Raw genomic sequence first — 46,217 nt, 5'->3', positions numbered from 1 at the left:
AATTAAAATAACGATGGTTCATAGGGTTATCCAATTAAAACCGGAAGGTTAAAACCCTAACTCTAATATACAAGGAGAATGATTATGACATTCGATAACACAAATATGCAATACCGTGTCACACTGGATACTGATTTGAATCTTTTTGTTGTTTTTGATAAGAACAATCAAAAACATGTAGCAACTGGCGTAACGATTGAAAAAGCGGTACAAGAATTGCAAAAAACGAATTAGGAGTGACTTCCCAATGAAAGACGCGAATTTGCGTTAAAAGCACCTGCTGTGAATCCACGGTAGGTGCCTTTTTTATTTCTAATCAACTAAGAGTCTCTGGAACCAGCTGGTTCTAACTATAAAAATACACGTGTAGTTAAAAAAGCTGCGACAAATTGTCACAGCTTTTTATTCTATCTCACCACCATGACGTTGCAAGGTGCGTGATTTACGATATAACCACTAGTAGAACCAACTAATAAGCGTTGGAATCGTCCTTTCCCAGTTGCTCCGACATAAATCAAATCAATCTCATATTTTTGCGGTAATTCTTCTGTCAGTGCCCGTTTAGGATTTCCAATATAGGGAATAATCTCCATATTTTGATAGCGCCCGCGTTCTGCTAATTTTTCTAAATATTGTTTCGCCCGCTCGGATTCTTCTGCTAAAATCTCATTCATCGGTTGTGCACTATTTATAAGCAGACTAGAATCATCGATTATTTGAACGACATACAATTTTGCTTCGTTCCGTCTTGCTGCACCGATTGCTTCAAAAAAAGCTCCTTCTGATTGATCTGATCCATCGACACCTACCATAATATTTTTATATTTGCTGTCCATAGTAGTCCCTCCTATTTAGTAAATCTATTAAAAGATTGTCCTCAACGAATGACGGTCACACTGCACGGCGCGTGATTTACGACATAAGCCGCAGTAGAACCGATTCGCGCTAATCGGATCTCGCCTTTTCCTGTGGCTCCAAGAAAAATCATATCGATCTCGTTGTCCTTAGCAAATTCAATAATTTTTTCTTTTGGACTGCCCAACTCAACGAAAGGCTCTACATTATCTAGTTCTTTACTAGAGGCATCATGAATTTTTTTCAATAGTTCCTTTTCAACCTGTTCTTTTTCTGCCGCATAAATTTTACTAAAAGAAAAAGCACTTGTTGAAAGCTCGCTGTCGTTGATGATTGAAATAACATTCAGTTTAGCCTCATTACGTTTAGCTGCTTCAACGGCTTCATCAAAAGCACGTTCAGAGTGTTCCGATCCATCGACTGCTACTAAAATATTTCTGTACTCACTAACCATTGTAACCGACTCCTTTATTAAATTATAAAGGAAAATCGGAAATCTGTGAAACGAAACCAATTTCTCGTCTCAGTTTCAAGAATTCTCAGCTAGAAGAATCTTGAATTTTTCAATAACAACTTCTTTGAATCATATGTTTGACAAATAATGGAATTTTTTTAATAGAGCTTGAGTAATTCTGATTCCATCAAAGAGTCAGACAAGTATGCCATTCAACATCCAGAAATATTTTGCTGTTCTCTGAGCATTTTTCTTGTATCTATTTTTGCTTTCCGTTATGGTAACAGTAGTTCATTTGTTTATTCGAGTTCCTTCCCAGGACTCCAGCCGTCGTTGCCCTACGACGGCTTTTTTTATTTATCTAAAAAAGAGAACTTTCCCTTCCAAATAAGAAAAAGACAATGAATCGGTTGTTCTTTTTTGGCTCCATTGATTGACTCCTGCCCTTTTTTGCTTCTTTTTTTCTCCATACTATTTGCTCTTTCTGTGTTACACTATGAATTGTGGTACACATTGTAAATGGAGGAAAGGATATGTATAAAGCTAGTTTAAAAAATATTCTCACTCGGAAAGAAGAACGAGTGATTGAACTTCCGTTGATCCCTCGTGTGGGTGAGACGTTACAACTCAGACAACCAGATAAGTTTTTTCTGATACATGGGATTACTCATATAATTGAAGAAGAAACCATCGCATTTGAAATTTTTGTTGAGCCGATTGATCGTACTTATTGGATGAATGAAATTTGATACAAAAAGAGGCATTGCTGAATTAGAGCGATTATCAAAGACGGTCTGCCTAAAAAATAACATTCGTTTTCTGTCAGGCATTTTCTTCCCATAAAACTCATAGTGACGACCTGTTCACTAAATAAACGACCTTAGCAAAAGCTAAGGTCGTTTATTTTTAGGGCTGTTTTTAGAAATTGGTTTTAGGATCGACTAGATCACCATAACTAATGACCGTTGTAAAATCTATTAGGTCAGCTGTTTCGCTTTTTATGATTTTAACGACGGCGGAATTATTCAGTTTATTCTTTACAATTCCTAGTTGCGTTTCCTTTTTATATTCGAAAAACACTTCCTGTCCTATCGAGAAGCGTTCCCCTAAAAAAGAGGGTTGTGGGGATTTGAATCCATAGGTGTTTGCCATTTGAATATCCTCCTTCAACTATTAAAAAAAAGAAGATCGTTTCCGATCTTCTTTTTATCATCTGTCGATAAAATAATTCTTAGTCTTTTACAATGTTTGAAGCTTGTAAGCCACGTTGGCCTTCTTCAACATCGAAAGTCACTGCTTGACCTTCTTCTAAAGATTTGAATCCTTCGCCTTGGATTGCTGAGAAATGAGCAAAAACATCATTGCCATCTTCACCAGTGATAAAACCAAAACCTTTATCCGCATTAAACCATTTTACTGTACCTTTATTCATATAAAGTACCTCCAATTACACATCAAGTGTGTTTATTTGTAATAAAAAATGACGTGTAATAAAAAAGTATCTTAAAGTATATAGATAACCACCTAGTCACATATCAAAGTATTACTTAGTAACCTTAACATGAATACACACAAAAAGCAAAGAAACATGAACATTATTTGTTTTAATTCTTTATAATATTAAGTTTTCCGCTTTTTTCTTAATAAATAGAGACAAATCTGTTTTTATTCTTCTTCATTTATCAATCCATCACCATAAAAGAAAGAGACATTTCTTGAATTTAGACCTTAAAATCCGAACTTTTCAAAGATTATTGGTGTTTTACTCAATGGCTTGAATAATAACTTTTACCTTATCACCAATTGTTTTATTGATTTGTTTTCGAATGTCTTTTCGAATCCCTAAAATATAACAGATACTACCGTCTTCATTTTTTACTCCCATATTGACGATGCTTCCTTGATACATCACGTCATCAAAAGTAGCCTGCACTTTGACACGACCTTTATTAAATTCTTTTCGGATATCATAAGGAAAAATAATGTACGCACCACCTTTGCCTACCTCTGAAGCATGGATTGTGGCTTCGAATTTATATTCTTTCATTATAAAAATCCTCCTTTAGGGTGTGTTGCAAAGTTTTTCTAATGTCTATTTTACGCTATAATTTACTTCCATACTATACAAAGAAAGTCGAAGAAAAATCACCCTCTTCGACTTTTCCCCGTGGGGAGAAATTGAAAATCTATTTAAAGCAGTATAGACAATCAATCAAAAATTGGATGCGTTTATCTATTTTCAAAACTTTGCAACACAACCAATTAATTTATGGTCTAGAGATTTTAGTAAATAAGATTAGTTACTAGAAGAAGGTAAATACTTGGGATTCATCTTCTCAATGTCCATTTGTCCAAAAAAGCTTAGTGCTACATGGTATCCTATCCAGAATAGGATCAAAATGATAGCCACGGCCAATATAATTTTCCATATTTTTTCAAATTAGTTCCTCCTAATATGAGAAGAGTTGTGTTACAAAGTTTTCTAGTGTTTATTTTACGCTATAATTTACTTCCATACTAGCTAATGGAGGTACGATCATGAAGAAGCAAAGCAGGAATTTCCCGAATAGTTGTCGTTAATTGTGTTACACTCAACACAAGAGGTGAAATTTATGCTAAGAACACAAATTGATGTTATTGCTCTAATGAAATCTGTTTCATTGCACGTGGCCGATTCTTTCGACAGCGCGTCTGTTGTTGCAGAATTCGAAACGCCGAAAGAATTACTCGATTATTCTGAACAAAATTTTGATTCAATTTCTGATGAATTTCTGAAGTCTTTCCGCCAAGATTTTCAAAATGCCTATGTTACAGAACTGATCAAACAATTAGAAGAACAAAGTGTGACTTTTGATTAGATTCTACATTTCCATTTTTTATAGAGACTTTTTTAATGGCAGATTCAACAAGCATTTGCATCATTGGAATGAACTAAAATGCTAGCTAAAAAAGCCCGTGCTGGGAACACGGACTGCGACCTTAATTTCTAGGCAAGAAAATTATAACACAGAAATGAGGAGTTAAAAATGGCTAGTTTTTTATTAATAGTTGGTGTGTTAGGGTTCGTTGGTTTCTTTATCCAATTGATTTTTCGCTTGTTTAAAAGACAAGCAGTAAAGTCGACATTGTATGGAATGATCGGTGCTTTTATCGTGCTTATCGCAGGTGGGTTTCTATTATCTCCTGACGAGGATTCTACCGCGAAAAGTAATACCGCAAGTAGTGAAACCATAGTGAGCGCACAGTCCTCCGAAAAGAAAAAAGCCAGCGACGAAAAAGCCAAACAAGAAAAGTTGGCACAAGAACAAGCGATAAAAGACAAAGAGGAAAAAGAACAAGCTGAAAAAAAGGCGGCACAAGAAAAAAGAGAAACTGCCTTGGCAGAAAAAGAAAATACCAAAAAACAGATCAATGCAACGTTACTTTCAACTGAATACTCAGGTACTCAAACAATTGATGTCAACAATGGCGAACCTGTATTTACTGAAACCGACCTTTCTACAACGAACGGTTCTTGGGAAACCTACGGCAATCTAGATGCACTGAATCGCCCTACTGACGCCGAAGCGTTATTGAATCTTGCCATGCAGCTAAAAGAAAAACGTGAACCCCTTACCTTCGATCCCACTGGCTGGCACAATAAAAAATTAAAAAACGGCTACCTTTACAACCGTTCACATTTAATCGGATTTCAATTAAGCGGCGAGAACAACAACCCGAAAAACTTGATCACAGGTACTAGACAATTGAATAGTCCAGAAATGTTGCGTTTTGAATCAGATATCAATTACTATTTGGAGCAAAACCCAGATGCCTTTGTTCGTTACTCTGTTGTTCCTATCTTTAAAGACAATGAATTGGTTGCACGCGGTGTTCACTTACAAGCCCAATCTATCGGCAGTGATGCAATCAAATTTAATGTCTATATCCATAACATTCAAGACGGTGTGACAATCAATTATTCTGACGGTACCAGTCAAGTCAGTCAAGCAGCACAGCCTGTCCAAGAACAAGCTCAAACCAACACCGTTAATAACAACTCACAAGAAGTAGTGACCCAACCGGCTGAAGCAGGCACAATGGTCTATGTTACTCCAACTGGAGAACGATACCACAGTCACCCACATGGGAATGGCAGTTTTTCTCAAACAACACTTGATAATGCCACCGCACAAGGTCTTACACCTTGCCAAGTTTGCTATTAATTGTTAAATACACATAAAAAAAGCCCGTGCTGGCACACGGACTAACCCTCATTTCTGAGAGATGACTCCTAGATTATATCATAAATGGAGGAAAATGGGATTATTTGATGGCTAAATGGGAAATGTGACTCAACATAATAGTGAATCTATATAAAAATAATTACAAGGTGTTCTAATTACTAATGAAAAAATCTGGCGAAATACGTACTATTTGACGTTGTTCCATCTAAGATTGTTTCCTTTTTTCTTATGCCTTTTTCTCACATAGATCAATCCGTTGTTGTACTTTTTTCATTTGCTAACTTAAACTTTAAAAAGGCTGTTGCTGACTGACCTGTCAGAACAACTGGTCTTTCTCTCTTTATAACTGCCATGTCAATCACTCCTTCTTTACACCTTCGTTTTACATGAATTTAATTGTATTTCAAGATATTAGTAGCTATTTAAAGATACTTTAGCATACTTATAGATACTTAAGGAGATCTTATAAAAAAGATGCCCAGAAAAAACGTGCTTTCCTAAAATTATTTTATGTAGAAGAAAACCGATAAATTCCTTAGTACTTTTAAGCAATCATATTCATGACTAGATGCAATCAAGAAATATATCTAGCTAACGTTCAAGTTCAATTAGGTTACGCCGGAAGCCAGATTACTATGGATTTGTCTATTCATATAACCGATAAAAGAACACGTGAGACAGTCGACCAACTTGTTAAATATTTAGACATATAGATTTTTACAGAGTCAAAAATAAAAAATCTGGCAAACACTGCTGAGATTGGTGTCAAGTCAGTGTTTGTCAGACATTAAATTCATATTGGCGGGAATGTGTAGGAATCGAACCTACCCAAGAAGCTCTTAACTCCTCATACTGGTTTTGAAGACCAGAGGGAACACCAGAACCCATCCACTCCCGAAACAAAACAATCATACCATTCATTCGGACTAGAATCAATAACAAATCTCAAAGAAAAAGCCCATGTTTTATTTTGGAGTGTCCATTTCAACGTCAGCAAGTAATTGAACAATCAGGCTGATTATCTCTTGTTAATCATCGGAAAATTCACTAATTTCCTTATTTAAAAAATACGAGATCATCGTCCGAATAAGAACGATCAATGCCAATTTGATAATATCTTGAAACGTTGGATTAATGATTGATTCTATGATATCCGCTACAATCAAAAATTCCAAGCTTAATAAAATATAGCTGCCTAAATAAGCCTTGATGTATTTATTCTTATGTAATACGGATGAAAAATCGGTCCCTCTTTCTCGGATCAACTTAATAACAGAGAAAAATGCACCTACCAGAATAATAAAAATGGATAGAACATTTAGCAGCAAAACAATGGAATGAAAAAAATGTTGGATGACCCCTTCAAAAGCAACCATACTTCTCTACCTCTCCCGCTCTTTTTTTAATTGAGATACTTTTTCAATAAATACACGTTTTAAGGTAAATCATAATCTGATTTACCTTTTCTTAGTACCTTTTAAGTCCGTGATAAGTTTTGTGATTTAAAGTAACTGTTAGAAGTTAATCTTACTTAAACTCTCACTACTTGAAAGGATGATTTTTCATGCCAAAAAATATAAGACAACATGCTCAAGTCTTTTTAAAAGATGCTTTCTATGACCTAGCGATCTTACTTCTATCTCATTTAGTTTATCAAATAATCGTTCGATTATTAAATTAATATGCACCGAAGACACAAATTACGGGACCTCTTTTTGTTTTTTATGTTAGTGGATACTAAAAAAGTTGTGACAGAGAGCTCTCCTGCCACAACTTTTTACTAATTTTTTTGTTTCATAACGATTCCGGTATAAATCCAAATCGTCAATATATAATAGATAAAATATAAAACAAAGAAGATTAAGAAAGGTACCCATAGATTGCTGTAAGGTTCACTTAGCAATGCTTTGAACATTTGGAGTCCAAATAAGACATGGGTGACACCTAGCAGCCCTGGGACTAGGAATAAGATACCGATTTCTTTTTGGATTGATTGTGTCAACAGTTTGCGCCGAGTACCAATTTTTTCCAACATACTATACCGTTGGATATCACTTTTAGCACCAGATAAGATTTTGAACATTAAACAACTTGCTAACATGGTCAAAAAGGCAATCCCTAAGAAGAAGCCCATAAATTCAAAACCGGAGAACAAGGCATTGTATAATTCATAAACCAATGACTTTTGCTCCATCCTTCCCATTTCTTTGTCTAACGTAGGATTTTTGCGGAAATTTTCATTTGCTAAATCTTTCAGTGCATCCTTATCTTTAGCAAAATCAGCTACTGTAATCAAACGTAATTGAGTCGTTTCTCCTGGTAAAACTGCAAATTCTTCACTAGAAACAAATTGATGGTTCTTTGTACGTTGATCGGGTAATTCTAGTGAACGCAATTGATCTGAGGCAGTCACATCTTTAGCCAGTCTTTCCCCAGTATACTGCACTTTTTTAATCGTGCGCCCCTCACCAAATTCTTTCACTAATAAAGGGGTCTGATCAAACTGTTCACGATCATAATAAATAGTATTTGCGTCTTCTTTTTGCTGATAGGCGACATCTATCGTTGGTTTTATTGACTGCAGTTCTGAAGTATCAAAGTTTTGTCCATTATTTAATAGTAAATCATAAGAGGTCGTAGCTTCTGTCATTTTCATGATTTCATTATGAAACCCTAATCCGACGGTGATTGCACCTAATGCTAAAGCAAAAAGCATTGCGACCATCGATAAAATCCGTGTATAATCTTGGATCCTAAAACTCAATTGCGCCAAAGTAAAATTATTTAAATTCTTTAATGCAATTCGATCTCGCCGCTTTAATAGATCTAAAACAAAAATCAAAATCGAATGGAACATAAAATACGTACCTAAAATGATTGTGATCAAAGCTACGATTAGTGCTAGAAAGGCTAATTTCATTACTTGAGTCATCATGAAATAACCGATGGCTAAGAAGATGATCCCTGCGATTACTTCGAGCACTAACGTCAGCGGTTTCCGATTAGCTGGCAGCGGAGTTGCACTAGCTTTTAATAAATTTAAAATCGGTTTTTTCACGATGGTCATAGCATTCACTATCGCTGCTAACAAAAAGATTGCTGTGAAAAAAAGCAATGTAAAGACCGTTGCTGAGGAACTGATTGCTGTGAAGTGAGTAATCTTGATAGCTAATTGATTGATCAATAATTGTTGCACGACACTACTTAACCCAATTCCCAAAACAATTCCAACGACTGTTGCGCTAACACCTACGACAAATGTTTCAATAAAAATTAATTGCGCAATCTTACGCCCTTTTGCTCCGAGCATCATAAACATCGCATAGTCTTTTTGCCGCATCGTCATTAAAAAGGAATTGGCATAGACGATATAAAGAAACGTTATGATTGAAAGTAATACCGTTCCTAAATGAAAAATGATTACAGCAGATGATACCAACGAATTATTTTCTAAAAAGTTTTTGTTCGTCGCGATTGCTTCGAACATATAAAAAATCCCAGATGCAACAACTAAACCGGAAAATAATACGATGTAGTCGCGTAAACGTCCTTTAATCCCAGTAAGCGATAATTTTAAAAGCATTGAAAATCCCTCCTACTGTTCCAGATTTCCAAGAATGCTTAGAATCTGACGATAGAAAGCTTCTCGTGTTTGATTTTCACGTTTGACCTCTTGATAGATCACTCCATCTTTGATGAACAATATCCGTTGACAATAACTTGCAGAAAATGGATCATGCGTCACCAAAAGAATTGAGACTTGATCTTCTTGATTTAATTCTTCCATTGTATCCAATAAATCCCGCGCACTATTTGAATCCAACGCACCTGTTGGCTCATCACCCAGCAAGATCGTCGGTTGGGTCACTAAGGCACGTGCTGCTGCTACCCGTTGTTTTTGTCCGCCAGAAATTTGAGCAGGATAACTAGTTAAAATCCCGTCAATCGATAAGCGTTTAGCTACTTTTGCTACCCGCTGATGGATTTCTTTGCTTTTGACCCCTTGAAGCGATAAAGGTACAGCGATATTTTCTGCTGCCGTCAAATTTTCTAATAAATTGAAATCTTGGAAAATAAATCCAATCTCATGGCTGCGGAAATCGGCTAATTGATTGCCTGATAATTTTGTTACATCGGCCTGATTGATTCGAATCTTGCCTGCAGTTGGTTTGTCCAACGTGGCTAACAGATTCAACAATGTTGATTTTCCAGAACCTGATGCTCCCATAATCCCGATGAATTCGCCTTTTTCAACTTCAAAAGAGATGCCTTTTAACGCTTCTGTTTTTTTCTGATTGCCTTTTCCATAAGTCTTTTTTACTTCATTAACTGATACGATTTTTTCCATGTTCACACTCTCATTTCTTGTTAAAAGAATTATTTTTAATCTGTCTACGAATTTAGAAGCCTAATTTTTCTAACGCTTTATCTGGCACATCTTTTTGTGCGACTTCCTCATACGAGGTGACGCCCTTTTTATTATTCCAAGTTACTTTAAGAAATGCTTCTTTCCGCAGAGGACGATCTTTTGTTGCATTGAATGTTAATTTTTTGGCCTTCCCATTATTGTCATACCCTTGTAATGTATATTTATAGTCGACATAAGAATTTCCATTATCATCTTTACTCTCAACTCGTTGTCCATCTGTAGTAATTTGAACATAATAATTATCGCCGCTAGATACAACTTTTTGTGCGACTTGTACGCCAATGATGACGATGACAACTAAGCTGATGAATCCAATCAAAAATTTTTTCATAATTGATGACTCCTTTATCATTTTCTAAAGTAACTATACAAAAATCTTAGATTATCAACCATTGAAAGAACCTAAATTCAACTAACAAATTTGTCATCTTGAAAAAAGACACAAAAAAATAAGCCAGCCTCAACATAAACACTTGTTGACACTAGCTCATTTTGGTAATTCCAGACTAAGTACCTTAGCCTTAGAAACTATTCAAACTCATTTTACTGCAAAGCGTTTCATTTGCGGCAATTTGATGAACCATGCGACTAATAAACACGAAACAATCTTATCAACGACATTCCCCGTTACTGCGCCCCAATACGTCGCACTGATCATTTCTTTTCCTGAAGCTCTCAAGGCCATGATAACAACATCTGTTCCTGATCCAGTGAAACCGCCGAATAAGGCTAAGCGAATCGGTGCACCAATCATTGGACAAATAAACGCCAATAAAACACCTGCAATCAAGGCTTTTTTATAGCCAAATCCGTTTTTAGCGATAAGGGCAACTACAATCGCCACTGCGACATTAACCAACGCAAATGGAATTGATAACGGACCACTGATTAATCCCATTAATAAATTCGTTGTTACACCTGTCAAAATCCCATATCCCATACCAAAATTTGCTGCGATAAAAATTGTCCCCATCGTATCTAAAAACAACAACGGAATTTTCATCATTGATACTGCTTCACCTAAAACTACATTCAATACTACTGCGATGGCGCACATCGCGATTACTCTTGCTTTACTATTGTTCATTTTTTCCCCTTATTTCTATTAAGTTTTTTATACTGCGGTTCCCATTAAAATTCAACCAACTATCCTCGTTCTAAAAATAGTTGCAACTGCTCATGAAACGCTCCTTGATCTTGCTCACTGTACCATGTTGGGACTTCTAAATAATTTGTAGAAAGCTGAGCTTCTTGACACTTTGCGAAAAATTCTTCCATCAATACTCCTCGTTGCCCGCTGATAGAACAATTTGGACTTTCATTGATTCCGATTACACCAAGATAGTGATAATTTTCCGCTTGATACGCTTGAATCTGTTGGATCATTGGCTGTAACATCACTTGGCATTTCTGACGAAAATCTGGTAACTCAGAATATTCTTCATAAGACATCGGCGGGCGATTTCCGCCTAAAACTAAAAATTCTGGACACGGTAATTGAATGATTGCAATCCCGCGACTTAATAACTCGATTGCAAAGGGAAATGCGCCTCGTGCTCGTTCCCACCCATGAATTACGGCATTTTGATTCAAAATACAATGTGACACAGCGACTAATTTCTTCTCTGGTTGAATAGTTTCACCTCCTAATAAACATTTATGATGCTATAAAAAAATCTCCTGTAAACTTTCTTGAATCAGTGAATATTCTTCGGGTGCGATTGTTCGCAAGTCCAAGAAATTACAGTCATTTTTTATCCGGGTAATAATCGGTGTAGCTGATAGGCGTAATTTTTCTTGTAAAGCATCTGCAGAAAAATGTTCACCGCTCAACACAACAGCATATGTCGGTAGTAAATGTTCTGGATAAGAGCCACCGCCGATTTTACTGCTGTCTTTTTCGATTGCCACATTTAAGCCGCTGATCGGACGCAACCGTTCCGCAAGTTCATTGGCTTTATCTAAACACTCTGACTCACTTAGGCCGATCATGTGTAGTGTAGGAACAGCTTCCACTGCTTCTTTTTCATCAAGATATAAAGACAATGTCGCTTCCAATGCACTCAATGTCATCTTGTCAATCCGCAAAGCTCGCAACAATTGATTCTTCTTCATCTTTTCGATGTATTCACTTTTACCGACAATAATCCCCGCTTGCGGACCACCTAGCAATTTATCGCCGCTAAAAGTAACAATATCACAGCCCTGATCCAAAACTTCTTTGACTGTCGGTTCATACGGCAGGCCAAAAGGACGCATGTCGAGTAACAAGCCGCTGCCTAGATCATTAATCAATGGTAGATGATGTTGGTGAGCCAACTCAGCCAAGTCGCTTAATTCGGGACTTTCAGTAAAACCAACAATTCGATAGTTGCTTGTATGCACTTTTAAAACTGCACCGGTCTCTTCTGTCAACGCTCGTTCATAATCGATCAAATGAGTTTTATTCGTTGTCCCAACTTCTACGATTTTCCCACCACTTGAAGTGATGACGTCTGGGATCCGAAATGCGCCCCCAATCTCTACTAATTCACCTCGAGAGACTAAGACTTCTTTTTCTTGAGTCAATGTACTCAAAACCAATAAGACTGCTGCAGCATTATTATTTACGACTAAAACATCTTCTGCTCCTGTGAGTTTCTTCACGATTGAGACCAGATGGCTGTAACGTGATCCCCGCTTCCCGTTTTCTAAATCAAATTCCAAATTTGAGTAATGAAAACTAGTCGCTAGTAATTGTTCTTGGACCTTTGGACTCAATGAAGAACGTCCAAGATTCGTGTGGATCACTGTTCCCGTTCCATTGACCACTTGTCGCAATGAAAATTGTTTTTCTTCTAATTGTTTATGGACCAATGCCAAGACCGCTGCTTGATCAATCATTGTTTGCCGTGTGCCTGCTACAACTTCTTTGCGAAGAGCGGCTAAGACTTGCTGGATGGTCTCCTTTGCTTTTCCATGTGGATAATTAGAATCGATTTGTTTTAACAGCGTATCCACCGAAGGTAAGTTCGCTAAAATTTGTTGAATCTCTTTTGACATAATCCCCCTACTTTCTTAACGTGACGCCAACTCTTGTAATGCTTCTAAGACTTGATCAATCTCAGCCTTAGTAGTAAAACTGGAAAGCGACAAACGGACTGTTCCGCGATCAGCAGTTCCTAACGCTTCATGCATCAATGGCGCACAATGATAGCCAGGTCGAGTAGCTATTTGATAGTCTTCCCATAAAAGTTCACTGACGACAGCTGATTCAGCATCTTTAATGTTGATGGAAAAAACTGCTACCCGCGGACTAGTAAAGTCACCATAGATTGTTACTCCAGCAATTTTTTGTAATTCTTGATAAAAATAAGACCCCAAATCAATCTCTGAATGTTGTTCTTGCACCCATTGGATACCAGCTGCAAGTCCTGCCAATCCTGGAATATTCAACGTGCCGGCTTCTAACAAAGTCGGCAATTCTTTAGGTTGGACTTTAGAAAAAGATTGCATCCCATCGCCGCCAGTAATGACTGGCTCGATCGGTAGGTTCTTTTGCAGGCAAACACCGCCTGTCCCTTGTGGACCATATAAGGATTTGTGACCAGTAAAACAAACTGCTGCGACCTTCCCATCACTAAGATCAATGGGAACAACTCCTGCTGTTTGTGAAGCATCGATAATCAAGTATACTCCTTGTTTGTCACAAAAATCTTTGACCCATTCAAGATCTAAACGATTGCCGGTTACATTACTGGCATGATTACAAATCACCGCTTTTGTTTCTGGACGGATTTTTTGGGTGAATTGTTCATAATCTAAGCGCCCAGTTACAGCCTCACTAGTCACCACATCAAAACTTGCACCTTGGGCTTCCAATTGATACAACGGGCGCAAAACTGAATTATGCTCCCAATCCGTTGTAATCACATGATCTCCCGGCTGAATCAATCCCTTTAAAACTTCATTCAAAGCAACCGTTGCATTGTTAGTAAAAGCGACTTCATAATGGTGATCGGCTTTAAACAAGTCTTTAATTTTTTTACGAGCCGTTTCTGCTACGCGAAAACCAGCTAACGAATAGCCATGAGCTCCACGTGATGGATTGCCATACGCACCTTGTAAAATATGTGCTACTGCTTCGGCTACACTTGCCGGTTTCTGGGCAGTCGTAGCGGCATTATCCAAATAAATCCCCATCTATGATCCTTCTCTCTTCAGTTATATCTTTTTTGTCTAATAAAATAGTTATGAAATCAACTTATTTTACCTAATACGCGATAATTTTCCACGCGTTTTGTGATTTCTTGCTTATCCATGTATTCTAAGATCAGCATTGATGATTTTCGACTAGACTTCGTTAAGTCACGAAAATCACCTAAAGTCATTTGGTTATTTTCCATGATATATTCACGGATTAAATTCACTGCTTGATCAAAAATTTTGCCTAACAAGACATATTCATGCGTCAAAAAGACCACTGAGTCGCCATTTAATGCTTCCAGAACCTCTTCTGCATTTTTATCCAGCTCAAATAATTCTTCCTTTTTAACCGGTGTATACCCATTTTTAGCAAGTGTCTGTTCGATTTTTTCCTTGGCGATTTGTTGGTATTTATTGAAAGACACGTTGAAATCTACTAAAGCCAATTTGTCGTTAGCTTCTTTGACTAGCATTTCTTTCATCAAAGCAATCAATGCAGAAATTTCTTTTTCAGCTAAGATCCCTCGCATACGAGAACGAAACTCTTCTAACGGCATCCCAAAACGCAAGCGATATTGTTTATGGTACGCTGACAAGATTTCCGTGGCACGATCAGCTAATTTTTGATAGCTGGCCTGAGCCAAATAGCCGGCTTTTGTTTTGATTACACGACCTTCGGCTTCCATTTCGACTAAGATCGGTTGCAACTCTTCTTTAGCCACTCCTAAATATTCCAGTAATGCCTTTTCATTGGTAAAAGGTTGTTTTTTGTTGATTAAGAAATCGGTGATTAATTCGTCCAAACTTCCTTCTTCTTTGGCTTTTAGACTTTCAAGAATCTCAACTTTAAAACGGCGATGTTTATGCGGTGCAGCATCTAAGACCTCTCCGCCAGCAATGGTCTGCATAGGAGAATACGAGCGTAAAATAAACCGATCCCGCTCTTTAACTGCAACTTGTTCTTCTAACCGTAATTGTAAAAAGCCTTCTTCCCCTGGTCCAATCCAATCAATACCTAAAGGAACTGTACGAGCCATAACTTCACGCGTACCGATCAATAAGCGAACACGATCCCACAGACCGATTCCTCCAGCAACTTCCGGTAAACAAGTAACTTTCACATCCAACATCCAAGTATCTTCCAACTTCTCTGAGACTGATAACACATCGCCGCGTTTGATATCATCCATAGCGATATTTGCTAAATTCAAAGCTGTGCGCTGACCAGATTGTGCATTTTTCACATCAGTTTCATGGACTTGGATATTTCTTACCCGTGTCTTCTTTTCACTCGGATAAAGATACAGATCATCTCCGATATTGATGGAACCATCTAATAACGTTCCCGTTACTACCGTACCAAATCCTTTTACACTAAAGACACGATCTACATTCAAGCGAGCCAAACCACTTTCAGAACGTTCTTGCACTTCTTCTGAACGGGCTTGAATCTTTGTCAATAATTCTTTGATTCCTGTACCTGTCACCGCATCTGTTTCGATCAATTCAGCATCCGCCAATGGAGTATCTGCTAATTGATCACGGATATCCTCAATCACTAATTCTTTTAACTCTGGATCGACAGTATCGACCTTAGTTAACACAATCAAAAAATCTCGAATTCCTAATAACGTCAAAATATCAATGTGTTCTTTCGTCTGGGGCATGATCCCTTCTGCGGCATCGATCACAAGCAAGACTAAATTAATCCCAGGCAGTCCAGCGACCATATTTTTAATAAATTTTTCGTGTCCTGGTACGTCTACGATCCCAACACGTTTGTTGTTCGGCAAGTCTAAATAGGCAAAACCTAAATTGATCGACATTCCGCGTTTTTTTTCTTCCTTTGTTGTGTCTGTCTCAATTCCAGTCAATGCCTTGATCAAAGTCGTTTTTCCATGATCGATATGCCCTGCTGTCCCAATCACAATATTTGCCATCTATTTTTCCTTTCTTATGCTGTATTCTGTCTTTAGACCATCACGAGTCCCATGATAAAACCCTTCTGAAGCAATCTCTGCACTAGCAAGCAATGAAATTAAGGCATCTTCTTCTGCTAGTGGATATTTCAAAGAAAAGCCACAACTAGCATGAATCTTTTCCGGTGTGGGAATGATTCGAACAGCAAGTTGGGCTTCCTTTGCGATTTCTTCAGCTTTCATGGCTTCTCGGGTTGAATAAAACAAAGCAACCCCGTATGTTTGCATAAAAACTGCTCCTTTATGGTTTCACGATTTTTGGTGCTTGACGCATCATTTCTACGATACGATACATGTTAGTAACTTCTCCTACAGCAGCTGTCAATTCATAAAAATTCAAACAAGCGCCACAAGCGTAGATTTCCACGCCTTGTTCCGCCATATTTTTTAAGTCTTCTAGTGAATCAGATCCTTCGGCAACTGAATGAACACCACCATTATAAAAAATAATTTTTTTAGGTAGGACATCTTGTTCAGCAACAGAATAAATGAACCCTTTTAACAAGTTTTTCCCTAATTCATCTGATCCACGACCCATTACATTAGTATCCACTACTACGATATAATCGTCAACCGTCTCTACTGGTTCTGCTACTTGCGGTGCTTCTGTCGTCAGCTCAGTATTCCCTTTTGAAATCACAACAGTATAATGGCTCGGTGCATCTTGATTCATTTGATAAAGATAACCCAGTTGTTCCGCCATTTTTTTCAAATTTTGTGTTGCAATCTCATTGTCTACTACTGTTTGGACAACTTTGTGTTCCCGTAAAGCTTTCTTTGTTTCGATTACAGGTAACGGACACGCCTTGCCTAATGCATCTATCTTAAACATAATTAGTATCCACCTTTCTAATAAACGATCAATTCTGTGTCTTGTTTTTCAATGACCTGTCCAAAATCTTGAGCTGGAATATCAGCCGCTTGCAATTCTTGCAATAGTGTTGATACTTCCTCAGCAGGGACACTGACTAACAAACCGCCAGAAGTTTGCGGATCAAATAATAATTCTTCGATCCCAAAATCATCAATTTGAAAATCGATCTTAGCTTCCATATAATTTCGATTCCGCTGACCACCAGCCGTTAAAATAAATTCTTTTGCACCTTGGTAAGCTTCTTCAAAATAAGGAAGATTTTTAGATTGAATCTCTGCACTGAAGCGGTCATTTAACATCTCATGAAGATGCCCAGCTAAACCAAACCCAGTGACATCAGTACAACTATTGATTGGATATTTACGAATGATATCCATTGCGTATTTATTCAGTGTCTCCATACTCGTGGTGGCTTTCACAAACGCTTCTTCACTAATTTCTTCTGCGCTATAGCCCACAGTAATGATACTTACTCCTAACGGTTTAGTTAGAATTAAGTGATCTCCAAGCTGACAAGTATTGTTTTGATAAATCTTATTTGGATCAATCGTTCCTGTGACTGACAAGCCATACTTCACTGATTGATCATGGATCGAATGTCCGCCAGCTAAAATCGCTCCCGCTTCTTGTACTTTTTCAGCACCGCCACGTAGAATTTCCTTTAAAATAGATAAATCTTTTTCTTCTGGAAAGGCAACGATATTCAATGCAGATAATACTTCGCCACCCATCGCGTAAATATCGCTCAATGCATTTGCCGCTGCGATTTTACCGAAAAGATAAGGATCTGTCACCATCGTTGGGAAAAAATCCAACGTTTGAATGATTGCTAAATCATCACGTAGTTTAATAACAGCTGCATCATCAGTCGAATCAAATCCTACCAACAGATTCTCATTAGTTTCTTTAGGCAGATCCGCTAATAAATCACCTAAATTCCCTGGTCCGATTTTTGCATTGCAACCACCACAGACAATTAATTGTTGAACGGTCTCCATCTGTTCCACCATCTTTCACGTTTTCTATTATAACAGGTTGTTTTTTGTTTCTCTATGTAAATTTTGATCAGGTTTTATGCTTAAATAAAAAACGATTTCCTTCATTAAATAAAACGATTTTAATACTATGCACATAGTACCATAAATCATCCTGAATGTTTTTATATTCACAAAAAAATTAATGATCTTTTTAGTTTATTTGACCTATATTGAATCCTCCCTCAATGAACTCGTTACTAATCAAACAATTTCTCACAAAAAAACTACTTGCCTTTATTAGACAAGTAGTTGGAGAGAACTTTTTAGTCTACAGCAACTGCTGGTTTCCGACTTTTCAAGATATAAGTAATCCCAGTGTAAACGATGACAACAATAATGATCCACGTCAAGATGTCTAAGTTTAATCCAGTGACGAATTTTGCAGCAATGATTACCCCAATAATTCCGCCGATTGTAATTGCTAAACTAACTTTCCGGGCATAATCGCCCTCTTTGACAAAGTTGATACTTGCAACCGGCATCAAGCCAGCACAAGAACCCATCATAACTGGAAAGGCTACTAGTGGGCTCAACCCTAACATATAAACCATTGCCATACATGGTGCGTATAAGCCTACACCAATTGTCATCAAAGCGCCCAAGATAAAGTTAACGACAACACCGATCACTAATTTAGCTCCTGTCAAAGCAGTCGCTGTATTTCCTTCACCGAGCATGTTCAACATACCTGTTTGACGAAGTCCCATCAGTACTGCCGTGATAATCAATGCCCAACCCATCCAAAATTGAACCTTTTTCTCAGGTAATTTTGTAACGAATTTTGAACCGACAAATGAACCAACAGTTGCAGCAATGATTAAAGAAAACAAAGTGACTGGAGAAACTTTTACCACTGTCGTAAAGATAAAAGCTTCCACTAACACAGGAATCGCATGAGCGACATTTAGTGTCCCTGGTAATAGGCGGTCATGGCCTAACTGTTTCGTAAAATCTAACAACATAGCCGTTGGAGCAAAACTCCCGATCCCCAACGTATCTAAAAAGTCAGTGACAAAGCCGATAATTCCAGAAACAAACCAATTCCCTTTGCCCAGATCACTCTTGTGTTTGACTAAGTCACGCCCCATTACAAAAGTGTGCATCAGCATTAAACCAACGTAAATCACTAATAATAATGTTACCATCTTATCCCTCCTTCATCTTTATCCTAAAAGAAACCCTTCTTTCAAGGAATCTTTCGGATCAACTAAAAATGTGTTGTATCCAGTGACATACGCAGAACCTGTAACGCGAGGAATAATTGCTTTATACCCTCCGACTTCTGCTTCTTCAACGATTTCGCCTTTAAATTTCGTACATAAAATACTTTCATAAACAAAAGTATCGCCGACTTTCATTTCACCCTTGCCATATAATGTTGCAAGTTTAGCACTTGTTCCAGTTCCACATGGAGAGCGGTCCACTTGACCGTCACCAAATACAACGACATTTTGATACGTTGCATCTGGACTAGTTGCTGGACCAAAAAATTCAACTAAATCAACTGTTTTAATGTGTTCCAAAGTTGGATGTTGAATGTCGATCTGCTCATTTACAGCATCACGAATAATCATACCTAGATCGTTGAATTTTGAAGCATTTTCTGGTTTTATTTCCAAACCAACTGAAGCTGCTGGTAAGATTGCAAAGAAACTTCCGCCAAAAGAAATGTCCATTGTTAATTCACCAAGTTCAGGGACGTTTACGGTTACATTTTCTTTGTAAAGGAATGATTCCACATTTTCAAATGAGACAGATTCTGCTGAATAATCTTCATCTAAATGAACTGTTCCGTGAACGATTCCAGCTGGTGTATCTTGAACGACTTTCACTTCACGATCGCCTTCTTTTACTTCGACCCATCCTTGCTCAACTGCTGATGACATCGCTGCAATCGTATTATGACCGCACATATTCAAATAACCGCCTGAATCCATAAAGACGATTCCATAGTCTGCTTCTTCATGAACCGGTTCAGTAATAAAGGCACCAAACATATCCCGGTGTCCACGTGGTTCTAGCATCAACATTTTACGCAAGTCGTCTGCTTCATTTTCTAAGTATGCTCTTTTTTCAGCCATCGTATCACCAGGAAATTTGGGAATACCACCGATAATTAGTCGAGCGGCTTCACCTGCTGTATGAGTATCGATCGCTGAGATCATTTTTGATGTTTTCATGATTGCCCTCCTTATTTCTTATCTTCATACTATAAAAAATAATTCCGTTTGATAATCTTTTATAATCAGCGGAGTTGCTGATTATCTTTTCGCATTTTTAGTTTAATCGACGCAAGTGCTTTTATTGCGTCTTGATGATTGATAGTATTTTCACCAACTACTTCTGTTTCGATCCCTTTGACTGATTTATTAAAATCTAAAACATGCTTGGTAAAGTCATTTTCTACTACAAACTTTGCTTGTGTACCAATGAACTTAAGACCAATCACGCTAATATCTCGACGACCAATTTCTTCTAAGGTATTCGCAAAATCTACGTCTGAATTCCCCCAGCCGTCTGTTGTGACAATCACACCATTTGTGCGCATGCCTTCCAGCCACGCAGCTGAACGCTGGCCGACTAGATATTTCATCACGTTGCTTTGCGGTGTCCCCACTACTACGACTCCTTGAAAGTCGATGTCTGGGTCCTTACTTAGAAGGTCCACGAGCGGATCTTGAAAATGATGTAGTGAAGTTTCTTTTGTTGATGGACCAATCCCCATAACGCCACCACCTATCCATTATTCAGTTAGACCATGGAACGAATCGCTCCATCGCGATATTCATTCGCTGTTAAAAAGACCGGCATATTATTCATATCAATAATTGAACATCCACCTTTGAAGCCACTTGGTTCATTGGGATAAAGCAACATATCATACATTGCCCCTTGACCAGCTACCTGTTTGACTAAAGCAACTTTGGGCTTACCCGGATGAGCATTTTCTTCATAGACATGAGTCTCACAAGCATCTTTTCCTTCTAACATTTTCATCCTATCACGAATTTCTTGAACAAACTCATCCACAATCGCAAACATTTTAAGACAAAGTTCACGATTAAAAGGAGTCCCCTTTTTCGCTAAGAGATCTACTAAAATTACGTAATCCTCGGCGCTAGGCGTCCCTGCTTGATTCAATACTAAATGATCACGCAATACTCCCTCAGAAGAGCCAAATTCATGCATTTGTTCCCCTTCTTCAATCGCTCCAGTCATGATGACCGAAACTCCGGTAAGTGTATGCGTGATCCCTGAACCCAACACACCCAACACCTTCGTGGAAATCGGAATGATATCCATGATGGTGTTGGTTTCAACATCATGTTGATGTGGTGGGAGCAATCGAATCGTCAGCTTCTGAATAACGGCGTCTTGGCAGTCAAAGTCTTGCTTGATTTGTAAGCGAGTTGGCTCAATATGAAAGTCGCTACCTACAGTGACTTCACTCATATGAAAAACTTTGATCTTTAAAGTTTCGCCTCTCATTATTCACACCTACTTTTTAGACGTGGGCAATGTATTCATAAGGTAATGGAACAATTTTCCCTGGCGTTTCGATTGATACTAAATTTTTCAAAGTATCGTGTAAGATACCTAATTGCATTTCAATGTTATGTGGTTCGCCAGCGTTTGCTCCCATTGGTACTCGAGGTGCTACGGCTCTTGGTGAACCATTTTGCCGTACTACTGGTGGTAATGCGGCGATTAAAATAGTAGGAATCCCTGCTTCCTCAATAGCTCTCTGCACGATCACGGCAGTTCTATGACAGGTTCCTCAGCCAGCGGTCAATACGACTGCGTCGACTTCTTCGTCAACTAATTTTTGAGCGATTTCAGGACCAGTAACATCGTGAAATGCGTCTTGGTCTCCACCACCACCCATAAAGCCGTAATGCATAGGTGCTGCTTCTTTAATGAATCCTTCTTTAACTAGATCGTGTAAACGATCGATTGGAAACATTGAGTTTACGTCACGGTTCACATCGGCATTATCATATCCTCCGTGTGATACCATCAAGTCATCGCTAGGTGTCGTATTAGGAATTTCACGATACGTTGTATCCCCAGCTAAATTAAAGCGTTTGTCTGTTTTTAAATGAACACCCGCTGCAGTTGCTAATGCAACACGCATTTCTTTAAGCTCTTTTTTGACAGGAGTAAAGACAGATTTCGGTGTGATTGGCACAAAGATTTCTGACTGTAATCCTTCAAACACTGTTAAGCCCATGTGTTAATTCTCCTCTCTGCTATCTGCTTCTCGTCTTTTTTCATTTTCCAAACGGCGGCGTTGATGCTCTTTAATAGCATCAACATAATGCGCGTTTGGCTCTTCTTCTAGTACTTCTGGATAGGTCATCAAAAAACCAACCTCTTGGCCGATCTCTAAATCATATTCAGAAATAATCATTCGACGAGGTATTTTCAGTTGTCCCAGACGTCCTTTGATATCGATTGTAACACTGGCATCGTGGATTTCCACTAGGATTCCTTCAAACATTTGCTCAGTCGAAGTATATTTGAGTTTATTGATTCTATCCATTGCTTCACCTTTAAGCCTTAATCTTTTTCGTAGATTTCTTGACGTTTCTTACTCTTAGGAAGAACTTGTTCATTGTCCACAAGATTAATTTTCTTTCCTGTGGTTTTTTCAATGATTTCAATGTTATTCGCTTTTACATTAGGATTCCATTTACGTTCAGCAGTTTTAATTTCGCCGCCACCCATTAATGTTTTCAACATTGCTAAATCACGAATAGCATCTTCTTGACACAATGTGTTGTTAGACAAGATTTCGTTTTCGATTCCTTGTTTTGATTTATTGTTGTCAACCATCGCACCCATTTCTGAGTTTCCTACAACCAATGCTCCTTGAACAGCAGAGTAAGAGTCACCAACAACTTTTATACCACGTTTTCCGATTTCTTCAATATGTGATGCGAAATCGATGTGATTATTACCAAAACCTTCCGTCGTTACGATTGCTCCATCGATATCCATCGCTTCGATAGTCATTCCTAGACGTTTTGAAACATAATACTTTTCAGTATTTGCTTGTGGTGAACCAACAAACATAATCCCTACTAGATCGATTTCTTCATCAGCCATTGCTTCTTTGACTAATGGTTCTCTCCAGTAATGACGAGAAGTTTCTTTTGATGCAGGTCCGATACATGTTAACGCATGTAAACCGCCATCTAAAACTTCTGTTGGAGCTAACATAATTGGTAAGTTTCCTAGGTCAACGTTTGGTTTTGCCCCTAGTGTACCAACTGGTTCGATTGGCATAATCAAGTTATCGTGCATTGCACCTTGACCCATGATTTCTTTCACGATCAAGACTTTTTTATTGCCAATACGGCGTTTTTGTACGATCTCTTCTGAATCAACCACTAATGAGTCATCCGCTTTTTTCAATGCTTCGCGAATTTCTTGCGTGATATGATCAGATACATGGTGAGCGGCTAATGGACCAGGACGTTCCATGTTTGCATGTTCTCTGATTGTTACTTGTGTTTTAATGAAAATTTCGCCTTTATCTGGTGCGCCAGGACGTCCCCACATGATGTTACGGTCTAATTCACCTTCAGATGAACCGAATTCACCGATTTGAACACCATTTGCGTCTGTACCTGTAACTACCATAACTACGCCATCTAAAACACGGGTGATCCCATGGCCAATATCGCCTTCAACTTTGGTAGCGATTGGCTGAACATCCATGATCGTTTCACTATATTCACTATATTTATCTGGTGTGATGATTTCTAAAGTCATACTTTCAACAAGCTCTTCTAGTTCAACAGCATCTGCACACATTTCTTCCATGTTGCGTAGTGTCAACGTTGTGCCTTCGATTTTTGTTTCTTCACCAAAGACAATCTTGTCAATTTTTAAGTGATCATGACGTACTGAACGAATCACTTTTTCTTCTACTTTTGCTTCTGGTGCTGCAACTTCTGCAGTAGGTGCCGGTGCAGCTGGAGCAGCTGGTGCTGGTGCAGCCGGAGCTACGCCTACTTGACCTGCTACAGACATCGGTACTTCTAAGTCGATACCGCGACCTTCAGCAATATGGATCTTGATCGTTTGTCCACCCACTGATGCCACTGGGGCAACTGGTTGGACTGGAGCGATCGGTGCTTCAACTGGTGCTTCTGGAGCTGTTTCTTCTGCTGCTTCTGGTACTTCTTCTGCAACTTCAACAACACCATCTAATAATTCTTTCGTTAATGGAACCAACGCATCCGTTGTTTCTTTCAATGTCGTGCCAAGTACTTGTTCGATTGTTAGAGTATTGTCAGGTAATTCTAGTAAGCCTGAATCCTCTAAGTCTGGGAAGATCACTGGATCTTCTAAGTCATCTGGTGCGATTACTTTGCCTGCTTCCGCACGGCAACATAATACTGCAGGGTCTTTGGCATGCTCTTTAGCAGTTTCTGCTGTAATAGACATTCGTTAAATCCTCCTAAATTTTAAATTAATGTTTAGTAGTAGGTAATTTACGATATAGTCTGTGACCATCTGCCCGCAGTACATGATCTGTATGATGATAAACCGGAACTCCTAACCTAGGAGCTACACCCATAACGGTGTTCGTTCAATCGGAACAAGATCCGGTCATGATTACTTCTGCACCTTGTTTTTTCAAGGACATTACAGTTGCAGCTTGACCTGGACAAATACCCGGCAGGGCACATCTATATCTTCCATTTACTTCTACCATTCGCTTGCAGCGTTCTGCAGCGACAACTTCGGCACCCATGTTATTAGCAATCTCAGTCATCCGTTCAGCAGAACCTCCGCATTCACAGATCAAAAGACCAACTTTACGTGTTTCTTGTGGGAAAGGCATTGCAACTAACACACCACCACTTGTTTTAGTGATTGGTGTCATTTCATCGCCGCTTCTTCCGGTCATAGGTCCGCCAATTACGATTTCACCGTGCGGTTCAACATAGCCGCCCACATTATTGATCAATGTTTTGACTGGTGTTCCAATTGGGACATCAACAAAGACTGTTTCTTTTTGTTTTACTCGTCCAGAAACGGTAACATCTTTATCGATGAAAGGTTTCCGATCTTCGATTGCTTCTGCGATACGTTTGATCGTTTCCACGTTATCGATGACAGCACCGACTTCTGTTGGAAGTTGGCCTGGATTCAAAACAATATCCATTACTTCACGAACGATTACTCGTTCATCACCAGCTGGATACATATCAGGTAATTGATAAACATCTAGTGTTGGTTCATTCGCAACCGCTTTTAATAACCGCAGTACTAACTCACGATGTTTGCCTTTTACAGCAATCACGCCTTTTGGTGCTTTAGTCATTTCCATGCAATATTTCATTCCACGGATCAGTTGTTCGATATGTTCGTCCATTTGTTTTACATTATGAGCTAACAAAGCTTCACATTCTGCTCCGTTTGCAATAAAGAGTCCTTCAGGAATCTCACAAGCTAATTTCAAAAATGTTGGAAAACCTGCACCACCTGCACCAACAATCCCTGCAGCTTCCACAGCTTTTGCATAGGATTCCGTTTCAGGAATTGGTACATAAGTAGAAAGATCTTGTTCTTCATCAATTGTTAAAACAATATTTTCGCCATTTACGTCGACAACTTTTCCAGAAAAACTTGCGTGGATGTTGGCACCTAAGCCATTTGGTTCAGCGATCAATTGTCCGCGTTGAACTTGATCTCCGGCTTTTACGATTCCTTTACAAGGAGCACCAACATGTTGTTTTAATGGTATAAGAATTTGTGTCAAAATATTTCACCTCCCTATTTCTAACTTGTTTGAACTTGAGCAAATCAGCCACCCGTAGTTCAAGTAAATAATATCACAATCATACTTTATGTAAAGGTTATTTCGGAATAATTTTGATATTTTTTACCAAAACTGCGGAATTTACCATCTTTCTTTAAGTTTTCTAATCAAACTACCACTATCTTTCATCGTCTATGTAAAAAACGTTTCCAAAACAGGTAATATCAACATTTATCCAAAAAATTACTTCCAATTTACCACTTTGCATTTGTCTTTTATTAGTAAATTTTTATGTTATTTCACAAAAATCAAGTTGTTTTATTTATGTTATTTAAGTGAGAAACATTCTCAATTATCAATCCGCTTTCTTTATTTTACTCTTCAATACATTTGAGTCATTTTAAACTGTACCTTTTTCACATTCCTCTATTAATCACTACAAAAAAACAACAGCCAAACACTTTTGTTTTTAATAGCTAGTTAGAACGACAATTTTGTACAATAAAAAATCCCACCTCAGTTTTGAGGTGGGAGCAACTCAGATTAATCGTCTTGTTCTAGACGGTCCAGCGTTTTACTACCAAACCATAGTGCCGCACCTAACACAATAACGATTGCGGCTAAGATTCCATAACCCATTTGGAAACGAGCAGGATCAGAAGTTTCTAAAACAGCATAGATTTTCGGATAGATCATTGTTGCAAAGAATACAGCGATTGGCCATAAACCAAGTAAAAGACCCATAACCTTAGCTGGCGCCAATTTAGCAATGAATGAGTTTCCTAAAGGAGAGAAGATCATTTCACCAATAGACATCAGCAAGCTTACTAAGATCAACCAAACGATTGAAGTCTTTCCATCGCCGACCATATCAGCTAAGACCATTGCTACATAAGAAATCCCTACTAAGATCATTCCTAGAGCTGTCTTCTTAAACATACTCATATCCCCTTTAGGACGAGCAGCCATTTTTGTCCATAAACGACCTAAAAGTGGACCTAAGATGATACAAGTCAGAGCGTTCATTGAGTCAAAGTATGAAGTTGGAACTTTGAAACTTCCGACTAACCAATTTGCACGTTCTAAGAATCCAGCACCGTCACCATAACCAAAGTAGTAATAAGCTGGCATGTAAGCTAGGTACCATACAGTCCAGAAAACAATTGAGAAGATGGTTACTAAGATGATTGCTAAAATACGTTTTTTATCGCCGGCTGTTAATTTTGTATCTTCGCCAGCTTCTTTTTTACCAGCAGATTCAAACTTACGTTGATCGATCTTGAATGGTTTTTTACCAGCTTCACCTAATGAACGGCTGTTGAAAATAAACCAAAGAGCATCAACCAATAATAAAATCCCACAAATTAAGAAAACGAAATTAAAACCAAAACTAGGGATCAACAATACTAAGAATGTTGTACCGATGAATGAACCGATGTTTACAAATGAGTATTGAACAGAGAAGGCTTCGTTCAATTCTTTTTCATCATTGAAGAGCAAACCATTTACCCCTGAAAGATTCCCTTTGAACAAACCGGTTCCGATTGAAACTAAGATGATCATGATCCAAACCATACCGATTGAACTTGCTTGCCAAGTAAAGAGATAACCGATTCCCATCAAGATCATTCCAGCAGCTACACAAAGTCTTGGACTTAACCAATAATCGGCTAACCAACCACCAACGATTGGTGTGATGTATGTCATCGCTACAAAGGTTGCTGACATTTGGGCCGCTTGAGCAGTTGATAAACCTAATCCGCCTGCCCCAACAGTTGTTGCGATCCAAATCGCAAGCATATATTTTACAGTATAAAAAGCACAACGTTCAAATGAGAAACCTAACGCACAGACATAAAAGCCAAAAGGTTTCTTCGTTTTTACTGGAGATGTTTCCACTATCATTCCTTCTTTCTACAGATAAGTTTAATCGTTAGCTGTTAACCAGCTTTCTAAAAGTTCCATGTATTTTTCGCGTTCTTCCACAAATGGCATGTGGCGGCTGTAAGCAAACAGCTCCCACTTTGCCCCAGGAATTGCGTCATACATAGTTTTTGCCACTAGAGGCGTACATAAATCATTTGTGCCACTAGTAACAAGTGTTGGGATAGTGATCTCACGTAATTTGTCTGTGTAATCATATCCTTGCAATGTACCTTCAGGCGAATATTCATTTGGCCCCCATGCCGCTACGTAACTTTCTGTTCCAGCTACTTTTTTGCGACGTAAAGGTTCTGGTGAATCTTCCGTTGGTACAGCTGCCGCATGGCGAACCATGAAACGATCGTTTGCTGCAAGATAAGCAGGATCTTCATAGTTACCTGTTGCTTCAGCTTGAGCAATTGCCGCTTGATCTTCTTCTGACATGAATTTGATCATACGGTGCTGTTCTTGAGCCCATAATTCGGCTGAAGACAATGTACTTGAAAGGACCATACTCTTGATGCCTTTTGGTGCATAATCACAAACATAAATAATTTCTAACATGCCGCCCCAAGATTGTCCTAATAAGTGAACCTCGTCTAAATTCAGGTGTTTTCTCAAAGCAATCAGTTCATTGACCCAAGTCTCAGCCGTCCAAAGATCTGGTTGTGATGGCACTGCTGATTCCCCACAACCTAATTGATCGTACATGATGATCTGGCGGCCATCGACCGCCATTTCATCAAGTACTTCAAAATAATTATGAGTTGATCCAGGTCCGCCATGCATGACAATCAATGGTTTTTTATTACCGGCTTGTTCACCAACAATTCGATAATAAGTCTGATGCCCTAGATAAGGCATATATCCTTCTTCGATTTTCATACGTCGCGCGGCCTCCTAACCGATTACTTCTAAGTCTTTAGGATAATGATTCAAGTTTTCACAGCCATCTTCTGTTACGATGACTAAATCTTCGATACGAACGCCTACTTCACCTGGAATATAGATCCCTGGTTCAATCGAGAAGACATTGCCTACTTCAGCAACGTTATCATTTGATCCCGAAACATCGCCAGCTTCATGGCAATCGATTCCGATAAAGTGACCTAAACGGTGAGTGAAGTATTCACCATAGCCTTTTTCAGTGATGTAATCACGTGCCGCTGCATCAAGATCAGATAATTTCACACCTGGTTTCACAAGATCAATCGCACGTTGGGCAGCTTCTTTTACAGTTTCATATACTTCGCGACCTTTATCAGATACTTCTTTGTAGAAGAATGTCCGCGTCATATCTGAAGCATAAGAGTTTTTGATTCCGCCGATGTCTAAGATGACAGAGTCTCCTGGTTTAACTTTTGAATCATCTGTTTCATGATGCGGATCTGCCGCATTTGCACCATAACCTACGATTGGGTCAAATGAGAATCCTGTATTGCCTAATTCTTTGTAAATTTCACCAAGTTTTTCTGCCATTTCAGCTTCAGTTAACTCTTCAGGCAATAATTTTTTCAAACGATCAATCGCGATTTCATTGTCAGCTTGTGCTTCACGCATCAATTGTTTTTCTTCTTCGTCTTTGACAGCACGAACGGCGTCAGTTACTTCTGAGCCATTTCCTAATTGAGCATTTGGTACAAGTTCTAGTAAATTCAATAAGAAATGAGCTGGCCAATTCTTATCAACACCAATTTTTTTGTCAGTGTCAACATACTCAAGTACTTTTTTCACAGCATCGTCGGTATCATCAATAAATACTTTTTCCACGCCCAAGTCTTCTTCGATTGGGAATAATTTGTTGACGATCAGTGTGTTTTTATTTTCTGGAGTAATGACTAACACTAACAACCGTTCACCCGGATGAATCCAGCGGCCAGTTAGATAGAAAATAGTTGTTGGATCTGAAACCAATAATTGGCCATATCCTTGCTCTTTCATTTTCTCAATTACTCTTTCAACGCGATGTTCTTTCAAAATCTTTCACTCCTTTTATAGTATGATGTCTCGCCTGACGGCATATATTAAAAACAGCGCTGTGTTCAGACAACTGTTAATAATCTTATAGAGATTACCTGCTATGCAACAGCTTAAAAATAACTGCAAAAAATTGTGCAGTTATTCACCTATCACTAGTTTTAAAATAACCACAAAATCATTTGAATTTCAAGTCTTTCAAAGAATAAAATTAAATATAACCATGCGTATCCGCTTCCATTAGTTTACTATATCTTTCAGCTTTTTTAAACAATTCTTTAAATTTTTTTTATAAAGTGACAATTTTTTCGAACTATTTTTTAAAAAACAATAGATTTTTATTATCTTTTGAATGATAGCATCCTCTTATTATATTCTCATCTTTCTATTTTTTTATTAAAATAATCAGGTATTATTATTTCGAATCTATGGGATTGTTTTTTTTAATAATTTGAACTATAAAAAACCAACCCTGTTATACAACAAAATTGGTCTTCTTATTTGTTCATGATAATGAATTTTTATTTTTTTTTATCTTGTGATAGGAATAGAAAAATTTTGGTGACAATTCATAACCTACTGTGATTCCTACTGCGATGGCGATGGCAATTTTCAAAACTTGGATCCCGATTTGTGCTGCCTTGATTGAATCACCAATGAAAAAATTATAGGTGAAATTGTAAATCCCTACCCCCGGAACAAGGCAAAAAATGCCACAGATCAGAAAAATGGTTACTGGTGCTTTTAAAGCAAACGAAGCTTCACGTGAAAGATAGATCAATGCCAATGATGCAATAAAGGTCGCGGTCACCGGCGCGACCCAAAAATGCATAATCACTAAATAAATAAACCAGCCGCAAGCTCCGATTACCCCACAATGAACATAATAACGACGCGGCACTTCAAATAATATTGCAAAAGAAATGGTTCCTAAAAAACCTGCTAAAGTTTGAAATAAGCCATTGATCATTGGCTCTACGCTCCTTTCCTGATGGAAAAATAACAAATTACAACATACTAAAGGCTCGCAGAACTAATCCCACGCCTACTGATACACAAAGAGCCGTAATCAGTGCGTAAATCATCTGACCCCAGCCAGAACTATAATCCCCATCAAATAAATAACGAATCCCATTAACAACGGCAACTCCTGGTAAGAGCGAGATGATTCCGCCAGTTACTAGACTTGTCAGATGCAAGATCGGTAAAAAATGAACGAATAAACAAGCTAAAATACTAACAAATGCACTACTAGTAATAGTTGAAATAATATCTGACATATTGAATTTTGGTAACAAGTACATAGAAAAACACGCCAATAATACACCTAGTACCAACGCCCCTACTGTATCCCAAAGACTCCCGCCAAAAATAAAACAAAAACTGGCACTGCCAAAAGCATAAGCAAAGATTTTTAAAGGATCCGAAGCAAAAGACTCCTGTTTGATTGCTTGCAACCACTCATTTGCCTCTTCTGGACTCAGTCGTTTTTCCGTTAAGCGGCGCGACAATGTATTGATTTGCTCGATACGTCCCAAATTGATCGGCGAGATTGGAATGTCTCGTACGCGGGCCTGGACCGTCTGATCCTCCAACCGTGCCGTCATAAAAATACCATTGATCAATACAAAACTATCGAATTCTTTTAGTTCTAATGCTTCTGCAATATGGCGAATGGTGGTTTCGATTCGTTTAATTTCAGCACCATTTTTCAATAGTGTTTCACTGATATCATAAACAAAATCAAACGACTCCCGTTCGTTCATCCAGCTCCCTCCCTTTTAGATAGAACTTTTTCCCATTCTTCCACACAACTCCATGAAAGAATTACCTGCTACTAAAAAACGACGACAGTCTTAACTGTCGTCGTCTTAGTATAGCCTATCTCATGTTTATAATTCAATCAAATCGTGGGAAATACTGATCATATTTTCATAGCCATCCTCAGTGATCAAGACTTGGTCTTCAATTCGTATCCCGCCCCAATCAGGAATATAAATTCCTGGTTCAATCGTCATGACCATATTTGTTTCCAACACGTCATCATATTGTTCATCGATGTATGGTAATTCATGCACAAACAAACCGATACTATGACCAATATTTCGATAAGTGTATTGCGGATACTCGGTACCTTCCAAGGGTTTCAACGATGCTTGATAAATATCTTTTACGGCAGCACCGTTTTTCATAACTGCTTCTGCAGCTTCTAAACTTTGTTTTTCTAATTCATAAACTTCTCGTTGTTTGTCTGTCGCTTTACCGACAACTACCGTTCGTGTCATATCAGACATATAGCCTTCATATTGACAGCCAAAATCCATCAACACAAAATCCCCATATTCAATTGATTTTTTCGATGGAATCCCATGTAATAGTGATGTATTAGCACCTGAAATCAAAATGTTTCCATAAGGTTGCGTGTCTGCCCCTTCTTGCACCATGTATAAAGAAAGTTTAGCAGCCAATTCCTTTTCTGTTACACCGACGCGAATATCTTTTAAGATCCGTTCAAAAGCCCGACAAGAAATTTCACATGCATTTCGCATATATTGAATTTCTTGTGGCGATTTAATTGCACGCATACGATCGATTACGCCGCCAGCTTGTACAAATTCTGCATGGGTCTTTGAGGTAAAATCAGAATACATGTCATAAGTTAAATAATCAGCTTCAAAAGCAATTGTCTTTAAGTTTTTCTCACTCGCTAAACGCGCCACTGTATCTCCAACAGTCCGTCCTGGCAAGCGCCAATTGATAATTTCATACTCTGGTACTTCGATATCGGCTTGTTCCGTGTAGCGCGGATCAGTCAAAAAGTATTGTCCCTCTTGTGTGAGCAAAATGAATGAATCGTCTCCTGTCCAACCGCTAGTAAAACGAACATTCACTCTTTTGGCAATAAAAAAAGCATCCAGGTTTTCTTTTTCTAGATACGCACGAATTTTTCCTTCGTTTAACATTGTCACACATCCCTTTCCATTTTGAAGTTCTAGCCTTCTAAACACTAGAGTAGCAGTCAGTCGTATTTTGGTCAACGCTTTCAAAAAATTCTCCAGAAAAAATTGACTCTTTTACAATCAGTAACGGCCCGACTAATTCTTATTTCAAAAAAAGCCAAAAGGCATCGATTTGATGCCTCTTGACCTGCTTATTTTCGACGATGCCGGCTCATTCGAGTCATTGGAGCCTCATCTGTTTTACGAGTCGTTTCAACTTTATTGGTTGTTCCACTAGGTTTTCGCAGTTCTCGTGCCAAAATTTCTTGTTTTGGTTCTGCGATCTGTGGTTGTATTTTTTCTTGTTTCTTGCGATCAGCTGCTTTTCTTAATTCAGCGATTTCACTTGTTGGATTAGCTTGCGTCTTTGTCACAGACTGTTTCGTTCGCTTAGGTAAATCAGGTAATTTGAACGACTTGATCGTTTGTTCTTCGTGGAAAAAAGGAACTCGCTGTAAAAAGAGATTGCCTAAATATCCGGCCAACCAGATCCATAAAAATAATTCTACTGGAAACAGCAACAAGAACAAACATGCGGTGGCTAACGGCTGCTTTAAAACTACTGCACACGCGCTAGCTGTAAAAACAGCCACTAATAAACCTGGTGAATACGGCAATAGATTTGCAAAAGCTAAAGCTGCTGCAATACTAGCAAAAATCAGTGGGAAGATTGTTCCACCGCGCCAATTACAAGCTAAACAAAAGATCGTTACTGCAAGTTTTCCAAATCCAACTAACAATAAGATGAAAAAATTCATCGTCTCTGCTTGACGAGTAAAAGATAGCAGCGTATGTTCCCCAGAAAACAAAAAGTATGGTGAAATTATCCCTAAGATTCCTAAAATAATCCCGGCAAAAATAGCCAACGGCAATGGATTGCGAATCCGTTGATTCAACTTTTCCCCTTTTTCTTGCAAGGCTAAGAATATTTTTCCGAAAAGTGCCCCAAAAATAATCATGGGAATCACTAACAATAGGCCTTGCCAAGTAAAACTGCTCTCCATTTTTCGAATCGCAAAAACTTGTTCTTGATTCGGAAAAAGATTGTAAACCAAAAGATAGCCGACAAATCCAGTAAACGTAGCAAAAATGTATAGAACATATTTTTTCAACTTGCTCTCGGTGACCACTTGCCAATCTTCTCGCTCAACAGATCTTCCTACTCCAAATAGTGGTGCCATAAAAACAACGCCTAAAGATGTGCCGATTCCAAATTCAAGTAAATCCACTCGCTGTTCGGCCGTAATTTTTCTGCGATCGGCAATGTATGTGATCAACCCTCCAATAATAGCAACTAAAGCTGCCTCCGGACCTAAACTTGCCCCAAAGAGCAAAACAATCAGCGATCCTAATAAATTACGTATGATCTTACCGCCATGATAATCGATTTTTTTTGTTTCTTGGTATTCGGTAAAAGACTCTTGCAACGTTCGCGGATAGCGGCCAAAGGTTTTCACAAAAAAACCAATCGCTACTCCCCCAATCGTACAGACAATCAAAGGATACAGTCGTGGATCACCTAGCGCCTTAGGCAATAGCTGCCATAAAAGGTGATGACCTAGTTCTGTTATGCCCATAAAGAAAGCGACAATGACACCAACAACTAGACCTAATAGTCCACTGTAGCCAAAAAATGCTAGTTTAAACTTATTCATAAAATTAACCTTTCTCTAAATAGATTCCGCTACATTATAACAAAGGTTTGTCTTGTTAGGAGATTTTTTTAGCGACTTTCTGTGCTTTTAGCGGCTTTTGCCGTGAATTTTTTTGCTGAAGCGTCAATTGGACGCATGAAAGCGTTCGTTTCAATGCCGGTGTCAATTGATAATGGTCGACTAAATATTGGCGGATTTTTTCGCTAAAGAAGCCTCGCATAAAAGCAAAGAAGAACCCTTCAGGATTTTTCACGGTTTTATACCGATACATCTGTTCAATCGCTTTGGCAATCGCATCACCAATATCTGCTTTGAAGTACTCATTGGCTTCAAAGGTTAAAACTTCTGCTTCTGCGGGCAAGCCTGCTTTGATGTATTGCTGTGTACTAGCATACTTTGCTTTAAAAATTGTATCGACAAACCAGCGAGCTTTTTGATAATCCCCTTCACAAAAAGGTAAGAAACGCTGAAACACTTGTTGCGGGAGTACGTGAGCATAACGAGCCTGTAAACCGGCAATAAGATTTTGTTCCTGTTGGTTGGCAGCGTCTTTGTTATTCGTTACATTTGTTGCACTTGTAGATTGTTTTGCTAAATGTTTTTGTGTACTTGTAAGCAAATCTTGCGTGTTCGTAGTAGCAGAATCTGCGCCTCTATCCACAGTGGATAACTCAGAAGTTGGTTTAGTCTCTTGTTTATCCACAGGTAATACCGTTTTAGCACTTGTATAATTTTTAAATGCTAATTGAACAACAACATTTTTTTCTGGAGCTTTAGGATTAGAAACATAGATTCGATAATTTTTAAGGCCATGGCGAAGAACTTGGATCAAGCCAGCTCCACTCAAAGCATTTTTTAAATTAGTGATTTTTCTTTCAGAAACTCGTAATAGGGCTGCTGCCTCTTCATTTGAAAAATAGATATAAGGAACCCCGTTTTCATCAAGCCAGGTCCCTTCTTTTTGAGAATTGTAAATGCTGCAAGTCATTCTCATCGTGTACAATGCGTGAAGCATCATGGCCTCAATGGAAAGATTTTTGTATTGTGGATTATTGATTAAATTCAAATCAATGGGAAGATAATTTCCGTTGGGTAAGTTTGTTGCGGTCATTATATTATCTAAATTTGTGGACATAACAAAAAAACCTCCTTAGTTCACTCTCTAATTTATTACGAAAGTTTTTAAAGGAATGTTTACTGTCACAAGATATCTGATTGAGAAAATGATCAAAATATAGTATACTTAATAAAGGTTAGGCAAACACCAATTTTTCTAACCCTAATAAGTTTATTTAAATGTGACAGGCTAATTCGCCAAAATTAGCTCAAACCTTTGAGTTTAAAGATCGCCAAATCTTTAAACTCTTTTTTCGTTTTTTTCTACACGTATAGAATAATGGATTAAAAGCCCGTTGTAAAGCGATTTATAGCTAACTTTTTTTGGAGTAAACTTTTAATATCTTTGTAAAACATGTTGAGGTATACCTTAATGACAATTGAAAAACATATTAGGTAAACTTTATTTTAAGATATAAAACTATTTTTGGTAAACTCTAATTAAAGTGTGAGCTAGTCCCTTCTTATGAAAGATTGTGGATAAAAATGAATGTGGATAAGGGCTACATTAGTTATCCACAGATAGGCAAAGAACACGTTCTTTTTTTCAAAAGTAAACTTTAAAAAAAAATTAACAATAAAAAAAGTAAACTGTAATATCAGTTATCAAAAAAAAAAGTAAACCATAATGTCGGATATAATCTACATTACGGTTTACTTTTTTTTCGATGAATTCTAATCGTTTTCTAATTCTTTGAATAATTTTTGATATTTTGGCTTCTCTTTATACTCCTGCATCGCAGCTTCTTCCAGTTGGTCTAAGAAATTTCGATCATCTTTTGATAAACCCTTTTCCATATAGTAGTCATATAAAAAATCAATCATTCTATCCGGTGTATAGCCGTCAAACTTAGCATTTATTAAGTTTTGCATTCGAATCTTTGTACGGGCAGAGATTTTTTGCATTTCTAAGGCTTTTAAGCGAGGATCATAATATTGCCGCTTTCTTCCCCGTTTGCCGGTTTCATTTTCTTGCGCGGGCATTTTTTCTTGTGAAGCACTTTTTTCATTTTGATGTTTTGCTTCTCCGTGAGAGGAATGTCGAAAATCGGTTTCATGATTTAAGTTTCTTTTAGCTAAAAGATCTTGAGTGCTGGGTTTCTTCTCCTCTTTATCTTGATTGGAGTATTCCGACATTTTTTCAATACCTTTATTTTTTTTATTCGCCGTTAAAAGTGAATCTAGCTTCATTTTTTTCGCCATTTAACGTCTCCCCTACTCTTCACCGCTTAAAATGAGGCGATGTTCATCAATTTCGTCTAAAATATTTACAAAAACTTCATGAGCACGTTTGTCCCATTGCTCAACTTTCCCATTCTTATTGATATCATAAGTAATACCAGAGCCATCATAGCGTTTTAAACGGCTTTGATTTAAAACAACGGTATCTAAAAGATGTGCGCCATAGATTTCTTTTGCTGCTGTATAAATTTCTTGATCGACAGAATCTCGTTTTTGCATCATAAAAGGAACGATCCCAACGACTTCCAAGTCTGTTTCGTATTGTTCAATGAAGAAATTCATATAATCAATATAGTTTTGTGCCCCTTTTAAGGACTTCACTTGTGTTTGCAAGATAACGATAACATATTCTGCCACGTACATAGCAGCATTGGAATACGTGCTGATTGTCGGCGGTACATCGATATAAATCACATCATACACATCTTTTAACGGTTCAATCAACGTCTCCATATATTTGAATTGAGATAATTTATCTCCAGGATATTTCTCAATCATATAATCTGGAAAGTCAGAAAATGAAATATTTGCTGGAATCAAATCTAAATTAGGAATAATCTGATAAATAGATGATTGAATATCCCCTGATCGAACGGCTTCCCAAATGGTTGAGTCGAATTCTTCTGGTAATGTCTCATTTCCAAAATTTTCAGCAGTCAATGATAAGACATCACTAGTATTTCCTTGTGGATCCAAATCGATTACTAATGTTTTGCGTTTTTTACGAAAGGCACTTTCAAATGAGAGCATTTGAACGGTCGTAGATTTACCGACACCGCCTTTAAAATTTCCTACTACATAAGTTTCAGCTTTTTTTGGCATAAAAATTCTCCAATCCTTATTTCTCTATTAAAGTTTACTATAAAACAAACTAAAGAGCAATAAAGTTTACTATAATTATTGTTAATAAGGTAAACTATAAAACGACATAAAAGTAAACTCCATTATTCAAGATAAAGTTTACTTTTATAACTATAAGAGGTTTACCTAAAAAAACAGATAAAAAGTAAACTTAATTTCTAAAAAAGTAAACGTCAGAATTAATAAAGGTTTACTCCATCTATATAAAAGTAAACCTTTATATAGATAAAACATTGTAATATCAGTATTTTAATAAATAAAAAGTAAACATTAATTGTTATGAAGTAAACTCTAATATGGATAAAGAGTAAACTGCAAATTTTGAATAATAAATAAAAAGTAAACTTATTTATTTTGTAGTGAACCTAATAAGATAAATTTAATCTATTTAAGTAAACTTTTATTTAATAAAGTAAACTTAATTTAATAATGCAATTAGGATACTAAATCATCTATATTAAGAGTAAACCGTATAACAAGCGCATGATACTCATGGATCTAAGGAATAATAAATAAAGTAAACTATATAGAATCTATATAAAGTAAACTTTTAACTAAGGATATAGAATAAAGTAAACTCCAAATGAGTATTGTTTATTAAAAAGTAAACTTCAAATAAAAGCTTTAAAACAAGGTTATTTGAGGTCTACTGCATATAAAAATAAATCATCAGATATTTAAGTAAACTTTTATTAAATAAAGTAAACTATAAATAAAAAAGCTCATTGAGGTATACCTCAATGAGCTAAAGTAAACTTTATAATGATTCGACTAATTGAATAGCCTGATAAATTTGATCCGGTGTAATGGCAGAATCTACCAAATTAAATGTTTCGTTCGAAGAAGCAGCATGATTAATCACAGGAGCTAAAGCTTCCTTAGAAGTGTCAAGCACATTCAAATCTTTTAATTTCAAAGGCAATCCTGTTGCTAGATAAAAGGATTTTAATTTTTGGATCTCAGCTAAATTTTTTGTATGAGCTAATTGAACGAGAATTCCATAGGCAACTTTTTTTCCATGGAGCTGATGATGGGTGGAATTTAGGAAAGAAAGGCCATCATGAATCGCATGAGCACCTGCTGAACGACCGAAAGAAGCGGCAAAGCCACCAGTTTCTCCGGCTAAGCCAACAATCGTATCTGTGACACGGGTGAAAGCAGCTGAAGATCGACGTTGTTTCAAATCTTCAATAGCTGGGATAGCATCTTGTATCAAAAGTTCTTGGATTGCTTTGGCACTAGCGATTCCAAGTCGGACATAGGCAGATTTTTGCTCATCTTGTAAGTTTCGTGTAATGCCTTCAATTTCGTACCATTTTGCTAAAGTATCACCGATTCCAGCAACAAAGTATTCGGTTGGTGTTGCTAATAAAAATTTGGAATCTACTAAGGTTAGAAAAGGCGCACGTTTCATATAACCGATTGACTTAAATGTCCGATCGGGGTGGTAGACGGCAACGATCGGGGTGAAAGGTGCGCAATTTGAAATTAAGGTCGGGATGACCAGTAACTCAGCATTTAACTCTTCAGCTGCCATTTTTGATGTGTCGATTACACGGCCGCCGCCAATTGCAAGAATTAGATCGGCTTGTTCGATATTATTAGCTAGTTCGACTGCATTTTCATGGCTGGAACTGCCATCATAGCGGTATATAGGATAGGAAAGTTTCTTTTGATAATACTGTTGAAACGCATCAAAAGATTTCTCTCCAGTAATGACTGCAATTTTTTTGAAATCGTCTAAATAACTAGTTAGATCGTGAAGGATACCTTCGCCACTAACATAACGATTTGCGCCGGGGCGTACTTCAGTTGTAATATCCATGGATTTTAACTCCTTTAATGAGATTACAATCAGTTTATCTTCCATAAAAATTAAAGTCAAATGTGTTTTTAATTATAAAAAATATTGACAATTTTCATTTAAGTGTGTAAGATACGATTTATCAATTTAAAAACGTGATGAAGAGAAAAGTATAGGCTATGAAGCATCAAAGAGAATCCGGATAGGTGAGAGCGGATATGTCGAAGAGTTTAGAAAATGGTCTCTGAATGGCATTGTCGATAAGTAGGCAGTGACGGGGTAGCACTCGTTAACGATGCTCAAGTATGATTCGTACTTGTTGAGGCAATAGTTGTAAAGCTATTGCAAATGAAGGTGGTAACGCGAGTGAGCTCGTCCTTTTTCTATACAAACTGTATGGAGAAGGGCGGGCTTTTTTTGTCAAAAGCAGGTGAACTCGCATTGGTTGTTTGTATTAGTGGATAAAACAAAAAATAGGAGGAAACAAAATGAAAAAGTTAGGTAAAGGAATTTTATTGAGTGTAGCAGTTTTAGCCGTAGGTGGATTATTAGCAGGTTGTGGAAGTAAAGACGAAGCAAAACCATTGGATGAAAAAAAGGTGACTATCGGGGTAACATCAGGACCACATCAACAAATTATCGAAGAAGTGGCCAGACAAGCAAAAAAAGATGGTATTGAGATTAATGTGAAAAGTTTTGATGATTACAATACTCCTAATAGCGCGTTGAGTGATGGAGATCTAGACGGCAATAGTTATCAAACTTTTTCTTTTTTAGAACAACAGGTAAAAGATAAGGACTATAAGATTGAATCAGCGTTTAAAACAGTGGCCTTTCCATTAGGGGTTTACTCTAAAAAGATTACGGATTTAAGTAAACTTCAATCAGGAGATAAAATCGGTGTGCCAAATGATCCAACAAATGAGTATCGTGCCTTGAAATTATTAGAAGAAGCTGGCGTGTTGGAACTAAAAGACGGTGTTGAAGTCAAAGCGACTAAAAATGATGTAGACAAGAATCCAAAAAACATCGAGATTGTAGAACTAGAAGCATCACAGATTCCTTCACAACTTGATGAGTTAGCTGCTGCAGCAATCAATACAAATTTTGCTTTTGGTGCAGGACTGACGATTAACGACGATGCGATCTATAATGAACCATTAAAAGACAATCCAAATTACAATGTATTTGCAGTCCGGACAGAAAACAAAGATGACAAGATCGTCAAAGAAATCAAAAAATACTATCAATCAGATGAAACAAAGAAATTTATTGAAAAAGAGTTCAAAGGATCAGTAGTTCCAGCGTTTTAAGAAAAAATAGAGTATTTATCAGTACGATTGTTTTAGCTGCGAATAGCTGGAGAGCCATCTAGGAAAATAAGAATGTGTATTAGGGGGGAAGCGTCACATGATTGAGCTTAAAAATGTCTCAAAAATCTATCAACAAAAAAAGCGTCGCATAGAGGCAGTCAAGGAAGTAAATTTGACGATTGAAAAAGGAGAGATTTTTGGGGTGGTAGGTTATTCTGGCGCAGGAAAGTCTACCTTGATCCGTATGATTAATTTTCTAGAACCGCCAACGACAGGTGACATCTTGATCAATGGTCAAAAATTAAGTGAATTAAACAAAAAAGAATTATTGTTAACTAGACGAAAAATCGGAATGATTTTCCAAGGGTATAATTTATTGTCGACTGCAACAGTCTATGAAAATATTGCAAAACCTTTGAAATTAGAAGGGGTGGCCCAAGAAGTGATCAAAAAACGGGTGGACGAATATTTGGACCTAGTCGGCTTGACTGATCGTAAGGACAATTATCCGGCGCAATTATCCGGTGGACAACGCCAACGGGTGGCGATTGCGCGAGCTTTGGCTCACGAACCGGAAATTTTATTGTCTGATGAAGCAACGAGCGCATTAGATCCTGAGACAACAGAATCAATCTTGACCTTGTTGACAAAGATCAATCAAGAGTTAGGGATTACAATCTTTTTGATTACCCATGAGATTGAAGTCGTACAACGAATCTGTGATCGAGTGGCAGTGATGGAAGATGGCAAGATTATCGAGGCAGGGCCTGTGATCAATTTATTCACCCGTCCTAAAGAGGAGACGACCAAACGATTCATTGGTGCCAACAACGGCTACAACGTCCCTGAAGAAGTATTAGCGGCTTATAAAGGTACTGGACGATTAGTCCAACTACAATTTATTGGAGAAGAGGCGACTGAACCGGTTTTAGCAAAAGTTGCGCGGGATTTTCCATTGAATCCGAATATTCTCAGCGGCAATATTGGCTATTTGAAAGAGCAACGGCATGGTCGGCTGCTAGTTCAATTTGCTGGCGGAACGGCATCTGATTTTCGTGCGGCAAAAGAATACATTCAAAGTCAGGGAATCATCGTTGAGGAGGTAGTGTAATGGGTGAATTTTGGAGTCAATGGGGAGCCGTTGTCATCGAAGGGTTAGGCCAAACGTTAGTGATGGTCTTTGTTGCATTGGGTCTGTCGATAATTATTGGGATACCATTAGGTGTGTTGTTGGTGATTACTCGCCCAGGCGGCTTGAACAGTAATTTTACGGTGTACTCGATTTTAAATAGTGTCATCAATGTTTTACGTTCACTTCCTTTTATTATTTTACTGTTTTTGATTCTACCACTGACAAAACTAATTATGGGAACGACGATTGGTGTGCAAGGCGTATTGTTGCCGCTGATTATCTATACGGCACCGTATCTGGCTCGTTTAGTGGAAACGTCGTTATTGGAAGTTGATGGCGGGGTAATCGAAGCATATCAAGCGATGGGGATCAGTCATTTTCACATTATCTACAGCGTTTTGCTAAGAGAAGCACGAGGCGGGATTATTCGAGGATTGACGATCGCTATGATTGGTTTGATTGGTGCAACGGCAATGGCTGGTTTGGTCGGTGCTGGCGGATTAGGCAGTATCGCTTATCAATATGGTTTTTTACGAAATGAACCGGCAGTGATGTATACGACGATTATTTTACTGATTGTTTTAGTCCAAATCGTCCAGACATTAGGAAATACAATTGCAAAAAGTTTAGACCGAAATTAATTGAGCAACGGTGAGTCAGGAAGCGTTCTTTCCCGGTTCACCGTTTTCTTTTTGCTATAATGAAAGAGACCGTAATGCGAAAACTTGTAAATGAGGTGAGCAGAGTGAAAGGCAAGGATCTGCTGACGGCAATTCAAATAGATGCCGCCGGAGAATTGAAACAACTATCTTCGTATAATTATGTTTTCATCACAGAAGGTGAAAAACAAACGAATCAGTTGGCAGTCAAAGTGGAAGAAGCCAAGATTGTGCTGCATAAACAACAAGGAAATCCCTTAACGTTAAATGAATTAATCCAAGTGTTAAATGAGGTCAAGGAAGCAGAAATTTTTTTTGAGGAGGAGTTGATTTTTGGGTATAAGCTGATTAAACAAGGAATTGTCTTAGGTTGACGAACTATCTAGTTTTTGAAACTAGTTTGAATTATCTTGTTAACTGTGTTACGTTATCTTTAATAAATAATTTGAGGTGATAACTAAATGGATACACAATTTAGTCGGAAATATCTAATTACAAATGAAGTGTTGAATGCAGTAACCCATGGGTTGGGTGTAGTGCTAAGTATTGTTGGGTTTATTTTTTTGTTGAGAAAAGCCGATAGTGGGCTGGATTATGTTTCCTTTATTATCTATGGCGTCTCATTGCTGCTGCTGTTTTTAGCTTCAACACTGTACCATAGCTTGATTTTTACTAAGGCAAAAAAAGTTTTTCAAGTTTTTGATCATTGTTCAATCTATTTATTGATTGCTGGGACGTACACACCTTATTGTTTGCTGTACATCAAAGGAGTAATCGGGATTGTTTTACTTAGTATCATTTGGCTAGCAGCAATCGTCGGGATTATCTACAAAAGTCTCACATTAAGCAAAGTGAAATCGGTCTCAAAATTATCTACAATCATTTACAATGTGATGGGTTGGGCGGTTGTGATTGCATTGCCAAGTCTATATCAAAGTGTAGGATTGCAAGGGTTGTTGTTATTAGTCGGCGGCGGAATTGCCTATACGATAGGTTCTGTTTTTTATAGTATGAAAAATAGACGCTATATGCATGTTGTTTGGCATTTGTTCGTCATGCTAGGTGCGTTATTGATGTTCTTTTCTATTTATTTATAAAAGCTAAAAAGGCTGTGACAAGTGATTGTCACAGCCTTTTTTTATAGATAATCGTCTTCTGAAAAGCCTGTATTGCGATAGGCACCTTCATCAGCAAAATATTTATTATAGCGTTGTTTGAATTTACGGAAGGCAAAAACAACGAGCAATTTGACCATGGAATAGATCGGAATTCCAAAAATCACACCAACCAATCCTAAGAGATCCCCCATCACTAGTAAGACGACCAAAATCGTGATCGGATGGATCTTTAATTTATCCCCCATCACTCGCGGAACGACCAGATCTCCGTGAAGCAATTGGACGACAAACCAAGCAATCACAAATTTAACGACCATAAAAGTAGAATCTTGAAACGCGATGAATACTCCTGGGATAAAAGCCAAAAACGATCCGATATAAGGAATGATACTCAATATTCCTGCAGCTAACGCGATGACCGTTGCAAACTGCATCCCTAACAGCAAGAAAACGACCCAATAGATCAATCCTAGCAACAGTGAAGCAATGACTTGGCCTTTTAAAAAGGCACCTAGTTGTTGATTAGCCAGTTTGATTAAGGCACTTGAATCTTTTCTAAAACGCGGTGGGATTAATTCGATTACCGCATTGTAAAGCTTGTGGGGATTTTGGATTAAGAAAAAGGCAATGATTGGTCCGGTAAACAAGGTGATGGCTGTACTAGAGACTGCCGAAAAAATCGTTCCTAAGCCTTTTGCCCCGTCTTGCCAATTTTCACCTAAGTAATTCCAGGCTTCTTTGGTCAATTTATCTAAAGAATTCAATGCTTGATCAGAAGATGTTGCAAACGGCGTAGCATCTAAGATATGTTTGATGCCATTTTGAAAATCGTCAACAAAATCAGGGAATTGTTTAATCAAATCTTGGGCCTGTGTTTGAATGACAGGAATCAACCGTGCTCCGCCGAAAAAAAGCAGACCGAAGATCACTACATAAGTCAGGACATTGCTGACAATGCGGGGAAGGCCTTTTTTACTTAAGAAATTGACCACCGGATTCAATAAATAATACAATAATAATGCAAAAATCATAGGGGGCAGTACAGTAGTGATAATGACTATGATCGGTCGGAAAATAAAAGACACTGTATTTAATAAATAAATGGCCAATGTACTTAAAATGATTAATCCGATGATATAATAGGATGTTTTTCCACCAAAAAATTGAATCAATTTTGAGGGTTTTTCTTTTTCCATAGAATGGACCTCCTTGTTCTAATTTAAAGGCATAAAAAACAAACTGCCTTAATGCACCAAGTATACCGAATGTCCGTAAGACTGTATACTTTTGGGCTTTAAAGATCTGCAGGACTGTGAAAAGGAAACACTAATGATCTTTTGGCAAACACTGCGATGATTTTTGTAGTGTTTGCCAAAAAAATTACCAAGCGGTCCAATCGATGTTGTTGGGATCATCTTCTAATCTTTCATAATGATAGAGAAAATGGACTTTGTTATAGTGGCGAGTAAATTCACCAATTTGATGAGTAAATTGAGCTAGACCTGGGCGCTTACTCAATAATCGAGCAAAATAAGTATCCGGAAAATTCAAGTAAGCCAGTGGGGTATTTTCCTGGTTGGTAAAATGAAAAAAATCGCGTCGAACCAATGCAAGAAGATAACAAGTGATCTCTGCTCGCGCCATCAAACTGCGTCGCAAAATCGGCAATAACAAATTGGGACCGGAAAGTATCTCGGCAAAATAACGTCCTTTTTCACAGTGAAGGGCGGAAATTTTTAGTGGATTGAGCCAACATGTCTTTTGAGTATTTTCCAAGGGGAAAAGAGCAAAGTAAGGACAGAGCCAGGGGAATTTATAAGAACCAAAGCAGGATAGGGCTTTGAGGCAAGCACAAATTAACTTATAGTGTGGAAAGCAATGAGCAGCAGAATATCGTTGCAAGGTCGTTAACCCATTTTCTTCGCTATGGTAAATTTTTTTATCAGTAAAAATCAAGACACCTGTCTGATTCGGAATCGGAGCGATCAAAATGATCTCATGAGCACTCAATGGGTCAAAAGGCTCCGCCTGTTTCAAGCAGACCTCCCAAAGATCAGACCACATGTAGCCATCCAAATACTCGTTTTTCTCACATGTACGCATAAAAATCTCCTCCTTAGCAGCTATTATTTATTGTTTTCATCACCAATATAAGGGAAGTGAGAAAAATGTACACGTTTTCTTTTTTGGAATAAAAATAAAAAAAGAATAATTTCTCTTTGAAAAAAAGTTCAAATAAATTTTCATTAATAAAAAAGCCTGTTTTTTAATAAAAGATTTGCATTTTAAGTTAAAGGAAGAGCCGATAAAAACAAGGCAATATAAGTTTTCTGTTTTAATAAAAGAAAAATTACTTGTTAGAATTTATGGATGGATGCGAAAGAATCCTTGTAATAAGGGAATTCCTATTGTCATTAATGTTATTTAATAAGACGGACAATTGGAAAAGAAAGTTTGTGAAATAAGAAAAAATTTTTTCGACTTCTATTTTGAAAAAAACGAGAGTTTTGCGTATTTTTTTCTTGTCGCCGATTGTAAAATTAAGCTAGACAACTAAAAAAGCCATTTGTGCTACACTCAAAATAGTTCTGACCAAAGAATT

At 37.7% G+C, this 46,217-nt stretch carries 48 protein-coding genes, 1 tRNA gene, 1 pseudogene and 1 other annotated feature; of the genes and pseudogenes, 10 read left to right on the top strand and 40 right to left on the bottom strand.

Annotated features, from left to right (window positions below; all coding sequences use genetic code 11):
* Positions 1 to 84: 84 nt before the first annotated feature.
* On the top strand, positions 85 to 234 hold the full coding sequence (locus P7D84_RS11910; protein ID WP_170999809.1) for a hypothetical protein: 150 nt from the start codon (positions 85 to 87) through the stop codon (positions 232 to 234).
* Positions 235 to 407: 173 nt separating this feature from the next.
* Here P7D84_RS11910 and P7D84_RS11905 read toward each other — a convergent pair whose 3' ends face one another.
* Entirely contained in the window at positions 408 to 836 is a 429-nt protein-coding gene (locus tag P7D84_RS11905) for a universal stress protein (protein WP_137604222.1), read from the bottom strand.
* 41 nt (positions 837 to 877) lie between these two features.
* The gene (locus P7D84_RS11900) at positions 878 to 1,309 is read right to left on the bottom strand and encodes a universal stress protein (RefSeq protein WP_137604223.1); all 432 of its coding nucleotides are present in this window, start codon (positions 1,307 to 1,309) and stop codon (positions 878 to 880) included.
* 533 nt (positions 1,310 to 1,842) lie between these two features.
* Here P7D84_RS11900 and P7D84_RS11895 point away from each other — a divergent pair.
* A complete protein-coding gene (locus P7D84_RS11895; RefSeq protein WP_137604224.1) occupies positions 1,843 to 2,058 on the top strand; it encodes a hypothetical protein in 216 nt (71 codons plus the stop codon).
* A gap of 169 nt (positions 2,059 to 2,227) precedes the next feature.
* On the opposite strand, the gene P7D84_RS11890 is transcribed toward P7D84_RS11895, so the two are convergent.
* The 3 genes from P7D84_RS11890 to P7D84_RS11880 form a co-directional block, all read right to left on the bottom strand.
* Positions 2,228 to 2,461, bottom strand: coding sequence for a hypothetical protein (locus P7D84_RS11890; protein WP_137604225.1), 234 nt, complete (start codon positions 2,459 to 2,461; stop codon positions 2,228 to 2,230).
* A 79-nt stretch (positions 2,462 to 2,540) separates the two neighbouring features.
* Positions 2,541 to 2,741 (bottom strand): cold-shock protein, encoded by a 201-nt coding sequence (locus P7D84_RS11885; protein WP_137604226.1) that lies wholly within the window; start codon positions 2,739 to 2,741, stop codon positions 2,541 to 2,543.
* Between the two features lie 330 nt (positions 2,742 to 3,071).
* Positions 3,072 to 3,356 (bottom strand): DUF1905 domain-containing protein, encoded by a 285-nt coding sequence (locus P7D84_RS11880; protein ID WP_311806545.1) that lies wholly within the window; start codon positions 3,354 to 3,356, stop codon positions 3,072 to 3,074.
* A 67-nt stretch (positions 3,357 to 3,423) separates the two neighbouring features.
* Between P7D84_RS11880 and P7D84_RS11875 the strand changes: the two are divergent.
* The 3 genes and pseudogenes from P7D84_RS11875 to P7D84_RS11865 all read left to right on the top strand — a co-directional run.
* Positions 3,424 to 3,513, top strand: a pseudogene (locus P7D84_RS11875) (IS6 family transposase); the annotation flags it as partial.
* Between the two features lie 408 nt (positions 3,514 to 3,921).
* On the top strand, positions 3,922 to 4,167 hold the full coding sequence (locus tag P7D84_RS11870) for a toxin-antitoxin system, toxin component (protein ID WP_137604228.1): 246 nt from the start codon (positions 3,922 to 3,924) through the stop codon (positions 4,165 to 4,167).
* A 168-nt stretch (positions 4,168 to 4,335) separates the two neighbouring features.
* Positions 4,336 to 5,514 carry a DNA/RNA non-specific endonuclease gene (locus tag P7D84_RS11865; protein WP_311806544.1) on the top strand — a complete coding sequence of 393 codons (1,179 nt, stop codon included), beginning with the start codon at positions 4,336 to 4,338 and terminating at the stop codon, positions 5,512 to 5,514.
* A gap of 820 nt (positions 5,515 to 6,334) precedes the next feature.
* Here P7D84_RS11865 and P7D84_RS11860 read toward each other — a convergent pair.
* From P7D84_RS11860 to P7D84_RS11705, 33 genes are all read right to left on the bottom strand, one after another.
* Positions 6,335 to 6,431 (bottom strand) — tRNA-Sec (locus tag P7D84_RS11860).
* 132 nt (positions 6,432 to 6,563) lie between these two features.
* Positions 6,564 to 6,911 carry a DUF1622 domain-containing protein gene (locus P7D84_RS11855; protein WP_137604229.1) on the bottom strand — a complete coding sequence of 116 codons (348 nt, stop codon included), beginning with the start codon at positions 6,909 to 6,911 and terminating at the stop codon, positions 6,564 to 6,566.
* 404 nt (positions 6,912 to 7,315) lie between these two features.
* Complete coding sequence (locus P7D84_RS11850) at positions 7,316 to 9,118, bottom strand: FtsX-like permease family protein (protein WP_311806543.1); 1,803 nt, start codon at positions 9,116 to 9,118, stop codon at positions 7,316 to 7,318.
* Between the two features lie 12 nt (positions 9,119 to 9,130).
* Complete coding sequence (locus P7D84_RS11845) at positions 9,131 to 9,883, bottom strand: ABC transporter ATP-binding protein (protein ID WP_311806542.1); 753 nt, start codon at positions 9,881 to 9,883, stop codon at positions 9,131 to 9,133.
* Between the two features lie 52 nt (positions 9,884 to 9,935).
* Positions 9,936 to 10,295: a YxeA family protein gene (locus P7D84_RS11840; RefSeq protein WP_311806541.1), complete on the bottom strand. Its 360-nt coding sequence runs from the start codon at positions 10,293 to 10,295 to the stop codon at positions 9,936 to 9,938.
* A 207-nt stretch (positions 10,296 to 10,502) separates the two neighbouring features.
* Positions 10,503 to 11,051, bottom strand: coding sequence for a CD3073 family putative ECF transporter S component (locus tag P7D84_RS11835; protein ID WP_311806540.1), 549 nt, complete (start codon positions 11,049 to 11,051; stop codon positions 10,503 to 10,505).
* 59 nt (positions 11,052 to 11,110) lie between these two features.
* Positions 11,111 to 11,599, bottom strand: a complete 489-nt coding sequence (locus tag P7D84_RS11830) for a CD3072 family TudS-related putative desulfidase (RefSeq protein ID WP_327795991.1) — start codon at positions 11,597 to 11,599, stop codon at positions 11,111 to 11,113.
* Between the two features lie 30 nt (positions 11,600 to 11,629).
* Positions 11,630 to 13,006 carry an L-seryl-tRNA(Sec) selenium transferase gene (gene selA / locus P7D84_RS11825; protein WP_311806539.1) on the bottom strand — a complete coding sequence of 459 codons (1,377 nt, stop codon included), beginning with the start codon at positions 13,004 to 13,006 and terminating at the stop codon, positions 11,630 to 11,632.
* A gap of 15 nt (positions 13,007 to 13,021) precedes the next feature.
* Positions 13,022 to 14,146: an aminotransferase class V-fold PLP-dependent enzyme gene (locus tag P7D84_RS11820; RefSeq protein ID WP_137604236.1), complete on the bottom strand. Its 1,125-nt coding sequence runs from the start codon at positions 14,144 to 14,146 to the stop codon at positions 13,022 to 13,024.
* 56 nt (positions 14,147 to 14,202) lie between these two features.
* Positions 14,203 to 16,089 (bottom strand): selenocysteine-specific translation elongation factor, encoded by a 1,887-nt coding sequence (selB, locus tag P7D84_RS11815; RefSeq protein WP_311806538.1) that lies wholly within the window; start codon positions 16,087 to 16,089, stop codon positions 14,203 to 14,205.
* On the bottom strand, positions 16,090 to 16,356 hold the full coding sequence (locus P7D84_RS11810; RefSeq protein WP_137604238.1) for a putative Se/S carrier protein: 267 nt from the start codon (positions 16,354 to 16,356) through the stop codon (positions 16,090 to 16,092).
* A gap of 13 nt (positions 16,357 to 16,369) precedes the next feature.
* Complete coding sequence (gene yedF, locus P7D84_RS11805) at positions 16,370 to 16,960, bottom strand: sulfurtransferase-like selenium metabolism protein YedF (RefSeq protein ID WP_311806537.1); 591 nt, start codon at positions 16,958 to 16,960, stop codon at positions 16,370 to 16,372.
* Between the two features lie 17 nt (positions 16,961 to 16,977).
* Complete coding sequence (gene selD, locus P7D84_RS11800) at positions 16,978 to 18,000, bottom strand: selenide, water dikinase SelD (protein WP_137604240.1); 1,023 nt, start codon at positions 17,998 to 18,000, stop codon at positions 16,978 to 16,980.
* Positions 18,001 to 18,302: 302 nt separating this feature from the next.
* Positions 18,303 to 19,184, bottom strand: coding sequence for a TSUP family transporter (locus P7D84_RS11795; RefSeq protein ID WP_311806536.1), 882 nt, complete (start codon positions 19,182 to 19,184; stop codon positions 18,303 to 18,305).
* 18 nt (positions 19,185 to 19,202) lie between these two features.
* Positions 19,203 to 20,219 (bottom strand): proline racemase family protein, encoded by a 1,017-nt coding sequence (locus P7D84_RS11790; protein ID WP_137604242.1) that lies wholly within the window; start codon positions 20,217 to 20,219, stop codon positions 19,203 to 19,205.
* Positions 20,220 to 20,284: 65 nt separating this feature from the next.
* Positions 20,285 to 20,764 (bottom strand): glycine/sarcosine/betaine reductase component B subunit, encoded by a 480-nt coding sequence (locus tag P7D84_RS11785; protein WP_137604243.1) that lies wholly within the window; start codon positions 20,762 to 20,764, stop codon positions 20,285 to 20,287.
* A 26-nt stretch (positions 20,765 to 20,790) separates the two neighbouring features.
* On the bottom strand, positions 20,791 to 21,528 hold the full coding sequence (gene prdD / locus P7D84_RS11780; RefSeq protein WP_311806535.1) for a proline reductase cluster protein PrdD: 738 nt from the start codon (positions 21,526 to 21,528) through the stop codon (positions 20,791 to 20,793).
* 16 nt (positions 21,529 to 21,544) lie between these two features.
* Positions 21,545 to 21,790 (bottom strand): hypothetical protein, encoded by a 246-nt coding sequence (locus tag P7D84_RS13925; protein ID WP_234754668.1) that lies wholly within the window; start codon positions 21,788 to 21,790, stop codon positions 21,545 to 21,547.
* A 27-nt stretch (positions 21,791 to 21,817) separates the two neighbouring features.
* Positions 21,818 to 22,270 (bottom strand): glycine/sarcosine/betaine reductase selenoprotein B family protein, encoded by a 453-nt coding sequence (locus tag P7D84_RS13920; RefSeq protein ID WP_212741290.1) that lies wholly within the window; start codon positions 22,268 to 22,270, stop codon positions 21,818 to 21,820.
* 3 nt (positions 22,271 to 22,273) lie between these two features.
* Positions 22,274 to 22,582 (bottom strand): CBO2463/CBO2479 domain-containing protein, encoded by a 309-nt coding sequence (locus tag P7D84_RS11770; RefSeq protein ID WP_137604246.1) that lies wholly within the window; start codon positions 22,580 to 22,582, stop codon positions 22,274 to 22,276.
* A 17-nt stretch (positions 22,583 to 22,599) separates the two neighbouring features.
* The gene (gene prdA / locus P7D84_RS11765; RefSeq protein WP_311800475.1) at positions 22,600 to 24,495 is read right to left on the bottom strand and encodes a D-proline reductase (dithiol) proprotein PrdA; all 1,896 of its coding nucleotides are present in this window, start codon (positions 24,493 to 24,495) and stop codon (positions 22,600 to 22,602) included.
* 25 nt (positions 24,496 to 24,520) lie between these two features.
* Positions 24,521 to 25,816, bottom strand: coding sequence for a proline reductase-associated electron transfer protein PrdC (gene prdC / locus P7D84_RS11760; protein ID WP_268842504.1), 1,296 nt, complete (start codon positions 25,814 to 25,816; stop codon positions 24,521 to 24,523).
* Between the two features lie 543 nt (positions 25,817 to 26,359).
* The gene (locus tag P7D84_RS11755; RefSeq protein WP_137604249.1) at positions 26,360 to 27,715 is read right to left on the bottom strand and encodes a peptide MFS transporter; all 1,356 of its coding nucleotides are present in this window, start codon (positions 27,713 to 27,715) and stop codon (positions 26,360 to 26,362) included.
* 27 nt (positions 27,716 to 27,742) lie between these two features.
* On the bottom strand, positions 27,743 to 28,624 hold the full coding sequence (gene pepI / locus P7D84_RS11750) for a proline iminopeptidase (protein ID WP_311806534.1): 882 nt from the start codon (positions 28,622 to 28,624) through the stop codon (positions 27,743 to 27,745).
* A gap of 15 nt (positions 28,625 to 28,639) precedes the next feature.
* Complete coding sequence (locus P7D84_RS11745; protein ID WP_137604251.1) at positions 28,640 to 29,716, bottom strand: M24 family metallopeptidase; 1,077 nt, start codon at positions 29,714 to 29,716, stop codon at positions 28,640 to 28,642.
* 505 nt (positions 29,717 to 30,221) lie between these two features.
* Positions 30,222 to 30,686, bottom strand: coding sequence for a threonine/serine exporter family protein (locus tag P7D84_RS11740; protein WP_311806533.1), 465 nt, complete (start codon positions 30,684 to 30,686; stop codon positions 30,222 to 30,224).
* A 37-nt stretch (positions 30,687 to 30,723) separates the two neighbouring features.
* On the bottom strand, positions 30,724 to 31,482 hold the full coding sequence (locus P7D84_RS11735; RefSeq protein ID WP_311806532.1) for a threonine/serine exporter family protein: 759 nt from the start codon (positions 31,480 to 31,482) through the stop codon (positions 30,724 to 30,726).
* Between the two features lie 126 nt (positions 31,483 to 31,608).
* The gene (locus P7D84_RS11730) at positions 31,609 to 32,679 is read right to left on the bottom strand and encodes a M24 family metallopeptidase (protein ID WP_137604254.1); all 1,071 of its coding nucleotides are present in this window, start codon (positions 32,677 to 32,679) and stop codon (positions 31,609 to 31,611) included.
* A gap of 188 nt (positions 32,680 to 32,867) precedes the next feature.
* Positions 32,868 to 34,370, bottom strand: coding sequence for a chloride channel protein (locus P7D84_RS11725; protein WP_311806531.1), 1,503 nt, complete (start codon positions 34,368 to 34,370; stop codon positions 32,868 to 32,870).
* A gap of 55 nt (positions 34,371 to 34,425) precedes the next feature.
* Positions 34,426 to 35,505, bottom strand: coding sequence for a replication initiator protein A (locus tag P7D84_RS11720; RefSeq protein WP_311806530.1), 1,080 nt, complete (start codon positions 35,503 to 35,505; stop codon positions 34,426 to 34,428).
* Positions 35,506 to 36,161: 656 nt separating this feature from the next.
* Positions 36,162 to 36,689, bottom strand: coding sequence for a hypothetical protein (locus tag P7D84_RS11715; RefSeq protein ID WP_311806529.1), 528 nt, complete (start codon positions 36,687 to 36,689; stop codon positions 36,162 to 36,164).
* Between the two features lie 12 nt (positions 36,690 to 36,701).
* Positions 36,702 to 37,550 carry a ParA family protein gene (locus P7D84_RS11710; RefSeq protein WP_137604258.1) on the bottom strand — a complete coding sequence of 283 codons (849 nt, stop codon included), beginning with the start codon at positions 37,548 to 37,550 and terminating at the stop codon, positions 36,702 to 36,704.
* 796 nt (positions 37,551 to 38,346) lie between these two features.
* Positions 38,347 to 39,414, bottom strand: coding sequence for an iron-containing alcohol dehydrogenase family protein (locus P7D84_RS11705; protein WP_137604259.1), 1,068 nt, complete (start codon positions 39,412 to 39,414; stop codon positions 38,347 to 38,349).
* Positions 39,415 to 39,542: 128 nt separating this feature from the next.
* Positions 39,543 to 39,776, top strand: a binding site (T-box leader).
* A 105-nt stretch (positions 39,777 to 39,881) separates the two neighbouring features.
* On the opposite strand from P7D84_RS11705, the gene P7D84_RS11700 reads away from it, so the two are divergent.
* From P7D84_RS11700 to trhA, 5 genes are all read left to right on the top strand, one after another.
* Positions 39,882 to 40,706: a MetQ/NlpA family ABC transporter substrate-binding protein gene (locus P7D84_RS11700; RefSeq protein WP_311806528.1), complete on the top strand. Its 825-nt coding sequence runs from the start codon at positions 39,882 to 39,884 to the stop codon at positions 40,704 to 40,706.
* Between the two features lie 97 nt (positions 40,707 to 40,803).
* Complete coding sequence (locus P7D84_RS11695; protein WP_311806527.1) at positions 40,804 to 41,817, top strand: methionine ABC transporter ATP-binding protein; 1,014 nt, start codon at positions 40,804 to 40,806, stop codon at positions 41,815 to 41,817.
* The gene (locus P7D84_RS11690; RefSeq protein WP_137604262.1) at positions 41,817 to 42,479 is read left to right on the top strand and encodes a methionine ABC transporter permease; all 663 of its coding nucleotides are present in this window, start codon (positions 41,817 to 41,819) and stop codon (positions 42,477 to 42,479) included. Before P7D84_RS11695 ends, P7D84_RS11690 begins: the two co-directional genes overlap by 1 nt.
* Before the next feature lie 74 nt (positions 42,480 to 42,553).
* Positions 42,554 to 42,871 (top strand): hypothetical protein, encoded by a 318-nt coding sequence (locus P7D84_RS11685; RefSeq protein ID WP_311806526.1) that lies wholly within the window; start codon positions 42,554 to 42,556, stop codon positions 42,869 to 42,871.
* Positions 42,872 to 42,958: 87 nt separating this feature from the next.
* Positions 42,959 to 43,594, top strand: coding sequence for a PAQR family membrane homeostasis protein TrhA (gene trhA / locus P7D84_RS11680; protein ID WP_311806525.1), 636 nt, complete (start codon positions 42,959 to 42,961; stop codon positions 43,592 to 43,594).
* Between the two features lie 41 nt (positions 43,595 to 43,635).
* On the opposite strand, the gene P7D84_RS11675 is transcribed toward trhA, so the two are convergent.
* Together P7D84_RS11675 and P7D84_RS11670 are read right to left on the bottom strand one after the other, a co-directional pair.
* Positions 43,636 to 44,811 carry an AI-2E family transporter gene (locus tag P7D84_RS11675; RefSeq protein ID WP_137604265.1) on the bottom strand — a complete coding sequence of 392 codons (1,176 nt, stop codon included), beginning with the start codon at positions 44,809 to 44,811 and terminating at the stop codon, positions 43,636 to 43,638.
* A 184-nt stretch (positions 44,812 to 44,995) separates the two neighbouring features.
* Complete coding sequence (locus tag P7D84_RS11670; RefSeq protein WP_311800473.1) at positions 44,996 to 45,718, bottom strand: hypothetical protein; 723 nt, start codon at positions 45,716 to 45,718, stop codon at positions 44,996 to 44,998.
* Between the last annotated feature and the right edge of the window lie 499 nt (positions 45,719 to 46,217).

Source organism: Enterococcus dongliensis (genome assembly GCF_031927985.1).
GTDB classification, from domain to species: Bacteria; Bacillota; Bacilli; order Lactobacillales; family Enterococcaceae; genus Enterococcus_A; species Enterococcus_A dongliensis.
Note: the sequence above shows the minus strand (reverse complement) of the source record. Positions and strands in the feature narration are given on the sequence as shown.

What these genes read in the sequence shown, in the direction of transcription:
- P7D84_RS11910 (WP_170999809.1), top strand. Translation starts at nt 85, where the DNA reads ATGACATTCGATAACACAAATATGCAATACCGTGTCACACTGGATACT.
- P7D84_RS11905 (WP_137604222.1), bottom strand. Translation starts at nt 836, where the DNA reads ATGGACAGCAAATATAAAAATATTATGGTAGGTGTCGATGGATCAGAT.
- P7D84_RS11900 (WP_137604223.1), bottom strand. Translation starts at nt 1,309, where the DNA reads ATGGTTAGTGAGTACAGAAATATTTTAGTAGCAGTCGATGGATCGGAA.
- P7D84_RS11895 (WP_137604224.1), top strand. Translation starts at nt 1,843, where the DNA reads ATGTATAAAGCTAGTTTAAAAAATATTCTCACTCGGAAAGAAGAACGA.
- P7D84_RS11890 (WP_137604225.1), bottom strand. Translation starts at nt 2,461, where the DNA reads ATGGCAAACACCTATGGATTCAAATCCCCACAACCCTCTTTTTTAGGG.
- P7D84_RS11885 (WP_137604226.1), bottom strand. Translation starts at nt 2,741, where the DNA reads ATGAATAAAGGTACAGTAAAATGGTTTAATGCGGATAAAGGTTTTGGT.
- P7D84_RS11880 (WP_311806545.1), bottom strand. Translation starts at nt 3,356, where the DNA reads ATGAAAGAATATAAATTCGAAGCCACAATCCATGCTTCAGAGGTAGGC.
- P7D84_RS11870 (WP_137604228.1), top strand. Translation starts at nt 3,922, where the DNA reads ATGCTAAGAACACAAATTGATGTTATTGCTCTAATGAAATCTGTTTCA.
- P7D84_RS11865 (WP_311806544.1), top strand. Translation starts at nt 4,336, where the DNA reads ATGGCTAGTTTTTTATTAATAGTTGGTGTGTTAGGGTTCGTTGGTTTC.
- P7D84_RS11855 (WP_137604229.1), bottom strand. Translation starts at nt 6,911, where the DNA reads ATGGTTGCTTTTGAAGGGGTCATCCAACATTTTTTTCATTCCATTGTT.
- P7D84_RS11850 (WP_311806543.1), bottom strand. Translation starts at nt 9,118, where the DNA reads ATGCTTTTAAAATTATCGCTTACTGGGATTAAAGGACGTTTACGCGAC.
- P7D84_RS11845 (WP_311806542.1), bottom strand. Translation starts at nt 9,883, where the DNA reads ATGGAAAAAATCGTATCAGTTAATGAAGTAAAAAAGACTTATGGAAAA.
- P7D84_RS11840 (WP_311806541.1), bottom strand. Translation starts at nt 10,295, where the DNA reads ATGAAAAAATTTTTGATTGGATTCATCAGCTTAGTTGTCATCGTCATC.
- P7D84_RS11835 (WP_311806540.1), bottom strand. Translation starts at nt 11,051, where the DNA reads ATGAACAATAGTAAAGCAAGAGTAATCGCGATGTGCGCCATCGCAGTA.
- selA (WP_311806539.1), bottom strand. Translation starts at nt 13,006, where the DNA reads ATGTCAAAAGAGATTCAACAAATTTTAGCGAACTTACCTTCGGTGGAT.
- P7D84_RS11820 (WP_137604236.1), bottom strand. Translation starts at nt 14,146, where the DNA reads ATGGGGATTTATTTGGATAATGCCGCTACGACTGCCCAGAAACCGGCA.
- selB (WP_311806538.1), bottom strand. Translation starts at nt 16,089, where the DNA reads ATGGCAAATATTGTGATTGGGACAGCAGGGCATATCGATCATGGAAAA.
- P7D84_RS11810 (WP_137604238.1), bottom strand. Translation starts at nt 16,356, where the DNA reads ATGCAAACATACGGGGTTGCTTTGTTTTATTCAACCCGAGAAGCCATG.
- yedF (WP_311806537.1), bottom strand. Translation starts at nt 16,960, where the DNA reads ATGTTTAAGATAGATGCATTAGGCAAGGCGTGTCCGTTACCTGTAATC.
- selD (WP_137604240.1), bottom strand. Translation starts at nt 18,000, where the DNA reads ATGGAGACCGTTCAACAATTAATTGTCTGTGGTGGTTGCAATGCAAAA.
- P7D84_RS11795 (WP_311806536.1), bottom strand. Translation starts at nt 19,184, where the DNA reads ATGGTAACATTATTATTAGTGATTTACGTTGGTTTAATGCTGATGCAC.
- P7D84_RS11790 (WP_137604242.1), bottom strand. Translation starts at nt 20,219, where the DNA reads ATGAAAACATCAAAAATGATCTCAGCGATCGATACTCATACAGCAGGT.
- P7D84_RS11785 (WP_137604243.1), bottom strand. Translation starts at nt 20,764, where the DNA reads ATGGGGATTGGTCCATCAACAAAAGAAACTTCACTACATCATTTTCAA.
- prdD (WP_311806535.1), bottom strand. Translation starts at nt 21,528, where the DNA reads ATGAGAGGCGAAACTTTAAAGATCAAAGTTTTTCATATGAGTGAAGTC.
- P7D84_RS13920 (WP_212741290.1), bottom strand. Translation starts at nt 22,270, where the DNA reads ATGGGCTTAACAGTGTTTGAAGGATTACAGTCAGAAATCTTTGTGCCA.
- P7D84_RS11770 (WP_137604246.1), bottom strand. Translation starts at nt 22,582, where the DNA reads ATGGATAGAATCAATAAACTCAAATATACTTCGACTGAGCAAATGTTT.
- prdA (WP_311800475.1), bottom strand. Translation starts at nt 24,495, where the DNA reads ATGTCTATTACAGCAGAAACTGCTAAAGAGCATGCCAAAGACCCTGCA.
- pepI (WP_311806534.1), bottom strand. Translation starts at nt 28,624, where the DNA reads ATGAAAATCGAAGAAGGATATATGCCTTATCTAGGGCATCAGACTTAT.
- P7D84_RS11740 (WP_311806533.1), bottom strand. Translation starts at nt 30,686, where the DNA reads ATGATCAATGGCTTATTTCAAACTTTAGCAGGTTTTTTAGGAACCATT.
- P7D84_RS11735 (WP_311806532.1), bottom strand. Translation starts at nt 31,482, where the DNA reads ATGAACGAACGGGAGTCGTTTGATTTTGTTTATGATATCAGTGAAACA.
- P7D84_RS11730 (WP_137604254.1), bottom strand. Translation starts at nt 32,679, where the DNA reads ATGTTAAACGAAGGAAAAATTCGTGCGTATCTAGAAAAAGAAAACCTG.
- P7D84_RS11725 (WP_311806531.1), bottom strand. Translation starts at nt 34,370, where the DNA reads ATGAATAAGTTTAAACTAGCATTTTTTGGCTACAGTGGACTATTAGGT.
- P7D84_RS11720 (WP_311806530.1), bottom strand. Translation starts at nt 35,505, where the DNA reads ATGTCCACAAATTTAGATAATATAATGACCGCAACAAACTTACCCAAC.
- P7D84_RS11715 (WP_311806529.1), bottom strand. Translation starts at nt 36,689, where the DNA reads ATGGCGAAAAAAATGAAGCTAGATTCACTTTTAACGGCGAATAAAAAA.
- P7D84_RS11710 (WP_137604258.1), bottom strand. Translation starts at nt 37,550, where the DNA reads ATGCCAAAAAAAGCTGAAACTTATGTAGTAGGAAATTTTAAAGGCGGT.
- P7D84_RS11705 (WP_137604259.1), bottom strand. Translation starts at nt 39,414, where the DNA reads ATGGATATTACAACTGAAGTACGCCCCGGCGCAAATCGTTATGTTAGT.
- P7D84_RS11700 (WP_311806528.1), top strand. Translation starts at nt 39,882, where the DNA reads ATGAAAAAGTTAGGTAAAGGAATTTTATTGAGTGTAGCAGTTTTAGCC.
- P7D84_RS11695 (WP_311806527.1), top strand. Translation starts at nt 40,804, where the DNA reads ATGATTGAGCTTAAAAATGTCTCAAAAATCTATCAACAAAAAAAGCGT.
- P7D84_RS11690 (WP_137604262.1), top strand. Translation starts at nt 41,817, where the DNA reads ATGGGTGAATTTTGGAGTCAATGGGGAGCCGTTGTCATCGAAGGGTTA.
- P7D84_RS11685 (WP_311806526.1), top strand. Translation starts at nt 42,554, where the DNA reads ATGCGAAAACTTGTAAATGAGGTGAGCAGAGTGAAAGGCAAGGATCTG.
- trhA (WP_311806525.1), top strand. Translation starts at nt 42,959, where the DNA reads ATGGATACACAATTTAGTCGGAAATATCTAATTACAAATGAAGTGTTG.
- P7D84_RS11675 (WP_137604265.1), bottom strand. Translation starts at nt 44,811, where the DNA reads ATGGAAAAAGAAAAACCCTCAAAATTGATTCAATTTTTTGGTGGAAAA.
- P7D84_RS11670 (WP_311800473.1), bottom strand. Translation starts at nt 45,718, where the DNA reads ATGCGTACATGTGAGAAAAACGAGTATTTGGATGGCTACATGTGGTCT.